This is a genomic window from Enterobacter cloacae complex sp. P29RS, assembly GCF_014893445.1.
In the GTDB taxonomy this organism is placed as follows: domain Bacteria; phylum Pseudomonadota; class Gammaproteobacteria; order Enterobacterales; family Enterobacteriaceae; genus Enterobacter; species Enterobacter intestinihominis.
In genome coordinates this window covers 1-57671 of the sequence record NZ_JADBPZ010000027.1, presented here as the reverse complement: position 1 = coordinate 57671, position 57671 = coordinate 1, and the positions used below count along the sequence as shown (strand labels likewise).

Below are 57671 nucleotides of genomic sequence, written 5' to 3'. Positions count from 1 at the left end.
CTGAATCAAACACATTTTCTGTGTGAAACGAGGGATTTCTTTCAGCAGGCGAGCAAAATGCCATGCTCCTTGAGTTGATAAAAGGCCGCTATGCGGCCTTTTTCTTTTCTTTACAATGTATCAACATCTTAGAAGAGAAGCGAATTACAGGTATTCAACCTTAATAATTTCGTATTCCACTTCGCCACCCGGGGTGCGGATAATCACAACATCATCCTGCTCTTTGCCAATCAGGCCGCGAGCAATCGGGGAGTTCACCGAAATCAGGTTCTGTTTGAAGTCCGCTTCATCATCACCCACGATGCGATAGGTTTGCTCTTCGTCGTTGTCCAGATTCAGGACGGTGACGGTAGAGCCAAAGATCACGCGACCGTTGTTTGGCATTTTAGTGATATCGATAACCTGCGCGTTGGACAGTTTCGCTTCGATATCTTTGATGCGCCCCTCGCAGAAACCCTGCTGCTCACGCGCCGCGTGGTATTCAGCATTCTCTTTCAGGTCGCCATGCTCACGCGCATCCGCGATAGCGGCGATGATTTCAGGGCGACGTACGGATTTCAGAAAATCCAGCTCTTCGCGCAGTTTTTCGGCACCACGTAAGGTCATCGGAATAGCTTGCATTTGTTATACCTCTTAAACATTCCTGTTGGGAGCAGTGTTCCCTGCTCCAGCCCACCTGAACAGGCCAGAAGCAAAAAGAAAACCGACCCGGGAGCAACGCCCCAGGTCAGCAGCAATTTTTCAATTTGATACGCATTTTACCGCGAAGTTCACTATGGGTCATCGTTTACTTTACAGTGCCATGCACCGTAGTATGACGGTTTGTTTTCGGGTTGTTAGCGCGAGATTATGCGATTTTCCAGTTTTATCATCGGATTGACTACCAGTATAACGTTCACCGTTCAGGCCGCGAATGTTGATGAGTACATTAATCAACTGCCCGCCGGCGCGAACCTTGCCCTGATGGTGCAGAAGGTTGGCGCGCAGGCTCCCGAGATTGACTATCACAGTCAACAGATGGCGCTGCCTGCCAGTACCCAGAAGGTGATCACTGCCCTCGCCGCCCTGCTCCAGCTCGGGCCTGACTTCCGTTTTACTACCACCCTTGAAACCAGAGGTAACGTTGAGGGTGGCGAACTGAAAGGCGATCTTATCGCCCGTTTTGGTGGCGATCCCACCTTTAAGCGCCAGGATGTCCGCAACATGGTGGCGGTACTGAAAAAATCCGGCGTAACAAAAATTGATGGCAACGTGCTGATCGACACCTCCATTTTCGCCAGCCACGATAAAGCGCCTGGCTGGCCATGGAACGACATGACGCAGTGCTTTAGCGCCCCGCCAGCCGCCGCCATCGTTGACCGTAACTGCTTCTCCGTATCGCTTTACAGCGCGCCAAAACCCAATGACTTAGCGTTTATCCGCGTGGCGTCTTACTACCCGGTCACGATGTTCAGCCAGGTGCGGACGCTGGCGAAAGGCTCCCCGGAGGCGCAGTATTGTGAGCTCGACGTGGTACCGGGCGATCTCAATCGCTATACGCTCACCGGCTGCCTGACCCAGCGGGCCGATCCCCTCCCGCTGGCCTTTGCCATTCAGGATGGCGCAGGCTATGCCGGTGCCATTTTTAAAGATGAACTGAAGCAGGCGGGCATAACCTACACCGGAACGCTGCTGCGCCAGACGCAGGTGAATGAACCAGGCACGGTGATTGCCAGCAAACAGTCCGCGCCACTGCATGATTTGCTTAAGATTATGCTGAAAAAGTCGGATAACATGATTGCCGACACGGTGTTCCGTATGATTGGGCATGCGCGCTTTGGTGTGCCAGGAACCTGGCGGGCCGGTTCTGATGCCGTACGTCAGATCCTGCGCCAGCAGGCGGGTATCGATCTGGGCAATACGATCGCTGTCGACGGTTCCGGTTTATCGCGCCATAACCTGATCTCACCGGCCACCATGATGCAGGTGTTGCAGTACATCGCTCAGCATGACGCTGAGCTAAACTTTATTACAATGCTGCCGCTCGCCGGACACGATGGGTCACTTCAGTACCGTGCGGGCCTTCACGCTGCAGGCGTGGATGGCAAAGTGTCAGCCAAAACGGGTTCCCTGCAAGGCGTTTACAACCTTGCCGGTTTTATCACGACAGCCAGCGGGCAACGCATGGCCTTTGTGCAGTATCTTTCCGGCTATGCCGTCGAACCGGCTGACCAGCGCAATCGTCGTATTCCACTGGTGCGTTTCGAAAGCAGGCTCTATAAGGACATCTACCAGAATAACTAGCGATGAAACTACTGATAGTTGAAGACGATCTGTTATTACAGGAAGGGTTAGCGCTGGCGCTGGGGAATGAGGGCTACGCCCTGGATTGTGCCGCCACGGCGGCTGAAGCAGATGCCTTGATCCAGAGCGGAGAATACAGCCTTGTGATCCTGGATTTGGGACTGCCGGATAAAGACGGCGCGACGCTGCTCTGCCAGTGGCGTCGTCGCGGAGTGGAGAATCCCGTATTGATTCTCACCGCCCGCGATGCCATTGAAGACAGAATTAACGGGCTGGATTCTGGCGCTGACGATTATCTGGTAAAACCCTTCGCCCTTGCCGAGCTACAGGCTCGCGTACGGGCGTTAATCCGCCGCTATCAGGGCCACAGCGACAACCTGCTGACGGACGGGGATATCACCCTCAATCTGCAAACTCAGCAGGTGCTGCGCCAGTCTCAGCCTGTGGAAGTGACCCCAAAAGAGTTCGCTCTGCTGACGCGTCTGATCATGCGCAGCGGGCAGACCGTGCACCGTGAAACGCTGCAACAGGACATCTACTCCTGGCAGGACGATCCAGGATCAAACACGCTTGAAGTTCACATTCATAATCTGCGCCGCAAGCTCGGTAAAGATCGCATCAAAACCGTACGTGGCGTGGGTTACCGTCTGGAGAGCCAGAAATGAACAGTATGCGCCGGCGATTAATGGTGTTGCTGGCGGTTATACTGCTATTTTTTCAACTGGTTAGCGTAGTCTGGCTGTGGCATGAGAGCCGCGAGCAAATCGGTTTTCTGGTGAATGAAACGTTGTCTGCGAAAGCGCGCAACAACCATGTCGAAAAAGAGATCCGCGAAGCCATTGCCTCCCTGCTGGTCCCTTCTCTGGTGATGGTCGGTTTTACCCTGTTCTTCTCATTCTGGGCCGTCACCTGGATCACCCGACCACTCAACAAACTTCGCGTCAGCCTTGCGAACCGTTCGGCGGATAATCTGACTCCCCTGCCGATGTATTCTGATATGGAAGAGATAGGCGCTGTGACCACATCGCTCAATCAACTCCTCGCCCGGCTGGATCACACTATTCAACAGGAACGCCTGTTTACCGCCGATGCGGCACACGAGTTACGTACGCCGCTTGCGGGGATCAGGCTCCATCTGGAACTGATGGCTCAGTCCGGTTCCCCGCAGGCCACACCACTGATAAACCGGATCGATCAGTTGATGCACACGGTGGAACAGCTGCTGATGCTGGCGCGTGCCGGACAGGCGATGGCCAGCGGCCATTACGATACCGTGAACTGGACTGAGACGATCATTGCTCCGCTTAGCCTGGAGCATGAAGCCAAAGAGCATACGGTGATATGGCCGGCCCACAGCGCGATGACGGTACAGGGCGACGCCGTCCTGTTACGTCTGATGCTAAGGAACCTTCTGGAGAATGCCGCCCGCTACAGCCCGGCAGGCACAACCATTGAAGTGGCATTAACAGCGACGGAGAGCGGTACCCGGGTGAGCGTTACCGATCAGGGGCCGGGTATTGATGAGGCACACCGCCAGTCGATCACCGAACCTTTCCGACGTCTCGACCAGCGCTACGGCGGCAGCGGCCTTGGGCTGAGCATCGTACAGCGTATCGTACAGCTCCATCATGGCTATTTAACGCTGGAGAACGGCGCTGAGGGCGGCCTCATCGCCAGCTGTTGGTTACCGGCGAAAATAGGATAAAAAAAAGCCCCGTTAAGGGGCTTTATACTGAGGTTAGTGCTTGTAGATGAACTCGACGCCTTCTTCGTCGTCTTCATCCCAGTCATCGTCCCAGTCTTCATCATCTTCATCCGCTTCCAGCTCTTCGAGCTGCTGGCGGTGGTAGTCATCCCACATGAATTCAACTTTTTCAGGCTGTTTCGCCTCTTCTGCCTGAACAACCGGATTCTCGATGATAAAGGTCATCACATCCCAGCAGAGATCTTTCACGCCAACCTGGCTGGCGGCAGAGATCAGGTAGTACTTATCTTCCCAACCCATCGCTTCGGCAATCGCTTTAGCTTTCGCTTCAGCTTCCGCTTTATCCATCAGGTCGATCTTGTTAAATACCAGCCAGCGCGGTTTTTGCGCCAGTTTTTCACTGTATTTCTCCAGCTCACCGATAATGATACGGGCGTTTTCAACCGGATCGGAACCGTCGATTGGATCGATGTCGATGAGGTGCAACAGTACGCGACAACGCTCAAGGTGCTTCAGGAAGCGAATCCCCAGACCGGCGCCTTCTGCTGCCCCTTCAATCAGACCCGGGATGTCAGCGACCACGAAGCTCTTCTCGTTATCCATACGGACAACGCCCAGGCTCGGTACCAGTGTCGTAAACGGATAATCCGCCACTTTTGGTTTCGCCGCAGAGACCGCACGGATAAACGTCGATTTACCGGCGTTTGGCATACCCAGCATCCCCACATCCGCCAGCAGCATCAGTTCCAGTTGCAGGTCGCGCTTATCACCCGGGGTACCCATGGTTTTCTGACGCGGGGTACGGTTAACGGAAGATTTGAAACGGCTGTTACCCAGACCGTGCCAGCCGCCTTTCGCCACCATCAGGCGCTGACCGTGTTTGGTCATATCACCCATGGTTTCGCCCGTGCCCTGATCGATGACACGCGTACCTACCGGCACTTTGATCGTCACGTCTTTACCGCGTTTACCGGTACAGTCGCGGCTCTGGCCGTTCTGCCCACGTTCGGCGCGGAAAGATTTTTCGAAACGGTAGTCGATCAGCGTGTTGAGGTTTTCATCCGCCTCCAGCCACACGTCGCCACCGTCCCCACCGTCACCGCCGTCAGGACCGCCACGAGGAATATATTTTTCACGGCGGAAGCTTACACAACCGTTACCGCCATCACCTGCCACGACCAGAATCGTCGCTTCATCAACAAACTTCATTTTACTCTCCGTAACTCATTCGCCTGAGCGGGGGACTATTACAACCGCTTCATTTTTGCGCCAACGCCCCCAGAGACGATGACCAATGGCGGAATACATCGCGCCCGCAACCACGACAAACGCACCGAGATAACCCAACAGGTTGAGCATCGGCTTGACGAAGACATCGGGCCAGGCCATTGATAACAAATCTGAAAATAACAGCGTAAACAGCGGGGTAAGCGTGATTAAGGCGCTCACCTGTGCTGCCTGCCAGCGCGCCATGGCTTCAGCCAGCGCGCCATAACCGACCAGCGTGTTCAGCCCACAAAAAATGAGGCACGCCAGTTGCCAGTCGCTGAGCTGGGTAATCACCCCCGGCTTAGCTAACGGCAATAATGCCAGTGTACACAAAGTGTACAGCAAAAATAGGATCTGCTGTGAGGCAAGTCGACGCAATAACACCTTTTGCGCGACGCCATAACTCACCCAGACCGTTGCTGCGCCCACCCCAAAAATGACACCCCAGGTGTAATCCGTCAGGCGGGTAAAAATCTCGATCAGACTGGTGTTAAAGAACATCACCAGACCGCAAAGCAGCATGCTTGCCCCGATGATCTGCGTACCGCGCATCTTCTCCTTGAGGATGAATACGCTGGCGACCATCATGCCGACCGGTGATAGCTGACCAATCACCTGCGACGCTGTAGGGCTAAGATATTGCAGGGAAGAGCTGAACAGAATGAAGTTACCGAACAGACCGCCCGTCGCGATAGCCAGTAACACCAGCCAGCGCGGTTTTCGGAAGATGCGCAGCGGTGGCAGCTTACCTTTGACGGCCAGAATGGCGCCCAGGCCAATGCTTGCCATCAGGAAGCGATAAAACACCACCGTGGGCGGTTCCATCACTTCCAGTACCTGCTTCATTGCAATTGGCAGTGCACCCCAGCACATTGCGGTAGTGAGCGCCAAAAGAATACCAATGCCGGCCTGCTGCTTCATGCCCGTTTTCCCTACAGAAAATTTTCCGGGTTTCCAATGTAAAAAGCCCCGCAACACGTTGCGGGGCTTTAATCCGTTACCGGACCGAGAAAACCTTACTCAGCAACGATGCTGATGTATTTACGGTTGTTCGGGCCTTTAACTTCAAATTTCACTTTACCGTCTGCTTTAGCAAACAGAGTGTGGTCACGACCGCAACCTACGTTGGTACCCGCGTGGAACTTGGTGCCACGCTGACGAACGATGATGCTACCCGCCAGAACGGATTCGCCACCGAAACGCTTAACGCCCAGGCGTTTAGCTTCTGAATCGCGACCGTTACGTGTGGAGCCGCCAGCCTTTTTATGTGCCATTTAAATCTCTCCTCAGGTCTTAGGCGCTGATGCCAGTAATTTTCACATCAGTGAACCACTGACGGTGGCCCTGCTGCTTACGATAGTGTTTACGACGACGAAACTTAACGATTTTAACTTTCTCGCCACGACCGTGAGCAACAACTTCAGCTTTGATAACGCCGCCATCAACGAAAGGAACGCCGATTTTGACTTCTTCACCGTTTGCGATCATCAGAACTTCAGCGAACTCAACAGATTCGCCAGTTGCGATGTCCAGCTTTTCCAGGCGAACGGTCTGACCTTCGCTTACTCGGTGTTGTTTACCACCACTTTGGAAAACCGCGTACATATAAACTCCGCTTCCGCGCACATCCTCGTATGATTCAGAGTGCGCTATAAATATTCACAATAGGGCGCGAATATTACGCAAAACGCGAGCCTTTGACAAGTGCTACCATCAATACATGAAGAAAAAAAACACAACACGTACGGTAACGTTTATCTGAGCCATTTTTTCAGTACAATCAGCAATACTATTTATAAACCGAAACCCTTTGTGTACCCATCTCGTGTGGGATAAACAGGATAAAAAGCCCGGCTTTTGCGATGAATTTAGAAAAAATCAATGAGTTAACCGCGCAAGATATGGCGGGTGTGAATGCAGCAATCCTGGAGCAACTCAACTCTGACGTTCAGCTGATCAATCAGTTGGGCTATTACATCGTCAGCGGCGGCGGTAAACGTATTCGTCCGATGATTGCCATTCTGGCCGCACGCGCGGTTGGCTATCAGGGAAATGCCCACGTCACGATCGCGGCGCTGATCGAATTTATCCACACCGCCACCCTGCTTCATGACGATGTTGTGGATGAATCAGACATGCGTCGTGGCAAAGCCACCGCCAATGCCGCGTTTGGTAATGCGGCAAGCGTTCTGGTAGGGGATTTTATCTATACCCGAGCCTTCCAGATGATGACCAGCCTTGGCTCGCTGAAGGTGCTGGAAGTGATGTCAGAAGCCGTAAACGTTATCGCTGAAGGCGAAGTCCTACAGTTGATGAACGTCAACGACCCGGATATCACCGAAGAAAACTATATGCGGGTGATTTACAGCAAGACCGCACGTCTGTTTGAAGCCGCCGCGCAGTGCTCCGGCATTCTGGCAGGCTGTAGCGAAGCTCAGGAAAAAGGGCTTCAGGACTATGGCCGTTACCTCGGCACCGCGTTCCAGCTGATTGATGATTTGCTGGACTACAGCGCGGATGGCGAAACGCTCGGTAAAAACGTTGGCGATGACCTGAACGAAGGCAAGCCAACGCTGCCGCTGCTCCACGCGATGCGCAATGGCACACCAGAGCAGGCGAAAATGATCCGGGAGGCTATCGAGCAGGGAAATGGTCGCCATCTTCTGGAACCGGTACTGGAAACAATGGCCATCTGTGGTTCCCTTGAATGGACGCGTCAGCGTGCTGAAGAAGAAGCAGACAAAGCCATCGCCGCAATTCAGGTCATTCCCGACAGCCCATGGCGTGATGCGCTAATCGGCCTCGCGCACATCGCCGTCCAGCGCGACCGTTAATCCCCTCCTCATCTCCCTGCGATCTCGTAGGGAGGTTCCAGTACGCACCAATAAATTACATTTACGCGTAAGCTCATCAGGTTACAGGCCGTATGTATAAAGCCGTGCCTTATTCTGAATATTGCTTCTCGTAACATGAACTTTTTAGAACAGATGTTCGAAGTGAGTATAGTAATGCTGTCTTTTCACACGAAACGACGTGGACGATAACGAACACAAGGACAGCATTATGGATACAAAATTCATCGACTGGCATTCTGCTGACATTATTGCGGCACTGCGTAAAAAAGGGACATCGCTGGCTGCCGAATCACGTCGTCATGGGCTGAGCTCGTCGACGCTGGCAAACGCCCTGACCCGCCCATGGCCGAAGGGGGAACTGATTATTGCGACGGCGCTGGATACGCATCCGTGGGTGATATGGCCGTCACGCTATCACGATCCCATTACCCATGAATTTATCGACAGAACGCGCATGATGCGCCAGAGCAAAGCGAAGAAAGCACATCAGGACTGATGCACCCGGATTTACAGGAACAGCAATCCCCCGGCCTGTTCTGGCAGGGGGGTGCCGGAACGATTACTCGCCCTTCACACGCTCGATATTCGCACCCAGCGCGCGCAGTTTGTCTTCAATACGCTCGTAACCACGATCGATGTGGTAGATACGATCGACAACGGTAGTCCCTTCTGCAATACAACCTGCCAGTACGAGGCTCGCAGACGCGCGCAGATCGGTCGCCATCACCTGCGCACCGGACAGTTTTTCAACGCCGTGGCAAATGACCGTGTTGCTTTCAATCTCAGCATGCGCACCCATACGGATCAGTTCCGGTACGTGCATGAAACGGTTTTCGAAGATAGTTTCCGTGATGAAGCCTGTGCCTTCGGCCACCAGGTTCAACAGGGTGAACTGTGCCTGCATATCCGTCGGGAATGCCGGATGTGGCGCAGTGCGCACGTTAACGGCTTTAGGACGCTGCCCGTGCATATCGAGGCTGATCCAGTCTTCACCGATTTCAATGTCCGCACCCGCATCGCGCAGTTTCGCCAGCACCGCATCCAGGGTATCCGGTTGTGCGTTACGACAAACAATCTTACCGCCAGAAATGGCAGCCGCTACCAGGAAAGTACCGGTTTCGATACGGTCTGGCAGTACGCGGTACACACCACCACCCAGACGTTCAACGCCTTCGATGGTGATACGGTCTGTGCCCTGCCCGCTGATCTTCGCCCCCAGCGCGACCAGGAAGTTCGCGGTATCCACGATTTCCGGCTCTCGGGCGGCGTTTTCGATGATGGTAGTGCCTTCTGCCAGCGTAGCAGCCGACATGATGGTTACCGTTGCGCCCACGCTCACTTTGTCCATGACAATGTGCGCGCCTTTCAGGCGACCATTGACGGACGCTTTAACGTACCCCTCTTCCAGCTTGATCTCCGCGCCCAGCTTTTCCAGACCGAAGATATGCAGGTCGACTGGACGGGCGCCGATAGCGCATCCGCCCGGCAGTGAAACCTGTCCCTGACCGAAACGCGCAACCAGCGGGCCAAGCGCCCAGATGGAAGCACGCATGGTTTTCACCAGCTCATACGGCGCTGAGAAGTTGTTCACGTTGCTGGCATCGATCCAGACGGAACCGTTACGCTCCACTTTGGTGCCCAACTGGCCGAGCAACTTCATGGTCGTGTCGATATCTTTCAGCTTCGGTACGTTCTGGATCTCTACCGGCTCTTCTGCGAGCAGCGCAGCGAAAAGAATGGGCAGCGCGGCGTTTTTAGCGCCAGAAATTGTGACTTCGCCCTGGAGACGCGTGGGTCCCTGTACACGAAATTTATCCATCGTTTGCTCTCTTATAAATTCAACCGTGCTGCGGGCGCTTCGCCCTCAGCTCAAAAACCGTTTAGTTTGCGATCGCGTGCCCACTCCTGTGGGGTGAACGCTTTAATCGACAGGGCGTGGATGCGGTTATCCGCAATGTATTCCATCAGCGGCGCGTACACAGCCTGCTGTTTCTTCACGCGACTCATTCCGTCGAACATCTCACCCACAGCAATAACCTGGAAGTGACTGCCATCGCCAGAGACGTGGGCTTCCTGAAGGGAGAGTGCATTCATCAGCACTGTCTGGATTTCATTATTTTCCATGGGGTCTACATCATCTGATAGTGAAAACAAGCTCAACATCTTAGAGCAAAGTGGCGCGGTCTTAAACAAGCAAAAAGCCCCGACGCGTAAACTGTCGGGGCTTTCGGAAGTAACGTACTGAAAAAGTTAGCGAGGTAATACGTCTTCAGGCAAATTGTAAAGCTGTGCAAGGGTTACGACATTATCGCTTACCCCCGTCAGGGTGACGCTACTCCCCTGCTTTTTGCCCGTGGCCACCAGGTGCGCCAGCAGGGCGATACCGGCGGTATCTACCCGCGTGACGCCATGGAGATCAATCAACGTCACGCCCTGCATCGCGTTATGGCGAGCGTCCCACAGCGGGTTAAGCAGATCCTGATCCAGCTCTCCCGTCAGCGTCAACGTCTCGCCGTCACGCGCCCAGCTAAGCTGCTGTGACATTACTTCTTCTCGTCCAGGGTAATTTTCTGACGAGAGATGGACTGAAGCTGAGCCGTCAGGCCATCGATGCCTTTGGTGCGCAGCAGATCGCTCCACTCGTTCTGTTTAGTGGTGATCATGCTGACGCCTTCAGCGATCATGTCGTACGCCTGCCAGTTTCCGGTCTGGCTGTTTTTACGCCACTGGAAGTCCAGGCGTACCGGTGGACGACCGTTTGGATCGATAATCGTCACGCGGATAGGAATGATGGTGGCATCGCCCAGCGGCTGTTCAGGGGCAATCTGATAGGTCTGCCCGTGGTACATCGCCAGCGCCTGGCCGTAAGCCTGTTTCAGGTATTCACGGAACGCCGCAAAGTAAGCCTCGCGCTGCGCCGGGGTCGCGTCTTTGTAGTAACGGCCCAGCACCAGTGCGCCCGCGTACTTGATCTGCACATACGGCAGCAGCTCCTGATCCACCACATCACGCAGATAATCAGGGTTAGCGCGGATTTTTGGCTGTTCGTTTTTAAGACGGTCGAAGGTTTTCTTCGCGGCCTCATCCATCAGTTTGTACGGGTTACTCTGATCCGCAGCGTGCGCCGCGGTTAGAGGGGCAATGACCAGCATGGCAACCATTAACAGTCGTTTAAACATGAATGACTTCTCCTGAAATTAATTCGTCGCGCCTGGCGTCGGTTCGACGTTGGTGTGGTCTTCACTCTGCGCAGGGGCATCGTCAGACTTTTTATCATCCCCTTTACTGTTGTAAAGGAACTGACCAATCATATCTTCCAGCACCATCGCTGACTTGGTATCCTGGATTACGCTACCGTCTTTAAGGATAGACGTTCCCAGCTCAGGATCTTCAAAACCAACGTTAAGGGCCAGATATTGCTCCCCCAGCAGGCCAGAGGTGCGGATAGAGAGCGAGCTGGTGTCAGGAATGTGGTTATAGCGTTCTTCGATATCCATTGCGACGCGCGGCAGATAGGTTTTCTCATCAAGCGTAATGTCAGCGACACGTCCAATAACGACGCCACCAATACGGACCGGTGAGCGCGCCTTCAGGCCGCCGATATTATCGAAAGTCGCGTAGACGCGATACGTCGGCTCGGTGCGAACAGAGGTGATGTCCGCCGCGCGCAGGCAGATAAACAGCGCGGCCAGCAGCGCCAGAAGCAAAAACACGCCAACCCAAATTTCATTTTTTCTCGTTTGCATGAACTCAATTCCCAAACATCAGTGCGGTGAGCACAAAATCCAGACCTAAAACGGCCAGCGACGAATGTACGACAGTACGCGTCGTTGCACGGCTAATGCCCGCCGACGTCGGAATGGCATCGTAACCATTAAACAACGCAATCCAGGTAACCGTCACAGCGAAAACCACGCTCTTGATCAGACAGTTCACCAGATCCATCCGCAGATCGATGGCGTCCTGCATGGCAGACCAGAAGAACCCGGCATCAATGCCTTTCCAGTTGACGCCAACCAGCGCGCCTCCCCAGATACCTACCGCCACAAAGAGGATAGTCAGTAACGGTAAGGAGATAACCCCGGCCCAGAAGCGCGGCGAGATCACCCGGCGCAGCGGATCGACCGCCATCATCTCCATACTGGAGAGCTGCTCTGTGGCGCGCATCAGGCCAATTTCAGCCGTCAGCGCTGATCCGGCACGCCCGGCGAACAGCAGCGCTGCTACAACCGGCCCGAGTTCACGCAGCAGCGAGAGCGCCACCAGCATGCCAAGGCTGGTTTCCGCGCTGTAGGTTGTCAGCACCAGATACCCCTGCAACCCCAGCACCATGCCAATAAACAGACCCGACACGATGATGATAAGCATCGACAGCACGCCGACGTTATAAAGCTGCCGCACCAGTAACGGCGCATGCTTGCGGAACTCCGGTTTGCCAACCAGCGCGTTGAACAACATTAATCCGGCACGCCCGAACGTACTGATGGTTTTTAGGCCACGGTGTCCAAGACCCGCCAACGCATTTAACAGCATGAGTGGATTAACTCCCTATTCCCAGTAAATCGTCATGATAGTCGCCCGCCGGATAGCGGAAAGGCACCGGCCCATCTGCGATACCGTCCAGGAACTGCCGCACGCGCGGATCGCCATTCTCCTGCAACGCCTGAGCGCTGCCGTGGGCGACGATCTTTTTGTCAGCCACAATATAGGCGTAATCAGCAATACTCAGCACTTCCGGCACGTCGTGGGAAACCACCACGCAGGTGACGCCAAGGGCGCTGTTCAGCTCCGAGATTAACTTCACCAGCACGCCCATGGTGATAGGGTCCTGCCCGACGAACGGTTCATCGAACATGATTAAATCGGGTTCCAGGGCAATAGCACGCGCCAGCGCGGCGCGGCGCGCCATCCCACCCGAGAGTTCGGACGGCATAAGTTTCGCAGCCCCCCGCAACCCCACAGCTTCGAGCTTCATCATCACCGTGCTGTGCAACAGCGCAGGAGGAAGATGGGTGTGCTCACGCAGCGGATAGGCCACGTTGTCAAATACGTTCATATCGGTGAACAGCGCACCCGACTGAAAGAGCATGCTCATCCGTTTGCGAACCGTGTAGAGGCGCGAGCGAGACATCTCCGGGACGTTTTCACCGTCGAAGAGAATTTCGCCGCTATCAGGGGGGATTTGCCCGCCGATAAGACGCAGCAACGTCGTTTTACCGATCCCTGACGGCCCCATGATGGCGGTGATTTTACCGCGCGGCACGGTCAGCGAAATATCATCAAATATCACCCGGTTGCCGCGAGAAAAACTGACGCCCCGGACATCGACTATATTCGCCATCGTTTGGCTCATTTATGGTTCCTTACTTACCTTGCTTCACTGCTGGCATGAAGCGTAAATCAGCCCTAAACCCCGCATTTTTACAGAATATTCACTATTGGGGTTAGCGAAAGCTGGCATTTGTTTTACTTTTCCGGCGCATAAAGTCAAAATTAGGAATTCGTCACGTCTCAGACTTCATCTGGCGCTAAAATTCGTGCGCAGTGGACCAGCGAGTATACCTGAAGAAAGGACTTTTGATGCTTTTAGCAACAGCACTGTTAATAATTGGTTTACTGTTGGTGGTCTACAGTGCTGACCGTTTGGTCTTTGCCGCATCCATTCTCTGTCGACTCATTGGCATGCCGCCCATCATTATTGGGATGACGGTGGTCAGTGTAGGCACATCGCTTCCTGAAATCATTGTTTCTGTTTCAGCCTCGTTGCATGGCCAGGTCGACCTCGCTATTGGCACTGCGATTGGCTCTAACATCGTCAATATCTTGCTGATTTTAGGCTTAGCCGCATTACTGCATCCATTTCGCGTACATTCCGATGTTTTGCGTCGTGAATTGCCGCTAATGTTAGTCGTCAGTCTGCTGGCAGGCTATGTGCTTTATGACGGGGTGCTGAGCGTCGGTGACGGTATATTCCTGCTCGCCCTGGCCGTGATCTGGTTGCTTTACAGCGTGAAGATCGCACGTCTGGCGGAAAAACAGGGTAACGATAGCCTCACGCGTGAGCATCTCGCCGAACTGCCACGGGAAGGGACCTTACCCGTCGCCCTGCTGTGGCTGGGCGTCGCGCTGATTATAATGCCAATGGCCACGCGGATGGTGGTCGATAACGCGACGGTGCTGGCGAACGCGTTTGCGATGAGCGAACTGACAATCGGTCTGACGGTCATCGCCATCGGCACCAGCCTGCCAGAGCTGGCTACCGCCATCGCCGGGGCGCGTAAAGGGGAAGATGATATCGCCATCGGCAATATCATTGGCTCGAATATTTTCAATATCGCGATCGTGACGGGGCTGCCAGCATTAATCTCACCGGGGCCGTTTAACCCTATGGTCTTCACGCGCGATTACGGTGTGATGCTACTGGTCAGCGTAATTTTCGCCCTGCTCTGCTGGCGGCGAAAAGAGCAGATCGGCAAAGGCGCGGGCGCGCTGCTGACGGGTGGATTTATCGTATGGCTGGCGATGCTGTACTGGCTCTCGCCACTTCTCTCTGGGTAAACGGAAACGCATTATGTCGCAAATAGAATTGCAGCCGGGTTTTGACTTTCAGAAAGCAGGCAAAGACGTTCTGGAGATTGAACGTGAAGGTCTGGCGCAGTTAGATCAGTACATTAATCAGGATTTTAGTCTGGCCTGTGAGAAGATGTTCTACTGCGCCGGTAAAGTCGTGGTGATGGGGATGGGCAAATCCGGCCATATCGGGCGCAAAATGGCGGCGACCTTTGCCAGTACCGGCACGTCGTCATTCTTCGTTCATCCCGGTGAAGCCGCGCACGGTGACCTCGGCATGGTTACGCCGCAGGACGTGGTTATTGCGCTGTCCAACTCCGGGGAATCGAATGAAATCCTGGCGTTGATCCCGGTGCTGAAGCGTCTGCACGTACCGCTGATTTGCATGACCAGCCGCCCGGAAAGCAGCATGGCGCGTGCGGCAGATATTCACCTGTGCGTGAAGGTGCCGAAAGAAGCCTGTCCGCTGGGGCTGGCGCCGACCTCCAGCACAACCGCCGCGCTGGTGATGGGCGATGCCCTTGCTGTTGCGCTGCTGGAAGCCCGCGGTTTTACGCCTGAAGATTTCGCTCTGTCTCACCCCGGCGGCGCGCTCGGGCGCAAACTGCTGCTGCGGGTCAACGATATTATGCACACCGGGGATGAGATCCCGCACGTCAGCAAAGAGGCCTCTTTGCGCGACGCGTTACTGGAGATTACCCGTAAAAACCTGGGCATGACGGTTATCTGCGACGATCTGATGAAAATTCAGGGCATTTTCACCGACGGCGACCTGCGCCGGGTATTCGATATGGGTGTGGATGTCCGAACGCTGGGCATCGCTGATGTAATGACACCCGGCGGGATCCGCGTCCGTCCGGGCACGCTGGCGGTAGATGTACTGAACCTGATGCAGTCCCGTCATATTACCTCAGTGATGGTTGCCGATGGCGACCAACTGCTGGGTGTGGTACATATGCATGATCTGCTGCGCGCTGGCGTAGTGTAATGAAGGATAAGACAATGAGTAATGCGGGTGCATCCCTTGCAACCTGTTATGGCCCGGTGAGCGCCCACATGATGGCAAAGGCGGAAAATATCCGCCTGCTGATCCTCGATGTGGATGGTGTGCTCTCCGACGGTCTGATTTATATGGGCAATAACGGCGAAGAGCTGAAAGCCTTTAACGTTCGCGACGGTTACGGTATCCGCTGTGCGCTCACGTCCGGTATTGAAGTTGCAATCATAACCGGGCGGAAAGCTAAACTGGTAGAGGATCGGTGTGAAACGCTGGGCATTACCCATCTCTATCAGGGGCAGTCTGATAAGATGGTAGCCTTCCGGGATCTGTTGGGAAAACTGGCCATTGCACCAGAGAATGTGGCATACGTCGGGGATGATTTGATCGACTGGCCAGTCATGGCGGAGGTGGGTCTGAGCATCGCCGTGGCTGACGCGCACCCGCTGCTGATCCCGCGTGCTGATTATGTTACCCATATTCACGGTGGCCGCGGCGCCGTCCGTGAAGTCTGCGATCTGCTTCTGCTGGCGCAGGGCAAGCTTGATGAGGCGAAAGGGCAATCGATATGAGTAAAACCAGACGTTGGGTTATCATTCTGCTTGCGCTTGTCGCCCTGGTACTGATTGGCGTAAACCTCGCTGACCGCGAAGATACGCAAGCGGAAGTGGTTAACACGAGCGACCCGACCTATAAAAGCGATCACAGCGACACCGTGGTCTATAGCCCGGAAGGCGCGCTGAACTATCGCCTCGTTGCTCAGCATGTAGAATATTTTTCAGATGACGGTACTTCGTGGTTTACCCAACCGGTCATGACCACCTTTGATACGGACAAAGTGCCGACGTGGTCTATCAAGTCTGACCGGGCAAAACTGACAAATGACCGTATGCTTTACCTGTATGGTCACGTTGAAGTCAACGCCCTGACCGCTGACGCGCAACTGCGAAAAATTACGACGGATAACGCCCAGATCAACCTGGTCACCCAGGATGTCACGTCGCAGGATTTAGTCACCCTGTATGGCACAACATTTAATTCCAGCGGTTTAAGAATGCGCGGGAACTTACGCAGCAAAAACGCCGAGCTGATTGAAAAGGTTAGAACCTCCTATGAAATTCAAAACAAACAAACTCAGCCTTAAAGTTGTTATCGCCAGCGCGCTGCTGGCGGCCAGTCTTCCCGCGCTTGCTGTGACTGGCGACACCGAACAGCCGATTCATATTGAATCCGATACCCAGTCTCTGGATATGCAGGGTAACGTCGTCACCTTTACCGGCAACGTGGTCATGACCCAGGGCACCATCAAAATCAACGCCGACAAAGTGGTCGTTACCCGACCGGGCGGCGAGCAGGGCAAAGAGATTATCGATGGTTATGGCAACCCGGCCACCTTCTACCAGATGCAGGACAACGGCAAGCCGGTGAAAGGCCATGCCTCGCATATGCACTATGAACTGGCGAAGGATCTGGTCATCCTGACCGGTAATGCTTACCTGGAACAGCTGGACAGCAATATCAAAGGCGACAAAATCACTTATCTGGTGAAAGAGCAGAAAATGCAGGCCTCCAGTGAAAAAGGCAAACGCGTCACGACCGTTCTTGTGCCTTCGCAATTGCAGGACAAGAACAACGGCCAGGCTCCGGCACAGAAAAAGAGTAACTAATTCGTTATGGCAACTTTAACTGCAAAAAACCTCGCGAAAGCGTATAAGGGCCGCCGCGTCGTCGAAGATGTCAGTCTAACCGTCAACTCCGGCGAAATCGTGGGTTTGCTTGGCCCTAACGGGGCGGGTAAAACCACGACCTTCTACATGGTGGTGGGCATCGTCCCGCGTGACGCCGGCAACATCATCATCGATGATGAAGATATCAGCCTGCTGCCACTGCATGCCCGCGCGCGTCGTGGCATCGGCTATCTGCCGCAAGAAGCCTCCATCTTCCGCCGCTTAAGCGTGTTCGACAACCTGATGGCCGTGCTTCAGATCCGTGACGATCTGACCAGCGAGCAGCGCACTGACCGTGCGAACGAGCTGATGGAAGAGTTTCATATCGAACATCTGCGTGACAGCCTCGGTCAGGCGCTGTCCGGTGGTGAACGCCGCCGCGTTGAGATTGCGCGCGCACTGGCAGCAAACCCGAAATTTATCCTGCTGGATGAACCGTTTGCGGGCGTTGACCCCATCTCCGTTATCGATATCAAACGTATTATTGAGCACCTGCGCGACAGCGGGCTTGGCGTACTGATCACGGACCACAACGTTCGCGAAACGCTGGCCGTGTGTGAGCGCGCCTACATAGTGAGCCAGGGCCATCTGATTGCCCACGGTACGCCGCAGCAAATCCTCGAAGATGAGCATGTTAAGCGCGTGTACCTTGGGGAAGACTTCAGACTCTGATAGGGTAGAGGTTAAGTCACGCCGAACCGGAGAAAAACGCTCTGAACATGAAGCAAGGTTTGCAATTACGGCTCAGCCAGCAACTGGCCATGACGCCGCAGCTACAACAGGCAATCCGTCTGTTGCAGCTGTCCACGTTAGAACTCCAGCAGGAGCTCCAGCAGGCGCTGGACAGCAATCCGCTGCTGGAGCAAACCGATCTTCATGACGAGGTAGACGCTCAGCAGACGCAGGACACAGAAACGCTCGACTCCGTAGATGCGCTCGAACAGAAAGAGATGCCGGAGGAACTGCCGCTGGATGCCAGCTGGGATGAAATCTACACCGCGGGTACCCCTTCCGGGACGCGTGCAGATTACCAGGACGATGAACTCCCGGTCTACCAGGGCGAAACTACCCAGTCGCTTCAGGACTACCTGATGTGGCAGGTGGAGCTGACGCCTTTCTCCGATACCGATCGCGCCATTGCCACCTCGATTGTCGATGCCGTTGACGACACGGGCTATTTGACCGTGACGCTGGACGAGATTCTGGAAAGCATCGGCGATGACGAGATTGAACTGGAAGAGATCGAAGCCGTCCTGAAACGCGTTCAGCGTTTCGACCCGATTGGCGTCGCCGCGAAAGATCTGCGCGACTGCCTTCTGATCCAGCTTTCGCAGTTTGCCAAAGAGACACCGTGGATTGACGAAGCCCGGCTCATCATCAGCGAGCATCTGGATTTGCTGGCAAATCACGACTTCCGCACCCTGATGCGCGTTACGCGCCTCAAAGAAGAGGTGCTGAAGGAAGCGGTGAATCTGATCCAGTCACTCGATCCGCGTCCGGGGCAATCGATCCAGACCAGCGAACCGGAATACGTTATTCCTGATGTGCTGGTGAGAAAACACAATGGCCGCTGGGTCGTTGAACTGAACGCCGACAGCATTCCTCGCCTGCAAATCAACCAGCAATACGCCTCCATGTGCACCAGCGCCCGTAACGACGCTGATAATCAATACATTCGCAGCAACCTTCAGGAAGCACGCTGGTTGATTAAGAGTCTGGAAAGCCGTAATGACACGCTGCTGCGCGTCAGCCGCTGTATTGTCGAACAGCAGCAGGCATTCTTTGAGCAGGGCGAAGAGTTTATGAAACCGATGGTGCTGGCGGACATCGCCCAGGCCGTCGAGATGCATGAATCAACCATTTCCCGCGTGACCACGCAGAAGTATCTGCACAGCCCACGCGGTATTTTTGAGCTTAAGTATTTCTTCTCCAGCCACGTGAACACCGAAGGCGGCGGCGAAGCCTCGTCAACAGCTATTCGCGCACTGGTGAAGAAGTTGATCGCCGCGGAGAACCCCGCGAAGCCACTCAGTGACAGTAAGTTAACCACCATGCTGTCCGATCAGGGTATTATGGTGGCACGCCGTACTGTCGCGAAGTATCGAGAGTCTTTATCCATTCCGCCGTCTAACCAGCGTAAACAACTGGTTTGACACAACCGATAAGGAAGACACTATGCAGCTCAATATCACCGGACATAACGTCGAAATTACTGAGGCTTTACGCGATTTTGTAAACGCTAAGTTCGCGAAACTCGAGCAGTATTTCGAGAGGATCAACCAGGTCTATGTTGTGTTGAAAGTGGAGAAAGTGACGCATATCTCGGATGCGACCCTGCACGTCAACGGAGGGGAACTTCATGCCAGTGCGGAAGGGCAAGACATGTACGCGGCTATCGACGGCTTGATTGATAAGCTTGCGAGACAGCTCAATAAACATAAAGATAAACTGAAACAACACTAATTGTCCGGGCAGTTAACGGGTGCAGGACGGCCTGTTGTGAAACACAACAGGCCATTTGTACAGTTAGCGCTTAGGTGAAATTATGATAAACAACGATTCCGCTCTTCAACTGAGCAATGTCCTTAACCAGGATTGTACCCGCAGTGGCGTTCACTGCCAGAGCAAAAAACGTGCGCTGGAAATCATCAGTGAGCTGGCCGCAAAACAGCTGGGTCTGCCGCCGCAGATCGTGTTTGAAGCCATTCTGACCCGTGAAAAAATGGGCAGTACCGGCATCGGCAATGGCATTGCGATCCCGCATGGCAAGCTGGAAGAAGATACGCTGCGTGCCGTGGGGGTGTTTGTGCAACTGGAAACGCCTATCGCTTTTGACGCCATCGATAACCAGCCTGTGGATCTGCTCTTCGCGCTGCTGGTTCCTGCCGATCAGACCAAAACCCACCTGCACACGCTGTCGCTGGTTGCCAAACGTCTGGCGGATAAAACCATTTGTCGTCGACTGCGCTCAGCTCAAAGTGATGAAGAGCTTTATCAAATTATCACTGAAGCAGAAGGCAATCAGGATGAGGCATAATCGGGAAAGGGCCTTCAGAACGGCTTCCCTGAGGAGAAACGGAACATGGTGCTGATGATCGTCAGCGGTCGTTCGGGGTCCGGGAAGTCCGTGGCCCTGCGCGCGCTGGAAGACATGGGATTTTACTGCGTAGATAACCTGCCGGTAGTGCTGTTACCCGATCTGGCGCGGACGCTGGCGGACAGGCAAATCTCTGCCGCCGTCAGTATTGACGTGCGTAACATGCCGGAATCGCCGGAAATCTTCGAGCAGGCAATGAACAGCCTGCCGGAGTGCTTCTCGCCTCAGCTCTTGTTCCTGGATGCTGACCGCAACACGCTGATCCGCCGTTACAGCGATACACGTCGTTTGCACCCGCTCTCGAGTAAAAATCTTTCGCTGGAAAGCGCCATCGATAAAGAGAGCGATCTGCTTGAGCCGCTGCGTTCCCGGGCCGATCTGATTGTCGACACCTCAGAAATGTCCGTCCACGAGCTGGCGGAAATGCTGCGTACTCGCTTACTCGGCAAGCGCGAGCGCGAACTGACGATGGTGTTTGAATCCTTCGGCTTTAAGCACGGTATCCCTATCGATGCGGATTACGTTTTTGATGTGCGTTTCCTGCCGAACCCACACTGGGATCCGAAACTGCGTCCGATGACCGGTCTGGATAAGCCGGTGGCGGCGTTCCTCGACCGACACACAGAAGTACACAATTTTATCTACCAGACGCGAAGCTACCTTGAGCTATGGTTACCTATGCTGGAGACAAACAATCGTAGCTACCTGACGGTGGCGATTGGCTGTACCGGCGGTAAACATCGTTCGGTCTACATTGCCGAACAGCTGGCCGATTACTTCCGCTCACGCGGGAAGAACGTTCAGTCCCGTCATCGCACGCTGGAAAAACGTAAAACATGACCGTAAAACAGACCGTCGAAATCACCAATAAGCTGGGCATGCATGCGCGCCCGGCGATGAAGCTGTTTGAACTGATGCAGGGTTTTGATGCTGAGGTGCTGCTGCGCAACGATGAGGGAACCGAGGCAGAAGCCAACAGCGTGATTGCGCTGCTGATGCTGGATTCTGCCAAAGGCCGCCAGATTGAAGTTGAAGCCACCGGCCCGCAGGAAGAAGAAGCGCTGGCGGCAGTGATTGCCCTGTTTAACGCCGGGTTTGACGAAGATTAACGTTCGCCACGTCGGCGGGTAGCGCTGCGCTTACCCGCTTTACATAAGATTATTTCGCTCCATAAACCCTTCCCCACCCAGCTGACGCATCTGGCGCATAATCCACGCCTGGCGGCTTCGCACGTAGCCTGACGGCGCGCTGGCCTTAAAACGCAGCGGGTTCGGCAGCACGGCGGCAAGCAGTGCCGCTTCGGACATAGTCAGCCTGCTGGCGGGCTTGCCAAAATAGCGCTGCGATGCCGATTCGACGCCAAACACGCCGTCACCAAACTCCGCGATATTCAGGTAGACGGTCAAAATGCGTTTTTTGCTCCACACCGTCTCGACGCCCAGCGTCAGCCCGGCCTCCAGCCCTTTTCTCACCCAGCTGCGACCGTCCCATAAGAACAGATTTTTTACCGTCTGCTGAGAAAGCGTCGACGCACCGCGGACGCGGTTTTCATGACGTTCATTATGATCCAGCGCCTTCTCGATAGCCGCCACGTCAAAACCCCAGTGCTCCGGGAATTTCTGATCTTCTGCCGCAATGACCGCCAGACCCATCCACGGGGAGATTTCATCCATGCCGACCCAGTCTGAGTGGGCAACATAGCCAAAATCACCCGAGAGCCAGGCGCTAATCTGCCGCTCTGCCATCACGGCCGAGAACGGGACGGGCAGGATGCTGAACAGCGCAATGCCTCCGCCCCAAAAAACGGCCAGGACCAGCACAATACGCAGCAGGATCCGTTTTAACCACCCGCCAGGGGATAATTTACGGCTCATTCGGTAAGAACCAGCACTCTGTCCACCAGCTTTTCAATGCCTGCAGCAGCCTCGGCAATGTTCTGCGCCAGCATATACGCCGGCGTGGTGACGATTTTATTGTCCTCATCCACCACAATGTCGTCTACCGGACATGGCACGTGTTCGCCGCCCATATCTTCGACAATTTCAGCAGTATCAATGTCGGTTCCGATCGTGAGCCGCAGCGGGAAATCAAAAATCTTCGGCAGCATGGCTGGCGCAATGCAGATAAAGCCCTGCGGCTTACCTGCCGCATGCATCGCCAGCGATAGCGCTTTTAAGTCGGGCTCGACCTGACACGCCGCGCCTTGCGTTGCAAACGTGCTCAGGTTTTTCGCCGCGCCAAAGCCGCCCGGCACGATGAGCGCATCTAGCTCAGCCGCATCGGCCTGTGCCAGCGGATGAATATCCCCGCGCACAATACGTGCCGCTTCAATCAGCACGTTACGGCTTTCCGCCATTGGCTCGCCGGTAAGATGATTAACCACGTCTGCCTGCGTTTTATCCGGAGCGAAGCAGATAACGTCGGCCCCCTGGCGCGATAATGCCAGCAGCGTTAATACGGTTTCATGTATCTCTGAACCATCGTAAACGCCACATCCGCTCAGCACGACACCCACTTTCTTCATTCTGACGATCCTTCTATGCAACTCGCTGAAGCACATTAAAAATTCTGATTAAAACGCTATGCTTCACACATTTCACTGATTCATGTAACAAACTGTTTAAGATTTGCTATCTTATCTGCGTGCGGCCTTAATTTTCAGGCGGCGTCCATGCGAAAACAACCCATAAAAATCAGGCGCAGCCACGATTTCCCTGGTGTTGGCGCAGTATTCGCGCACCCCGGTATAGCCGGGGTCATTTTTTTCGGGATTCTACCCAGGCTTTCAGCACTGCCACATCGTTTTGCCACTCTTGTTTCATCTCTTCAACCCAATCACCTACGTTATCTTCCCAGGCAGGTAAATCAGGCGACTGAATCTGTTGGCCCAGCTGCTGGAGATGGCGTAACCCGACTGAACCAGCTGCGCCTTTGATTTTATGTCCCTCTTCGACGATGCCCTTCTGGTCACGCGCCGTCAGGTTGGATTCGAGCACGTTCAGATAGCCCGGCATCATTTTTTCAAACACGGCCAGGCCATCGGTGATCAGTTTGGGTCCCACCAGATCGATATACTGCTCCAGCATGGCGGTATCCAGTATCGTTTGGGTTTTAGCGCTATCAACAGACGTCATGGTGCTCTCCTCTTCATCGCAGGTATCCCAGAACTTCTTGATCATCGCCGTCAGGGCAGGTACCGCCAGCGGCTTGCTGAGCACGTCGTCCATACCTGCCTCGAGGTACTCTTTTTTATCTTTCAACACGTTTGCGGTCAACGCAACCAGCGGCGGCAGCTCGTCAGGAGCATATTTGCGCGTCAGCTCGCGGGAGATATCCAGCCCGGTCATGTCCGGTAGCTGAATATCGAGCAGCACCAGGTCGTACTCGCCCGGCGTGAACATCTCCAGCGCGGCTTTGCCGGTCATCGCGACATCCACGCTGTTACCGAGTTTTTCCAGTACCGACCGGGCGACAATGACGTTCAGCTCAATATCTTCAACCAGCAGGACGTGCAGGGCTGGAAGCGGCATATCGTCGTTCTCAAACGTATCTTCCACTTCTTCAGCAACAGCAGGGGCGTGGACGGTAAGCGTAAAGGTGGAGCCTTTACCCGGCTGGCTGGCAACGGTGATATCCCCACCCATACTTTTCGCCAGACGTTTCGACACCGCCAGGCCAATGCCCGTGCCGGTCGCCGGTTTACCGCCGTGGCTGTCTTTAACCTGATAATACATGGCGAAGATCTTATCCTGCTCATCCTGAGGAATGCCGATACCCGAGTCCTCAACTTCAAAGTGCAGCATGTCCCCCTCATCATAGCGAATGCGCACCGCAACCTGTCCCTTCTGGGTAAACTTCACGGCGTTGCTGATGAGATTCCACAGGATCTGACGCAGACGCGTGCCGTCCGTCACCACTTTATGCGGCAGCGGCAGCGTCGGTTCCATCACGAAGCTCAGTCCTTTCTGCTGGGCCTGCAAACCTGACAGGTTCTCCAGGTCCGCGAGGAAGCCGGTAAAATCAACCGGCTGGTTGTCGAGCTGAACCTTACGGCGCTCCATCTTATCCATGTCGATAATATCATTGAAGATATTGCCCAGCGTGACCGCCGAAACGTGGATCGTTTTGAGGTATTTTTCCTGCTCGCTGGTCAGGTCGGTATCCAGCAGAATGCGGCTCAGCCCCACAATACCGTTTAGCGGCGTACGAAGCTCATGGCTGATGGTGGAGATGAAGGTGGTCTTGTCACGACTGGCGCGCTCCAGCGCATCCTGATATCGCTTACGCTCGGTGATATCACGGCCAAAGCCCATCAGACCATGACGTTTACCCACCCGGTCGTAATAAGGCACTTTGCGGATTTCAAAGCAGGCCTTGCGCCCGTCGGGGTAGTCCAGCCACTGCTCATAGGTCAACGAGACGTTATGACGGAACACCTTTTCATCCGTCTCCATCACTTTTGCCGCCGCCTCTTCGGAATAGACATCCTGAGGTTTCAGGTGTATCAGCTGCTTTTCGCTTTTCCCGGTCAACAATTCCATGGCCCGGTTACAGCCGGAGAACTCTTTATCTTCATTACGGTAGAACACCAGATCCGGCGACGCATCGAGGAACGAGCGCAGGAAAGAGGATTGCTGTTCAAGCTGGATCTGCGTGACCTCACGCTCTTTCATCTCAATTTTCAGCTGCTCCAGCGTGGTCTGACGCTCGGCTTCCGCCTTCTCACGGTCTGAAATTTCCTGATTCAGCTGGGCAATGTTGTCCTTGAGCTGAACGTTGAGTTTAAGATCGCGCTCGCGCATCTCTTCCAGCTTATCCACCAGTTTCGATAAACGCTGTCGGGACTCTTCCAGCTGCTCAACCACCACGGAGAGGAAATAGACCGCCCATGGGGTGATCAGCAGGCCAAAGAAAATAGAGCGGATCACGTCGATGCTCTCGACCTGACCATGCAGAACCATGGTCACGGCCATTTGCACGACGATGGCCAGAACGACCAGCGCCAGCGCCAGCAGCATGGAAAAACGCACCAGCCCGAGCTTCATCATCAGGTCGACGTAGTACTGGGCCAGCATTCGAATTTGCTTCATAGAGGATCCCTTCACGACTTTATCGCTCAATAATACTCAAATTCACGGCGAGGCGTTGAAGGTTGTGAGAAAAAGTGCGGGGTGAAACAGGAGATTAGCCTCGCCCCCGGGCAAGCGGGAGCGAGGAAGAAGGTTTATCAGGAGCGTTTTAGCAGCATCCAGAGGCTGATCAGGAAGAAACTGGCGCTCGGCAACAGCGCGCCGATAATTGGCGGAATGCCATACACCAGCGTCAGCGGACCAAAAATCTGATCGAGGACGTAGAACACGAAACCAAAGCTGATACCGGTTACCACGCGAACCCCCATCGGCACGCTACGTAGCGGTCCAAAGATGAACGACAGCGCCATCAGCATCATCACCGCCACGGACAGCGGCTGGAAGATTTTGCTCCACATGTTGAGCTGGTAACGCCCCGCATCCTGCCCGCTCGATTTCAGATACTTCACGTAGTTATGCAGACCGCTGATGGAGAGCGCATCGGGGTCAAGCGCCACGACGCCGAGCTTGTCCGGCGTCAGGTCGGTTTTCCAGGTACCGCTAACGGTCTGCGAACCGGTGATCTGTTTCGGGTTAGTCAGGTCAGATTCATCAACCTGGGATAACCGCCACAGCTTGTTGTTTGCATCAAATTTAGCAGAGGCGGCATAACGCACTGACTGCAAACGACGATCGTTATTGAAAGCATAGATACTCACGCCACCCAGCTCGTCATCCCCTTTCACGCGTTCGATATAGACGAAGTTCTGGCCATCTTTCGCCCATAATCCCTGCTGCGTGGAGAGCAGAGAACCGCCGTACATCGCCTGAGCACGGTAGTTACGCGCCATCTGTTCGCCCTGCGGCGCGACCCATTCGCCGATCGCCATGGTCAGCAGCACCAGCGGGATCGCGGTTTTCATCACCGACAGCGCAACCTGCATACGGGTAAAGCCCGATGCCTGCATCACCACCAGTTCGCTACGCTGAGCCAGCATCCCCAGGCCCAGCAGCGCACCCAGCAGGGCCGCCATCGGGAAGAAGATCTGCACATCTTTTGGTACGCTGAGCAGGGTGTACATCCCGGCGCCCAACGCGTCGTAACTCCCCTGCCCGGCTTTTTTCAGCTGGTCGACAAATTTGATAATGCCCGAGAGCGACACCAGCATGAACAGGGTCATCATGATGGTGGTAAAAATTGTTTTACCGATATAGCGGTCAAGTACGCCAAACGCCTGCATTAGATGGCTCCTTTACGCGTAAACCGGGCACGAAGACGACGCACAGGCACCGTGTCCCACAAGTTGAGTCCGACTGCCAGCAGCAGATACAAACCATTCACGACCCAGGTCCAGATCATCGGGTCAATTTTTCCTTTCCCGCCGTTAGACTTGATTGAGGTTTGCAGCAGGAAGAACACCAGATACAGCAGCATCGCTGGCAGCATCGACAGCACGCGGCCCTGACGCGGGTTCACCACGCTCAGCGGCACTACCATCAGCGCCATCATAAATACGGTGAATACCAGCGTGATACGCCAGTGCAGTTCAGCACGCGCACGATCGGTATCAGTATTCATTAAGGTGCGCATATCCATCTGCTCAGTATCCGTTGGATCGAGCGCGACGGCCTGGTGACCAATGATGGCCTGGTAGTTCTGGAAATCGGTGATACGGAAGTCACGCAGCATAGCCGTGCCTTCGAAACGCGTTCCTTTGTTCAGCGTGACAACCTGAGAGCCGTCTTTACGCTGCGCCAGCTGACCGGAATCCGCCACTACCACAGAAGGGCGCGCGTTACCTTTCGGGCGCAGTTGAGCAAGAAACACGTCATTGAAGCGGCTGCCATCGACGCTTTCGATAAACAGCACGGAGTTACCGTCGGTCGCCTGCTGGAACTGCCCCTGCGCCAGCGCCGCCAGCCCCGGGTTAGCTTTTGCTTCCGCCAGCACCTCATCCTGATGACGGGACGAGGTCGGCCCCGCCCACATGACGTTAACCGCGGCAACAATGCCCGTAAACAGCGCCAGCACCATGGCTGCCTTTACCAATACGGCCTTACTGAGGCCGCAGGCATGCATCACGGTGATTTCACTTTCGGTATAGAGCTTACCCAGGGTCATCAGCAGACCAAGGAACAGGCTTAACGGCAGGATAAGCTGCGCCATTTCCGGCACGCCAAGCCCGAGCAGGGAAAGCACCAGATTCGTTGGGATTTCGCCATCAACTGCCGCGCCGAGGATCCTGACCAGCTTCTGACAGAAAAAGATCAGAAGGAGGATAAAGAGGATCGCCAGTTGGCTCTTCAGCGTCTCCCGAACCAGATATCTTATGATTATCACTTTAAATACGCCCGTTAAAACTCGTCTTATGCAGGAATTTAGCTTGTTTCATGGCTTAAACGTCATTTATTCTCTTGAGTCGTCGAAATCATCGCTAAGATTAAAAAACCCGGCGGATTCGCGCTTCATGACATTTATTGACGTGTCGAAACCGTAGTAACGTAAGATTAACACGAAGTCACCACAACGGCGGACATGAGTTACGAAAGGTTTCAATTCTATCCGTAGCCGCCGCCGTTGTCTTTAAGATTCAGGAGCGTAGTGCATGGAGTTCAGTGTAAAAAGCGGTAGCCCGGAGAAACAGCGGAGTGCCTGCATCGTTGTGGGCGTCTTTGAACCACGCCGACTCTCCCCGATCGCCGAGCAACTCGATAAAATCAGCGACGGCTATATCAGCGCCCTGCTGCGCCGTGGCGAACTGGAAGGCAAACCAGGGCAGACCCTGTTGCTGCACCACGTTCCAAACGTCCTGTCCGAGCGTATTCTGCTGATTGGCTGCGGTAAAGAACGTGAGCTTGATGAGCGCCAGTACAAGCAGGTTATTCAGAAAACCATTAATACACTGAATGATACTGGTTCGATGGAAGCCGTCTGCTTCCTCACGGAGCTGCACGTTAAGGGCCGCAACACGTACTGGAAAGTACGCCAGGCCGTCGAAACCGCAAAAGAGAGCCTCTACAGCTTTGATCAGTTGAAGACCACCAAAAGCGAGCCGCGTCGCCCGCTGCGTAAAATGGTCTTTAACGTGCCAACCCGTCGCGAGCTGACCAGCGGCGAGCGCGCCATTCAGCACGGTCTGGCGATTGCTGCCGGTATTAAAGCGGCAAAAGATCTTGGCAATATGCCGCCAAACATCTGTAACGCCGCGTACCTGGCGTCACAGGCGCGCCAGCTGGCTGACGCCTACAGCAAGAACGTCATCACCCGCGTTATCGGCGAACAGCAGATGAAAGAGCTGGGGATGCACTCTTATCTGGCGGTCGGTAACGGCTCCCAGAACGAATCCCTGATGTCGGTCATCGAATACAAAGGCAATCCGTCTGAAGACGCGCGTCCGATCGTGCTCGTTGGCAAAGGGCTGACCTTCGACTCCGGCGGTATCTCCATCAAGCCTTCAGAAGGCATGGATGAGATGAAGTACGACATGTGTGGCGCGGCGGCGGTTTACGGCGTCATGCGCATGGTCGCGGAACTTCAGTTGCCCATCAACGTGATCGGCGTGCTGGCGGGCTGCGAAAACATGCCTGGCGGCCGCGCTTATCGCCCGGGTGATGTGCTGACTACCATGTCCGGCCAGACCGTTGAAGTGCTGAACACCGACGCCGAAGGCCGTCTGGTGCTGTGCGACGTGCTGACCTACGTTGAGCGTTTCGAACCTGAAGCGGTTATCGACGTAGCTACCCTGACCGGCGCCTGCGTGATTGCGCTGGGGCATCACATCACCGGCCTGATGTCGAACCACAATCCGCTGGCGCATGAGCTGATCGGCGCGTCCGAACAGGCTGGCGACCGCGCGTGGCGTCTGCCGCTGGGGGACGAGTTCCAGGAACAGCTGGAGTCTAACTTCGCGGACATGGCGAACATTGGTGGCCGTCCTGGCGGCGCAATTACCGCAGGCTGCTTCCTGGCGCGCTTCACCCGCAAGTACAACTGGGCGCACCTGGACATCGCGGGGACCGCATGGCGCTCCGGTAAAGCCAAAGGCGCGACCGGACGTCCGGTGGCCCTGCTGTCGCAGTTCCTGCTCAATCGCGCGGGTTTTAACGGCGACGAGTGATGAAAAACGCCGGGTGGCGGCTTCGCCTTACCCGGCCTACAACGTCACTCAACCGTAGGTCGGGTAAGCGTAGCGCCACCCGGCTTTGCATTTAAATCCACGACAAGAAACCCCATATATGAAGAATGCAACGTTCTACCTTCTGGACAATGACACCCATCAGGATGGCCTTAGCGCCGTTGAACAACTGGTGTGTGAAATTGCCGCAGAACGTTGGCGCGCAGGTAAACGCGTCCTGATTGCCTGTGAAGATGAGCAGCAGGCGATTCGTCTGGATGAAGCGCTATGGGCGCGCCCGCCGGAGAGTTTTGTTCCGCATAACCTGTCGGGCGAAGGTCCACGCGGCGGTGCACCGGTCGAAATTGCCTGGCCGCAAAAACGCAACAGTAGCGCGCGCGATATTCTCATTAGCCTGCGGACAGACTTTGCAGATTTTGCCACCGCTTTCACAGAAGTGGTAGACTTTGTCCCTTACGAAGAATCTTTGAAACAGCTGGCGCGCGAACGCTACAAAGCGTACCGCCTGGCCGGTTTTAACCTGAATACGGCAACCTGGAAATAATGGAAAAGACATATAACCCACGCGATATCGAACAGCCGCTTTACGAGCACTGGGAACAGCAGGGCTATTTCAAGCCTAACGGCGACGAAAGCAAAGAGTCCTTCTGCATCATGATCCCGCCGCCGAACGTCACCGGCAGTTTGCATATGGGGCATGCTTTCCAGCAGACCATCATGGATACCATGATCCGCTACCAGCGTATGCAGGGTAAAAACACCCTGTGGCAGGCGGGGACTGACCACGCGGGTATCGCGACCCAGATGGTGGTTGAGCGTAAAATTGCCGCTGAAGAGGGTAAAACCCGCCACGACTACGGTCGCGACGCGTTTATCGACAAAATCTGGCAGTGGAAAGCGGAATCCGGCGGCACTATTACCCGTCAGATGCGCCGTCTCGGCAACTCCGTGGACTGGGAGCGTGAGCGCTTCACCATGGACGAAGGCCTGTCCAACGCCGTGAAAGAAGTCTTCGTGCGCCTGTACAAAGAAGACCTGATTTACCGTGGCAAACGCCTGGTCAACTGGGACCCGAAACTGCGTACCGCCATCTCTGACCTGGAAGTGGAAAACCGCGAGTCTAAAGGCTCCATGTGGCACATCCGCTATCCGCTGGCCGACGGTGCAAAAACCGCAGACGGTAAAGATTACCTGGTGGTGGCGACCACCCGTCCGGAAACCCTGCTGGGCGATACCGGCGTGGCCGTTAACCCGGAAGATCCGCGCTATAAAGATCTGATCGGCAAATTTGTGGTGCTGCCGCTGGTGAACCGCCGTATTCCGATTGTGGGCGACGAACACGCCGACATGGAAAAAGGCACCGGCTGCGTGAAAATTACCCCGGCGCACGACTTTAACGACTATGAAGTCGGTCGTCGTCATCAACTTCCGATGATCAACATTCTGACCTTCGACGGCGATATCCGCGAAAGCGCAGAAGTGTACGACACCAAAGGCAACGAATCCGACGTTTATTCCAGCGACATCCCGGCTGAGTTCCAGAAGCTGGAGCGCTTTGCCGCGCGTAAAGCCGTCGTAGCCGCCGTGGACGCGCTCGGCCTGCTGGAAGAGATTAAACCTCACGATCTGACCGTGCCGTACGGCGACCGTGGCGGCGTGGTTATCGAGCCAATGCTGACCGACCAGTGGTACGTGCGTGCCGACGTGCTGGCGAAACCGGCTGTGGAAGCGGTTGAGAACGGCAGCATTCAGTTCGTGCCGAAGCAGTACGAAAACATGTACTTCTCCTGGATGCGCGATATTCAGGACTGGTGTATCTCCCGTCAGCTGTGGTGGGGTCACCGTATCCCGGCGTGGTACGACAATGAAGGCAACGTCTACGTTGGCCGCACCGAAGAGGAAGTGCGTCAGGAAAACAACCTGGGCGCTGACGTTGCGCTGCGCCAGGACGAAGACGTGCTGGATACCTGGTTCTCTTCCGCGCTGTGGACCTTCTCGACCCTCGGCTGGCCGGAAAACACCGACGCGCTGCGTCAGTTCCACCCAACCAGCGTGATGGTCTCCGGCTTCGACATCATCTTCTTCTGGATCGCCCGCATGATCATGATGACCATGCACTTCATCAAAGACGAAGATGGCAAGCCGCAGGTTCCGTTCCATACCGTTTACATGACCGGCCTGATCCGCGACGACGAAGGCCAGAAGATGTCCAAATCCAAGGGTAACGTTATCGACCCGCTGGACATGGTTGATGGTATCTCTCTGGAAGAGCTGCTGGAAAAACGTACCGGCAACATGATGCAGCCGCAGCTGGCGGAGAAAATCCGCAAGCGTACCGAGAAGCAGTTCCCGAACGGGATCGAATCTCACGGTACCGACGCCCTGCGCTTCACCCTGGCGGCGCTGGCCTCCACCGGTCGTGACATCAACTGGGATATGAAGCGTCTCGAAGGTTACCGTAACTTCTGTAACAAGCTGTGGAACGCCAGCCGCTTCGTGCTGATGAACACCGAAGATCAGGATTGCGGCTTTAACGGCGGCGAAATGACCCTGTCTCTGGCAGACCGCTGGATCCTGGCGGAATTTAACCAGACGGTGAAAGCGTTCCGCGACGCGCTGGACAGCTACCGCTTCGACATCGCGGCAGGCATCCTGTACGAATTCACCTGGAACCAGTTCTGTGACTGGTATCTGGAGCTGGCGAAGCCGGTCATGAACGGCGGCACTGAGGCGGAGCTGCGCGGTACGCGTAATACGCTGATTACCGTCCTGGAAGGTCTGCTGCGCCTTGCGCACCCGATCATTCCGTTCATCACCGAAACCATCTGGCAGCGCGTGAAGGTGATTGCCGGTATTAACGCCGATACCATCATGCTCCAGCCGTTCCCGGCATTCGATGCCGCGAAAGTGGATGAAGCCGCGTCTGCGGATACCGAGTGGCTGAAACAGGCGATCGTTGCGGTACGTAACATTCGTGCAGAAATGAATATCGCTCCGGGTAAACCACTGGAGCTGCTGCTGCGCGGTTGCAGCGAAGCTGCCGTTCGTCGCGTCACCGAGAACAACACCTTCCTGAAAACCATGGCGCGTCTGGAAAGCATCACCGTGCTGCCTGCCGATGATAAAGGTCCGGTTTCCGTGACCAAAATTATCGACGGCGCGGAGCTGTTGATCCCGATGGCGGGCCTGATCGACAAAGACGCTGAGCTGGCTCGTCTGGCGAAAGAAGTGGCGAAAGTCGACGTGGAAATCGGCAAAATCGAAAGCAAACTGGCGAACGAAGGCTTTGTGGCCCGCGCGCCGGAAGCGGTCATCGCCAAAGAGCGTGAGCGTCTGGTTGCCTTCGCCGATGCGAAGACCAAACTGATCGAGCAGCAGGCGGTTATCGCAGCCCTGTAATGCTTTTACCCCTTACGCTTCAGGGCGTAAGGGGTATCCTTCCTGAAAACTCCTCGCTTGCACTCCCCTTTCTGCGGTGCTATTAACAGCAGTTGTGTGTCAATTTTTGTCATGAGTAATGCTATGAGCGTGATTACCCCCGTCGCGACGACAATGCGTCGGATCACTGAGCAGGACAACCCGGCTATCGCCGCCGTTATCCGCACGGTATCGGCCGAATATGGCCTGACCGCCGACAAAGGCTACACCGTGGCCGATCCCAATCTGGACGAACTTTTTCAGCTGTACAACCAGCCGGGCCATGCCTATTGGGTCATCGAGCAGGACGGCCAGGTCGTGGGCGGCGGCGGCATTGCCCCCCTGCTCTGCAGCGAGCCGGATATCTGTGAACTCCAGAAAATGTATTTCCTGCCAACGATACGCGGACAAGGCCTGGCGAAAAAGCTGGCGCTGGTCGCCCTGGAACATGCACGCTCACAGGGCTTTAAACGTTGCTACCTTGAAACCACCGCTTTCCTTAAAGAGGCCATTGGCCTGTATGAACATCTGGGCTTTGAGCATATCGATGCGCCACTGGGCTGCACGGGCCACGTGGACTGCGAAGTCAGGATGCTGAAAAGTCTGTAAGTTTTGTTCCTGCCGTCTTCTGTTAAGCGTCTGTAAACTGAATGCTCTACACTCACAGTTCACACCAAAACAGGGGAAACGCGATGTCGAAGATAAAAAGCTACGCCGCACCGCAGGCGGGTGCAGAACTTGAGCTGTACGAGTACGATGCGGGCGAACTAAAAGCGGAAGACGTCGAAGTACAGGTGGATTACTGCGGGATCTGCCATTCAGACCTCTCGATGATCGACAATGAATGGGGCTTTTCCAGCTATCCGCTGGTTGCCGGGCACGAAGTCATTGGCCGCGTCGTGGCGCTCGGCAGCGCCGCGCAGGACAAAGGGCTGAAAGTGGGCCAGCGCGTGGGTATCGGCTGGACGGCACGCAGCTGCGGCCACTGCGACGCCTGTATTAGCGGTAACCAGATCAACTGCCTTGAGGGCGCTACGCCGACCATCCTGAACAAGGGTGGTTTCGCCGATAAACTACGCGCCGACTGGCAATGGGTTATCCCGCTGCCGGACAGCATTGATATTGAATCAGCAGGTCCGCTGCTGTGTGGCGGTATCACCGTATTTAAACCGCTGCTGATGCATCACGTAACTGCCACCAGCCGCGTGGGCGTGATCGGTATTGGCGGGCTGGGGCATATTGCCATCAAACTGCTGCACGCGATGGGCTGTGAAGTGACGGCGTTCAGCTCTAACCCGGCGAAAGAGCAGGAAGTGCTGGCGATGGGTGCGGATAAAGTGGTGAACAGTCGCGATCCCGAGGCGCTCACCGCTCTGGCAGGTCAGTTTGACCTGATCATCAACACCGTCAACGTCGATCTCGACTGGCAGCCGTACTTTGAGGCCCTGGCCTACGGTGGTAACTTCCACACCGTGGGTGCGGTGATGAAGCCGCTGCCGGTTCCGGCGTTTACCCTGATCGGCGGCGATCGCAGCGTATCCGGATCTGCTACCGGCACGCCATATGAGTTACGCAAGCTGATGAAGTTTGCCGGACGCACAAAAGTGGCACCCACCACCGAGCTGTACCCGATGTCAAAAATCAACGAAGCGATCCAGCACGTGCGTGACGGTAAAGCCCGCTACCGCGTAGTGTTGAAAGCGGATTTCTGATGTGAGTTTGCCGGGTGGCGGCTTCGCCTGACCCGGCCTACTTTCACTGCCGCGCCAATACGTTAAGTACTTCTGCCACCGCGACCGCTCCCGGATCCATCACCCCATCCAGGCTCTCTTTATTGACATACGACGAGCGTCCCGCGCCGGCTTTCGCCATTTTCGCCGTTGCTTCGGCACCCTGCTGCGCAGCCTGCGCCGCCGTCCGCAGATCGCCATCCCTTAATGCCTCCAGCGCCGGTTGCAGGGCATCGATCAGCGTACGATCGCCGAGATCTGCACCGCCATACTGCTTCATCTGCGCCAGTCCGCTCAACAATGCTTCTGGTAGCGGCTGTCCATCGTGAAGCTTTTGTCCTGCCGCCGTGAAGAAGATCGACATCAGCACCCCGCTCGACCCGCCCATTACCGTAGCCAGCCGCTCCCCCACCAGCAGGAGTAATGTCGGCACGTCGTTAAGGGGCAGGTTGTTCTCCTCAAGTCGCTGCGCAATATCCCGCGCCCCTTGCGCAAAGGTGGAGCCCGTATCGCCATCGCCTACTTTAGCATCCAGCGCGTTGAGGCGGTTTTCCAGCTGGATCAATGTCTTCGTTACCGAAGCGACGGCCTCGCTCACCTGCGGATTGTCCGATGGGGTATATTCCACGCGGTCACGAAGGGCGCTATGGGGGACGGTACGCAGGGGCGCGAACGCGACGGGCTTCTGCCAGCCCAGCGTCTCGACCTCGGCGTGAATCGCCTTCTCGAAGAAATCGTTGAGCTTCAGCAGCGTTAGCGAAAACCCTTTCATATCCAGCGCACTCACCAGCGGCGCCGGGCCAATCAGATACGCAATGTTCTCTTTCAGCGCCGAATGCGCCAGCTCTTTGGTGAGCAGAGCCATCTCCAGCGCTGACACGCCGCCGAGGTTGTTGATCAGCACCGCAAAGCGCCCGTCCCCCGCCTGCGCGCGTAACGGCGTCACCAGCGTGTCGATAATGGCTTTGCTGTTTTGCGTATCCACGACGGAAGCTCCCGGCTCGCCGTGAATGCCCAAACCCAGCTCGACATGGCCTTGTTTTATGCGCCCCTCTTCATCATCGCTGCCCGGCAGGTTGCACGTTTGCATCGCCACGCCCAGGCTCCAGAGGTTATCGCAGGCCTGTTGCGCTATATCCCGCACGTCGTTTAGCGATTTCCCCTGCTCTGCCGCATATCCCGCAATCTTATGCACCAGCGCCGTTCCCGCGATACCACGCGGCTGCTTGTTATCCGGCAGGGCAATATCATCCGCGACGATAACCATCTCCACCTTCAGGCCGTAGCGTTTGGCTTTTTCCGCTGCCAGGCCAAAGTTAAGCCGGTCGCCGGTGTAGTTTTTCACAATTAGCAGGCAGCCACGATCGCCCGTCACCGCCACAATGGCATTGAGGACCGCATCCACGCTTGGGGAGGCGAACAAATCGCCACACACCGCTGCGGTAAGCATGCCTTTACCGACGAACCCGGCATGTGCCGGTTCATGGCCGGAGCCGCCACCGGAGATCACCGCCACGCGGCTTTTATCCCAGTCGCCGCGTGCCACCACGCGGATGGCCGGATCGATATCCAGTTTGACGAGATTACCGTGCGGCGCGGAGAGAAGTATGCCTTCAATGGCATCGTTGACAAGCTGTTTGCGGTCGTTAAAAAAGAATCTGGACATAGTTTCCCAAAATTTTGTTTACCGTATGCAAAAGCATAGTCCGCACTGGATAATGCGCCGCAAAGTGAGGAATTTACGCAGACGTTTTGCCGTCAGGTTGCCTATACTCCACCCAGGACTACGAGAGGACGTGCATCATGAGTACACCATTGTTAATCGCCAGGACGCTGGAAAAAGAGCTGTTTTTACTGCCCGCGATGGCGAACCGTCATGGCCTGATCACCGGCGCGACCGGGACGGGAAAAACCGTCACCCTGCAAAAGCTGGCTGAGTCGTTGTCCGAGGCTGGCGTGCCGGTTTTTATGGCTGACGTGAAGGGCGATTTAACCGGGGTGGCTCAGGAAGGCACGGCGTCAGAAAAACTGCTCGAGCGCCTGAAAAATATCGGCATCACGGACTGGACGCCGCACGGTAATCCAGTGGTGGTCTGGGATATCTTCGGCGAAAAAGGGCATCCGGTGCGCGCCACCGTCTCCGACCTCGGCCCTTTGCTGCTGGCCCGTCTGCTTAATCTTAACGACGTGCAGTCCGGGGTGCTGAACATTATTTTCCGTATCGCCGACGATCAGGGCTTACTGCTGCTCGACTTCAAAGATCTGCGCGCCATCACCCAGTACATTGGCGATAACGCCAAATCCTTCCAGAACCAGTACGGCAATATCAGCAGCGCCTCGGTGGGCGCCATTCAGCGCGGGCTCCTGACGCTGGAGCAACAGGGCGCCGAGCATTTCTTCGGCGAGCCAATGCTGGATATCAAAGACTGGATGCGCACCGACAGCAGCGGCAAAGGCATCATCAACATTCTGAGCGCAGAGAAGCTCTACCAGATGCCGAAGCTCTACGCCGCCAGCCTGCTGTGGATGCTCTCTGAACTCTACGAACAACTGCCGGAAGCAGGCGATCTGGAAAAACCCAAACTGGTGTTCTTCTTTGACGAAGCGCACCTGTTGTTTAACGACGCGCCGCAGGTGCTGCTGGATAAAATTGAACAGGTTATCCGCCTGATCCGCTCCAAAGGCGTCGGGGTCTGGTTTGTGTCGCAAAACCCGTCGGATATTCCGGACAACGTACTGGGGCAACTGGGTAACCGCGTGCAGCACGCCCTGCGCGCCTTTACGCCGAAAGATCAAAAAGCGGTGAAAGCCGCGGCGCAAACCATGCGTGCCAATCCGGCCTTTGATACCGAAACCGCCATTCAGGCGCTGGGCACCGGTGAAGCGCTGATTTCGTTCCTCGATGCAAAAGGCAGCCCGACAGTTGTCGAGCGCGCGATGGTGATTGCGCCCTGCTCGCGCATGGGGCCAGTAACGGACGATGAACGCAACGGCCTGATCAACCACTCCCCGGTGTACGGGAAGTATGAAGACGAGGTGGATCGCGAATCCGCGTTCGAGATGCTGCAAAAAGGGGTGCAGGCGACTGCCGAATCGCAGAATGCGCCTGCCGCCAAAGGGCAATCTGTAGCCGTGGACGACGGCATTCTCGGCGGGCTGAAAGATATTCTGTTCGGCAGCACCGGGCCGCGCGGCGGCAAACGCGATGGCGTGGTGCAGACCATGGCAAAAAGCGCGACGCGTCAGATTACCAACCAGATAGTGCGCGGCATGCTGGGAAGTCTGTTAGGCGGCCGTCGCCGGTAGCGGTGGAACCCACGGGCGGCCAAGCGCCGACCCCTGTACGCCGTTCTCCTGTAGATAGCGGTCGATTTCCAGCATCCCCGTCCAGCGGTTCTCACACCAGAGCGGTGCCAGAAGCGTTGGGCGGCGGGCGCTTGCCGAGATGCGGTGGTAAACAATCTCCGGCGGCGTGTGGCGAATCATCTCCCCCGCCGTCACCGTATAGTCGTCGAGTTCGATACCACTTAACCGCCCCGCTTCCCAGGCTTTCGCCATAATGCTTCCCGTAACAATATGCAGCGGGTGCAGCTTAATGCCGTCCACGCCGGTCTCGACGACTTTTTCCAGCGTTTCAAGACCATGCTGCTGCCCTTCTCCCGGCAAGCCGACAATCAGATGCGAGCAGACTTTTAATCCACGCTCGCGGGCGAGACGCGTGGTGCGCTGGTAGCAGGCAAAATCATGCCCGCGATTGATACGGTGCAGGGTTTTGTCGTGCGCGGTCTGCAAGCCCAGCTCCAGCCAGATCTCGTAGCCCTTCTCTTTGTACTCGCTAAGTAAATCCAGCACGGCGTCCGGCACGCAGTCCGGACGCGTCCCCACGCACAGCCCGACAATGTTCGCTTGAGCAACCGCCTGTTGATACATAGCGCGCAGCACCTGCACCTCCGCCCACGTGCTGGTGTAGGCCTGGAAATAGGCCAGATATTGCTTCGCGCGGTTCACCAGACTCGCCTGATGGGCGAGCTGTTCAGCGATAGATTTATGCTGTTGAGCTTCATCAGCAAACGAGGCCACGTTACAGAAGGTGCAGCCACCACGCCCGATGGTGCCATCGCGGTTCGGACAGCTAAAGCCGCCGTGCAGCGTCAGTTTGTGAACCTTTTGTCCGTAGCGCTGCAAAAGATCCCCACCAAACATATTGACTAATTTCTGTAACTGCATAATCTGATAGACCGTCCCGAAGAAAGGGGACAAGCCTGCCATTTTTAGCCTCTGTCGGCGATGACCTGGATCAATCGCCCTGGACGGCCTTTATCTATTTGAATAAATAATCACGATTACCGAGATTTCATTCACCCTGCACGTAATTACTTTTCCTTATGTTCTGATGGTTTTTTTCATTTATAGCGCCAGGTCTGAAAAACAGTGATTTTATGCGGGTTTGAATGCCACCCCAGATTATTATTCTGCTATAAATCTGCATTTCAGCACGCTGCATTGATAATACCGCTTTCATATAGTGAGTCAGATCACACTCCCCTGCACCTTCCCGGCGCTTTAAGTGGTTGTAAAAATAGTGAAATCATCAATAAAAACAACAATATGACCACTCTTTAGCACATTTTTGTATAAATAAGATTGCCATTTGACCTGTGTACCAATTCCCGATAAGTTGGAAATCCGCTGGAAGCTTTCTGGATGAGCGGCCTGCTCATCATATTTATGCAGTAATTGAGATTCCCTCTGAAGCAAGTCCTCAAACTTGTTTACCTGCGCGAAAGGATGAAAAAGAGGGCGAATGCGAGGTCCGCGTATGAAACGCTAACCCCGTCGCCATGCTCTTTCTGCGCCTGTGCGCCACGGTAAAGTTCAGTGGGAAGCCCGACGAGCCTGGGGAGGTTCACTGATATGTTGTACGATAAATCCCTTGAGAAGGATAACTGTGGTTTCGGCCTGATCGCCCACATAGAAGGCGAACCTAGCCACAAGGTAGTGCGTACTGCTATTCACGCACTGGCCCGTATGCAGCACCGTGGCGCCATCCTTGCCGATGGTAAAACCGGCGACGGTTGCGGTCTGCTGCTGCAAAAACCGGATCGTTTCTTCCGCATCGTGGCGGAAGAGCGCGGCTGGCGTTTAGCCAAAAACTACGCTGTCGGTATGCTGTTCCTGAATCAGGATCCTGAAAAAGCTGCCGCGTCACGCCGCATCGTTGAAGAAGAACTTCAGCGTGAAACCCTGTCGATTGTCGGCTGGCGCGATGTGCCAACCAACGAAGGGGTGCTCGGTGAAATCGCCCTCTCCTCGCTGCCTCGTATTGAACAGATTTTCGTCAACGCGCCTGCGGGCTGGCGTCCGCGTGATATGGAACGCCGTCTGTTTATTGCCCGCCGCCGCATTGAAAAACGTCTTCAGGACGATAAAGAGTTCTACGTCTGTAGCCTCTCTAACCTGGTGAACATCTATAAAGGTCTGTGCATGCCGGCTGACCTGCCGCGCTTCTACCTGGACCTGGCGGATCTGCGTCTGGAATCGGCCATTTGCCTGTTCCACCAGCGCTTCTCCACCAACACCGTTCCACGCTGGCCGCTGGCTCAGCCGTTCCGCTACCTGGCGCACAACGGTGAGATCAACACCATCACCGGTAACCGCCAGTGGGCCCGCGCCCGTACCTATAAGTTCCAGACCCCGCTGATCCCGGACCTGCACGATGCCGCGCCGTTCGTGAACGAAACCGGCTCGGACTCCAGCTCAATGGATAACATGCTGGAACTGCTGCTGGCGGGCGGGATGGATATCGTGCGCGCCATGCGTCTGCTTGTACCGCCGGCCTGGCAGAACAACCCGGATATGGACCCTGAGCTGCGCGCGTTCTTTGACTTTAACTCCATGCACATGGAGCCGTGGGATGGCCCGGCAGGCATCGTTATGTCCGACGGACGTTTTGCCGCCTGTAACCTGGACCGTAACGGTCTGCGTCCGGCGCGCTATGTCATTACCAAAGACAAGCTCATCACCTGTGCCTCTGAAGTGGGTATCTGGGATTACCAGCCAGACGAAGTGGTCGAGAAAGGCCGCGTCGGACCGGGTGAGCTGATGGTGATCGACACCCGCGGTGGGCGTATTCTGCACTCTGCTGAAACCGACAACGATCTGAAGAGCCGCCATCCGTACAAAGAGTGGATGGAGAAAAACGTGCGTCGTCTGGTGCCGTTTGAAGATCTGTCGGACGAAGAAGTGGGTAGCCGCGAGCTGGACGATGACACCCTCGCGAGCTTCCAGAAGCAGTTTAACTACAGCGCGGAAGAGCTGGACTCGGTTATTCGCGTGCTCGGCGAAAACGGCCAGGAAGCGGTCGGCTCAATGGGTGACGATACCCCGTTTGCTGTGCTCTCCAGCCAGCCACGCATTATTTACGACTATTTCCGTCAGCAGTTTGCGCAAGTCACCAACCCGCCAATCGATCCGCTGCGCGAAGCCCACGTCATGTCGCTGGCCACCAGCATCGGCCGTGAGATGAACGTATTCTGTGAAGCCGAAGGCCAGGCGCACCGTCTGACCTTTAAATCACCGATCCTGCTGTACTCCGATTTCAAACAGCTCACCACCATGACCGAGGAGCACTATCGCGCCGACACGCTCGATATCACCTTCGACGTGACCGAAACGAGCCTCGAAGAGACGGTGAACGCGCTGTGCGACAAAGCCGAGCAGATGGTGCGTAACGGCACCGTTCTGCTGGTGCTGTCTGACCGCAACATCGCGAAAAACCGTCTGCCGGTACCTGCACCCATGGCGGTGGGGGCTATCCAGACGCGTCTGGTGGACAAGAGCCTGCGCTGCGATGCCAACATCATCGTTGAAACTGCGAGCGCGCGCGACCCGCACCACTTTGCGGTGCTGTTAGGCTTTGGCGCCACGGCGATCTACCCGTATCTGGCCTACGAAACGCTGGCCCGCCTGGTGGATACCCGCGCGATCGACAAAGACTACCGTGCTGTGATGCTGAACTACCGTAACGGCATCAATAAAGGTCTGTACAAGATCATGTCCAAAATGGGCATCTCGACCATCGCCTCTTACCGCTGCTCGAAGCTGTTTGAAGCGGTCGGTCTGCATGACGACGTTGCCAACCTCTGCTTCCAGGGCGTGATCAGCCGTATCGGTGGCGCAGGCTTTGCTGACTTCCAGCAGGATCTGGTGAACCTGTCGAAACGCGCCTGGCTGGCACGTAAGCCGCTGGAACAGGGCGGTCTGCTGAAATACGTTCACGGGGGTGAGTATCACGCTTATAACCCGGACGTGGTGCGCACACTGCAACAGGCGGTGCAAAGCGGCGAGTACAGCGATTATCAGCAGTATGCTGAGCTGGTGAACAACCGTCCGGCGGCGACGCTGCGCGATCTCATTGCCCTCAATCCGGGTGAGGAAGCGGTCAGCATTGACGAGGTTGAACCCGCATCTGAGCTGTTCAAACGTTTCGATACCGCGGCGATGTCCATCGGCGCGCTGAGCCCGGAAGCCCACGAAGCGCTGGCGGAAGCCATGAACAGCATCGGCGGCAACTCCAACTCCGGCGAAGGCGGTGAAGATCCTGCCCGTTACGGCACCAATAAAGTGTCCCGTATCAAGCAGGTAGCGTCCGGCCGTTTCGGCGTAACGCCTGCGTACCTGGTTAACGCCGACGTGATCCAGATTAAGGTCGCGCAGGGGGCAAAACCGGGTGAAGGCGGTCAGCTGCCGGGTGATAAAGTCACCCCGTACATCGCTAAGCTTCGCTACTCGGTGCCGGGCGTGACGCTGATCTCCCCGCCGCCGCACCACGATATTTACTCTATCGAGGATCTGGCGCAGCTGATTTTCGACCTGAAACAGGTCAACCCGAAAGCGATGATCTCCGTGAAGCTGGTTTCCGAGCCGGGCGTTGGCACCATCGCCACCGGCGTGGCGAAAGCCTATGCGGATCTGATCACCATCGCCGGCTACGACGGCGGCACCGGCGCAAGCCCGCTCTCCTCCGTAAAATACGCGGGTTGTCCGTGGGAGCTTGGCCTGGTGGAAACCCAGCAGGCGCTGGTCGCCAACGGCCTGCGTCACAAAATCCGTTTGCAGGTAGACGGCGGGCTGAAAACCGGCCTCGACATCATCAAAGCGGCGATTCTGGGTGCGGAAAGCTTCGGCTTCGGTACCGGCCCGATGGTTGCGCTCGGCTGTAAATACCTGCGTATTTGCCACCTGAATAACTGCGCAACGGGCGTTGCTACCCAGGACGAAAAGCTGCGTAAGAATCACTATCACGGCCTCCCGTTCAAAGTGACTAACTACTTTGACTTCATCGCCCGTGAAACCCGCGAGCTGATGGCGCAGCTGGGCGTGAAGCGTCTGGTGGATCTGATTGGCCGTACCGACCTGCTGAAAGAGCTTGAGGGCTTCACGGCCAAGCAGCAGAAGCTGGAGCTGTCTAAGCTGCTGGAAACCGCTCAGCCGCATCCTGGCAAAGCGGTTTACTGCACCGAGAACAACCCGCCGTTCGACAACGGCGTGCTGAACGCGCAGCTGCTGCAACAGGCGAAGCCGTACGTGGATGAGAAGCAGAGCAAAACGTTCTGGTTTGATATCCGCAACACCGATCGTTCCGTGGGTGCATCCCTCTCCGGTTACATCGCGCAAACGCACGGTGACCAGGGCCTGGCGTCGGATCCGATTACCGCGCACTTCAGCGGTACCGCGGGTCAGAGCTTCGGTGTGTGGAACGCGGGCGGCGTTGAGTTATACCTGACCGGTGATGCCAACGACTACGTCGGAAAAGGCATGGCGGGCGGTCTGCTGGCGGTGCGTCCTCCGGTTGGTTCAGCCTTCCGCAGCCATGAAGCAAGCATCATCGGCAATACCTGTCTGTACGGTGCAACCGGCGGTCGTCTGTTTGCCGCGGGCCGTGCGGGCGAGCGTTTTGCGGTGCGTAACTCCGGTGCCATCACCGTGGTGGAAGGCATCGGCGATAACGGCTGTGAATACATGACGGGCGGAATTGTGTGCGTCCTGGGTAAAACCGGCGTGAACTTTGGCGCGGGCATGACGGGCGGTTTTGCCTACGTCCTGGATGAAGACGGTGAGTTCCGCAAACGCGTGAACCCGGAACTGGTGGAAGTGCTGGACGTTGATACGCTGGCCATCCACGAAGAACACCTGCGCGGCTTAATTACCGAACACGTGCAGCATACCGGTTCTTCGCGCGGCGAAGAGATCCTGGCCAACTGGCCGGCGTTCTCTGCGAAATTTGCGCTGGTTAAGCCGAAGTCCAGCGATGTTAAAGCCCTGTTGGGTCACCGTAGTCGTAGCGCAGCAGAGCTGCGCGTGCAGGCGCAGTAAGGAATTCAGATGAGCCAGAACGTTTACCAGTTTATCGACCTTCAGCGTGTTGATCCGCCAAAGAAACCGCTGAAGATCCGTAAAATTGAATTTGTTGAAATCTACGAGCCGTTTTCAGAAGGCCAGGCCAAAGCACAGGCAGACCGCTGCCTGTCCTGCGGTAACCCTTACTGCGAATGGAAGTGTCCGGTCCATAACTACATCCCGAACTGGCTGAAGCTGGCCAACGAAGGGCGTATTTTTGAAGCCGCCGAGCTGTCTCATCAGACCAACACCCTGCCGGAAGTGTGCGGCCGCGTGTGCCCTCAGGATCGTCTGTGTGAAGGCTCCTGTACGCTGAACGACGAGTTTGGCGCGGTGACCATCGGCAACATCGAACGCTATATCAACGATAAAGCGTTCGAAATGGGCTGGCGTCCGGATATGACCGGCGTGCGTCAAACCGACAAGCGCGTGGCGATTATCGGCGCGGGCCCGGCAGGCCTTGCCTGTGCGGACGTGCTGACCCGTAACGGCGTGAAAGCGGTGGTCTTTGATCGCCACCCGGAGATTGGCGGCCTGCTGACCTTCGGTATCCCGGCCTTCAAGCTGGAGAAAGAGGTGATGACCCGCCGCCGCGAAATCTTCACCGGCATGGGCATTGAGTTCAAACTGAACGTGGAAGTGGGCCGTGACGTGCAGCTCGACGACCTGCTGAAGGATTACGACGCCGTGTTCCTGGGCGTGGGTACTTATCAGTCCATGCGCGGTGGTCTGGAGAACGAAGATGCGCCGGGCGTGTACGACGCGCTGCCGTTCCTGATTGCCAACACCAGGCAGATCATGGGCTACGGTGAGACCGCCGATGAGCCGTTCGTCAGCATGGAAGGCAAACGCGTGGTGGTGCTGGGCGGCGGTGATACCGCGATGGACTGCGTGCGTACCTCCATTCGTCAGAACGCGGCGCACGTCATCTGTGCTTACCGTCGTGACGAAGAGAACATGCCGGGCTCTAAGCGCGAAGTGAAAAACGCGCGTGAAGAGGGCGTGGAGTTCCAGTTCAACATCCAGCCTCTGGGTATTGAGGTGAATGCCAACGGTAGAGTGAGCGGCGTGAAGATGGCGCGCACGGAGATGGGCGCGCCGGATGCGAAAGGCCGTCGTCGCGCGGAGATCGTGGCCGGTTCTGAACACGTGATCCCGGCTGACGCCGTGGTGATGGCGTTTGGTTTCCGTCCTCACAGCATGGAGTGGCTGGCGAAGCACAGCGTAGAGCTGGACTCTCAGGGCCGCATAATTGCGCCGGAAGGCAGCGACAACGCGTTCCAGACCAGCAACCCGAAAATCTTCGCCGGTGGCGACATCGTTCGCGGCTCTGACCTGGTGGTCACGGCGATTGCCGAAGGCCGTAAAGCGGCTGACGGGATCATGAACTTCCTGGAAGTGTAAGCCCCTCTGACTCCCCGGCAGAAGCATAAAGCGGAACGCTGGGGAGCCTGTTTTCAGTAGCCTGCCCTTAAGTTAATGATACCTTTTTAAGCAAAAAAGCAGCGTAAATCCTGACGTAAACGTTTGCTTTCATGAAAAAACTGTATATTATGCGGCGGATTTTTTGGCCAAAATTCAAGGAGGCGTTGTGTCGCAAGATAACAATTATAGCCAGGGCCCCGTCCCTCTGGCGGCGCGGAAAGGCGTGATTCCACTCACTTTTGTGATGTTAGGGTTAACCTTTTTTTCCGCCAGTATGTGGACCGGAGGTACACTCGGTACCGGTCTTTCCTATAATGATTTCTTCCTCGCAGTTCTCTTCGGCAATCTCCTCCTCGGTATTTACACTGCTTTTCTTGGCTACATTGGCGCAAAAACCGGCCTCTCAACCCATCTTCTTGCGCGTTACTCGTTCGGTATAAAAGGTTCCTGGCTTCCCTCCATGCTTTTAGGCGGTACGCAGGTAGGATGGTTTGGCGTCGGCGTAGCGATGTTTGCCATCCCGGTGAGTAAAGCCACGGGCATCGACGTCAATATCCTGATCGCGGTATCCGGTCTGTTGATGACCATGACCATCTTCTTTGGTATCTCAGCGCTGACGATTCTGTCGATCATCGCCGTTCCCGCGATAGTTATCCTCGGCAGCTACTCCGTCTGGCTGGCGGTGCACGGCGTGGGCGGGCTGGATCATTTAAAAGCGATGGTGCCACAGACCCCGCTCAGTTTTTCAGGCGCGCTGGCGCTGGTCGTCGGCTCCTTCATCAGCGCCGGAACGCTGACCGCCGACTTCGTCCGCTTTGGGCGTAACGCGAAAGGCGCCGTGGTGGTGGCAATGGTGGCGTTTTTCCTTGGCAACTCGCTGATGTTTATCTTCGGTGCGGCAGGCGCCGCGGCAGTTGGACAGGCGGATATCTCGGACGTGATGATCGCTCAGGGGCTACTGCTGCCCGCCATTATCGTTCTCGGCCTGAACATCTGGACAACCAACGACAACGCGCTCTATGCGTCGGGTCTGGGCTTTGCCAACGTGACCGGCCTTTCCAGCCGCACGCTGTCGGTGGTTAACGGTATTATCGGCACGCTCTGCGCGCTGTGGCTGTACAATAACTTTGTCGGCTGGCTCACCTTTCTGTCGGCGGCGATCCCTCCCGTCGGTGGGGTGATTATCGCCGACTATCTGATCAACCGCCGCCGCTACGCCAGCTTCCATAGCGCTACCTTTGTGCCGGTCAACTGGGTAGCCATTCTTTCGGTCGCGCTCGGCGTGGCTGCCGGGAATATTATTCCCGGTATAGTGCCGGTGAATGCGGTCCTCGGTGGCGTATTCAGCTACCTTCTGTTAACCCCCTTAGTCAGACGTACCTTTGCTACCGCCCCGGAGGCTCCCCATGCAGAATAATACCCTCACCATTCGTCAGGCCCGTTTACAGGGGCAAGAGGGGTTATGGCAGATCGCAATTGAAAACGGGCGCTTTAGCCGTATTGAACCGCAGGACGCGGCATCGTCACCTGTGGGCCAGGTGCTTGATGCTGAAGGCGGGCTGATCATTCCCCCTTTCGTTGAGCCGCATATCCATCTGGATACCACTCAAACGGCTGGTGAACCGAACTGGAACCAGTCTGGTACCTTATTCGAGGGGATTGAGCGCTGGGCTGAACGTAAGGCGCTGCTCACCCACGAAGATGTTAAGACCCGCGCAATGCAGACGCTGAAATGGCAGATGGCCAACGGCATTCAGCATGTGCGTACTCACGTTGACGTCTCCGATCCCACGCTGACGGCGCTGAAAGCGATGCTGGAAGTGAAGCAGGAGGTCGCCCCGTGGGTCGATCTGCAAATCGTGGCGTTCCCCCAGGAGGGCATTCTTTCTTATCCCAACGGTGAAGCGTTGCTGGAAGAGGCGGTGCGTATGGGGGCGGACGTCATTGGCGCAATTCCGCACTTTGAATTTACCCGCGAGTATGGTGTGGAGTCGTTGCACAAAACCTTCGCACTGGCGCAGAAGTACGACAGGCTGATCGACGTACACTGCGACGAAATCGATGATGAACAGTCGCGCTTCGTGGAAACCGTCGCCGCGCTGGCGCACCGTGATGGGATGGGCGCGCGCGTTACCGCCAGCCATACCACAGCGATGCACTCCTATAATGGCGCCTACGCGTCCCGCCTGTTTCGTTTGCTGAAAATGTCGGGCATCAACTTCGTCGCCAATCCGCTGGTGAACATCCACCTTCAGGGCCGTTTCGACACCTATCCTAAGCGCCGCGGCGTAACGCGCGTGAAAGAGATGCTGGAGGCGGGGATCAACGTCTGCTTTGGGCATGATGACGTTTTCGATCCGTGGTATCCCCTGGGCACCGCCAATATGTTGCAGGTGCTGCATATGGGTTTACACGTCTGCCAGCTGATGGGGTACGGGCAGATTAACGACGGGCTGAATCTGATCACCACCCACAGCGCGAAAACGCTCAACCTGCAGGACTACGGCGTGAAGGTGGGTAATTCTGCGAACCTGGTTGTTTTACCGGCCGAAAATGGCTTTGATGCGGTTCGTCGCCAGACGCCTGCGCGTTATTCTGTTCGTCACGGGCGGGTTATCGCCGAGACGGTACCCAGCCAGACAACGCTGCATCTGACGCAGCCGGAAGCGGTGACCTTTAAACGGTAATTATCGCTTCAGGAAATCTCATCCGGAGACGTATCAGCCTGTTTACGCTTTATCAGGTCTACAAACCGCAGCCTCTTTGCAGACCTGGTAAGCGCGGCGCCAGCGGTGAACTGGCGTGTCTATTTTCGATATTCTTTTGCAGAAAAGAGATTATAAATAGACCAGCGTAATCACCGCCTCGCCGTCCAACTTGATCTCTTGCCCGCTGCCAAGCCCGTTGGCGACAGCGGCACTCACCTGTAGCGGAACAACCGCCGATGAGATCGGCTGCGGAATATCCGTGCCTTTTTGCACAAACGTATAGAAAAAGTCCTGCTGGGTCGGCAAGGGCAATAGCGTCGTGCGCGTCCATGGACCATTTTTGGTCGCGGCCCCGGCGATCTCCACCTGAACAGCGGCACTTTCGTCGGCTGCCGTCACGCCTGCCGCGTTAATTTGCACCCCATAACTGCCAATCGGCTTCTGCTCGCTGGTCAATCCTAAACCAAACAGGCGGGTCGTATCACGCACATAGGCACCGTTATTTATCTGGAATTTTACCCCTTCTTGCCCGGATTTATCTTTGCCAACGACCACGGAACTGGCGCGGGTATCACGCGCGGTAATCGCAACTCCCGTAGAAGATTCACACGTCACCGATAGTGTAAGATCGCGAGTACCAAGCTGTGTGAATGCGCTGGAGGAGAGCGACCCCGCATAGCGCGTGCCGAAATCTGCCACACCGCCATTGCTCAACGCCGGTGTACAGGCGGCAGCGTCAACGGTGACATCCACATCAATATTGACCGTATCAGTTGCCCATACCGCTGAAGCGGCAGACATTCCGCAGAGTAATAGCGCTATACGCTTTTTCATTGTACATCCATCCTTACGCGTAAATTTCCGCGCCACACTTCTCTGTCCGTAATATGGTTACTTTTGAAGCGCGGTTTGATGGTAAGCGTGACAGACGCCGTTTTTCCCCGCAGCTCCTGACCGTTGATAAACGCAATCCCTTCGTTAAGCGCTGGCGCGATCTCTCTCACGCCGCCATTGGTAACCCACGGGTCGCCGGCATGGATAGCCGCCAGATTGACTGTACGATCGTCCACCGTTGCCTGCGCGGCAGTAACGCGCATGACGCCGTTATCACCAAAACCAAATTCATGCCCTTTCGGTACGTTACTGCCCAGAAAGAGACGAATACGCGACGGTTCATCGCATATCACGTTCAGGACAATCTGTTTCTCCGGCATCTCAATCAACCTGTTCCCTTCCGCCTGGCGCTCTGCGGCACTCATACGGCCATAGCTGAGTTTTTGCTGGCTTGATACTAACTGGCAGTCAGCCATAGCATGCAGAGAAAACGCCAATGCGCACACGGCTAAAATAAGCGCCTTCATTTACACACCTCATTGACAGTTTCATAGAATGTATCGGTATTTGCCTCTTTCGGAAGCTTCAGACCAAATGCACAGGTGCCGTTATCCAGTTTTGCCACCACCTGTTGAGCAGGTTCAACATCGTTAAAAAAGACCACGCCGTCATCCACTGAGGTCGTAAGATAATTTCCGTGCGAATCCTCAAGGGCGATCCCTTTCGGCAGCTTTTTACCGTTTGCCAGGGTAACGTTCACCAGTGCACGTCGCTGGGTTAACGCAGTAAAATCAAGATGCCCTACCGCTCCTTTGCCAAGCGTGACGACACGGGTTCCATTCCCGATATCCATATTTTTCGGCAATGTTTCCGTATCCACTTCTACCCGCGCTGGGCGCCAGGCTCCCACTGACGGTACCACTGCCTGACCACGGAAGTCGGTCCATACCGGCCCCTGGGGCGTGTCAATCCTCACACCGGAGACGGGTTTATCCAGAGCAGCGATCGCGAACGTGTCGCGGATCGCCCATGGAGAGAACGTAACGCCTTGTCCATGAACCGCGATGCCCCCCTGTAGCGATCCTGAATAGCTGCGGCTATTCTCGTTATCCGAACTGGCGCTCAGGCCAAGCTGCGTATAGTGAAGGTTGCTGCTTATCCCACCGTTTACATTATCGCGATTCGTGGCCTGATCGTGTTCAGCTCCCAGCGACCAGGATGTGGTATCACTTACAACGCCAAGCGCAGAGGCGCCATACCGCGTTTTATGGTCATCATGACGGCTGTACAGGCTAACGCTATTGCTGGCACCAAAAGGAATACTGAGGTTGACGTAGAACAGATCGCCATCATCCTCATTCTCCTCATCTGCACTCAACTGATGTTGCCAGTTCATGGAAATAGTGGCGTACTTGAATGACTTGTTCCAACCCGCAGAGATGAAGCGGGAATCATCTGACTTATCATAACCCTGCGTTTGGTAGTAGCTGGTGCTAAGCGTGCCTAAGTAGGGCACACTCCAGGTCAGCCCGGCGGAATACTCATTTTTATTACCGCTGTCGAAATCATCATCCAGTGCTTCAAAAAGTTCGCGATAGTCTTGCGATTTATGCGTAACAGAGGCGTTAGCCCCCATGCCAAATGCGGGGTCAGAACTCCATGTTGCCGATAGCGTGTACCTCTGCCCTTTCAGTGAATCTTTCGAATCGTTGGACTGGTTCGCCTGGAGTGAAACAAGCCAGGCTGGTAGCGGCACTGTATCAAGGCTGGTGGCGACAGCCTGGTAATCTTCGCCTACGATTGAGCCTGCGTTGACATTCACCCGTTCGCTTAGTTTCCAGCCTCCAGAAAGGCTGGCTACCCATGGCGTTTCACTATAGCTATCGCTCACTCGTCCCAGCGCGAAGTGATATCCTGAAGGCGCCCCTGCGCTCTGGTTATACAGAGCTGCGGGCACCACATAGCTGTGCTGGCTGCCATCGGTTTCCACTACCGTCACGTTCAGATCGCTAACGCCGTTACGTACCGGCACATCGGTGAGATTAAACGGCCCGACCGGCACCAGTGTGCTGTACACCAGAACATTTTGCTGACGCACTTCAATACGGGCCTGAGGCGTATTGGCGATACCGGACACGCTCACTCCGCTACCGCCCTGTTGTAAGGCGCTCTCCGGTGAAAGCTCGATACCATAGATTCCCGTTCCCTGAAGAAGGGAGTTATTGATATTGACCTCGCCCGCCCTCAGGGTACTTTTCAGGGGGACAAAAGTATGCTGCAAATAGGTCGACGAGTTATTACTCTCGAATTCTCCGTCGCTCCGGCTCAGCAGTTGCTGAGTACGTAAGATCCAGTCGTCGAAATTGACCCCACCGTCCAGCATGGCCTGTGAATAGTCAGAGTGCCCGTCACCAAACTCATTGCGCGAGGAGAGAAGAGAATAATTCAACAGCGCAGCAGTGCCACCGGAAGTATAAGCTCCGATATCCGATTCGCTGTTTGCTATACGATCCGCCGGTACAACCAGACTTAGAGATTCTTGCGCAGGCGAAGCCTCCACAATAGCGCTCGGGATATGACCGGTATAATCGTAGCAGCCGGACTCATAGTCAGAGGGAACTTTTAATCCTGCCTGCTCCATAAAAGGTTTGTCGAAACAGAGATCGCCGTTGTTGTCGAAACGAGCAATAACGTTGCCTTTATTATCACCATTCACCTTCAGGGCGACGGAAACGCTACCCGGTAAATACTTCGTCTTGCGAGAGAAATAATTTGATACGTCCGGGTTTATCCCCAGTGAACGAAGCGTTTCCTGATCAAAATTAATGGCAGCAGTTTCCATCTGCTGAGCCATCGCCTGGCCAGAACAGACCAGGCCAATGAGACAGGCGAGTAACGTTTTTTGCTGCATATCCTTTGCTGTCCTTATAGAGGCTTACTTCAAATCTGTAGTAAAGCGATCCCCTTTATAGCCGTAACGACTCGCCGGATAGAATTCAACTTTATTATCAGAGAAATTTGGTAATGTTGTATTTATCGAGGTGTGAGGAAGGATGTAGGTCTTATCCAGCACACCCGCTTTTCCTGAGGGTAATGTTTTAAAGGATGCCGTTATACGAACAACGTAATCGCTGGGATTGTTGATAACCAGGCCATCACCCTTTTTGTTCCATGTCAAAAATTTCCATGGCTGCGTCTCCTCAGGTAGACCCGCAGGATGAATTACAACAGGAAGATCCTGGCGGATAGTCAACGCAACTTTATCTTCTCCTTTCTCCTTTGGAGGAATGCCTTCGAACGTGACGCGTTTAAGTTCTTCATACTTCATGGGTTTGCTGATTTGCAGCAGAAAACGCATTCGCTGTGTTTCCCCGGCGTCGACACGGACTACAGGTTGAGAAACGATTAAACGAATAGATTTATCGCTATCAGGTAAATCTACAATGTTTGTATAAAGCAATGCAGGTTGCGAATCCGTATTTTTAACATTCATACTGGCTTCGCCTTTTTGTGCATCGACTAATAAAACCGATGTTTCTGGAACCATACCGGTGGCACAACACTTTGTCGCTACAGCCAACAACGCAAGATATAGAATTTTCTTCATGACTTTCCACTCACATAAATAAATAAAAATCATACCGGCATTATTTTTATTATTCTTGCGGCAGAGAAAGCTATTTTAATGCAAAAAAAGCGTGACAATGGCTTTTAAATACTCTAACCATTGCCACGTTAATTAAGCGTTAAATTATTAGAGATATACCAGACTAATGGTTGCGTTACCGTCCAGCGTAATTACGTCAGTCGTACCTAATACCGAGTTATCCTGCACTGCAGAGGTAACCAGCAACGGCACGCTAAGCTGTTTGAAGGCTTTTGGCTGCGTGGTACCGGCTGTTGCTACGGTATTCGCTTTTTGGTAGCCCGTGCAGCCATTAAGCGAGCAGAGGTAACCCAGGCCTGGCGCAACTTTCTCCCAGGAACGCTGGCCTTCAGTGATGCTCCCTGTTACCAGGGTGTCAACATTCGCGCCATCCGCTGTGACCGCTTCAGTATTGATGGCAACGGTGTAAGCACCAATGCTCACGCCAGCGGTGGTTTTACCCAGACCAAAGGCACCAGCGGTGTTGCTGAAGTCTGATTTATCCGTACCGCTACCTGCGATAAACGCGGTTGAAGACAGGTTAACGCGACTGTCCAGGCGGTTATCGGTGGAGGTAAAAGCAACGCTCATGTTGCTTTCGCAACTGATATTTAGCGTGATGCTTTTCTGCCCCAATTGTACCAGCTTGTTTGTCGCACCGGTCGGTGCAATATTTTGGTTCAGTACCGTTCCATAATCTACAACGCCGCCATCAGGCAGGGTCGGCGTACATGCAGCCGGGTTAATCGTACCGACAACTTTCAGCGTAACATCGTTAGCGGCCTGGGCAGCAAAAGCGGATAAACCGAAGGCTACGGCGACGGTTGCTGCCGAGAGTACTTTTTTAAATTCCATTATTTTCATTTCCCGATTTATTTTCTACAGCATTTAGCAATAACGAATATCAAAGATAAACAAGGCTCAGCGTGGCATTACCGTCAAGCGTGATAGTATCGCCTGTACCCAATACAGTGTTGTCCTGAAGCGCAGTTGTAATGCGTAACGGCATATTCATAACTTTAAAAGCTTTTGGTGTGGTGGTTCCCGATGCAGCAGCCGTAAAGACACGTGTCTGGCCTGTGCCACTGTTAACTGGTGCAAAAGCACCCGTACTGGATTTTACCCAGGTATAATTTGATGTATCGGTACCTGTGGCTGCAATGAGATCAGCGACAACACCATCTGTTGTTGTATTAACGGGATCTGCTGCAATGACATAGGAGCCAATATTCACACCCGCACTCGTTTTACCCAAGCCATAGGCGTTTCCTGAAGCGTTAGCATTTACATTATCGAAAAACCCATTTTCAATATAAGCGGCGCTCCCCAGGCCCACACGAGTATCATGGCGGTTATCCGTAGAAGTCACCCCAACGCTGGTATCGCTGTCACAGGTAATAGTGAGAGTAATACTTTTAGCCCCCAACTGAACCAGTGTATTCGCCGTGCCAGTTGGATTGATGGTAGAAGCTGGCATTGTGCCATAATCTACCACGCCACCGTTTGGCAGTGAGGGTACGCAGGAACCAGGAACGATATTACCAATAACTTTCAACGTCACATCATTAGCAGCGTGTGCATTTGACATGGCGAGGGCTGCACAAATAGCAGCAGATGAAAATAATTTTTTAAAAGTGATATTCATAATTTGTCCTTAAAAGAAAATCCGTTTTTGTTAACGCACATATATATTTTCACAGGGTGATATCGGATACAATCAAATTAAAATAAAACATTATTGAAGATAAATTTAACTGTCCTACAGAAAATAACCCAACAAGATTAATCCCATACCAATTAATAGACCGATATCTTTTGCAAAGACACAAGTTTTTTAGAGAGTAATTTTATGCAGAAAATAAAAAAACCTGCACAGCTGTGCAGGTTCGGAAAAAATATTGTGCTTTATGAAGTTTATTTGACGACACGGAGTGCCGGACGACCACCGCGCGGAGGCGGATCGTCATCAGGGTCATTGTCGTCGTGATGATCGGGTTTATCGCCATCAATCACAGACATTACCGTGTCGCTTTCACGTTCATCGGATGTCCCATCATCGTTCAGGCTGGCGACCTCTTCATCATAAGCCGCTTCCGGTTCGAACATGGTACCTGCACCGTTTTCACGGGCGTAGATAGCCAGAACCGCAGCCAGCGGAACGGAAACCTGACGCGGCACGCCGCCGAAACGCGCATTAAAGCGCACTTCGTCGTTCGCCAGTTCCAGGTTACCCACTGCACGTGGCGCAATATTCAGTACAATCTGTCCGTCGCGTGCGTATTCCATTGGAACCTGCACGCCCGGCAACGTCACATCCACAACCAGGTGCGGCGTGAGCTGGTTATCCAGCAGCCATTCATAGAAGGCGCGCAGCAGATACGGACGGCGTGGTGAAAGTTGTGACATTTCCACAGTCATTAGCCTCGGCCGAGACGCATTTCGCGCTCCGGTTCAGTTAAGGATGCCAGGAAAGAGTCGCGTTCGAATACGCGAGTCATGTAGCCTTTCAGCTCTTTCGCGCCAGGACCGCTGAATTCTACGCCCAGGGTTGGCAGGCGCCACAGCAGCGGTGCCAGGTAGCAATCTACCAGGCTGAACTCATCGCTCAGGAAGAAAGGTTTTTGACCAAATACCGGCGCAATCGCCAGCAGCTCTTCACGCAGCTGTTTACGCGCAGCATCCGCTTCTGAAGAGGAACCGTTAACGATAACGTTCATCAGCGAGTACCAGTCTTTCTCGATACGCTGCATGTACAGGCGGCTTTCACCACGCGCAACAGGGTAAACAGGCATCAGCGGCGGATGCGGGAAACGCTCATCCAGGTATTCCATAATGATACGGGATTCCCACAGGGTCAGCTCACGATCCACCAGCGTCGGTACGCTTTGGCTCGGGTTGAGATCGATCAGATCCTGAGGCGGGTTATCCTTTTCCACATGCTCGATCTCAAAACTGACACCCTTCTCGGCCAGCACGATACGAACCTGATGGCTATAAATGTCAGTAGGACCAGAAAACAGCGTCATTACCGAACGTTTGTTGGCAGCGACAGCCATGAAAACCTCCAGGTATATTCAGAATTTTTACTGCTACCAGCCCAACGGGGCCAGCCAGATGATGTATCGCCCATCCCAGAGAAAACACATTGTTCAAGAATCGAACAAAAATCGAGTATTCACCGATATTTGGGCATAAAATTGGATGATAGTTTACCAGATTTTGATGGCTTTGTGGTGAGGGGATGCCGGAAATGTGGAAAAAGAGAAGATATATGAAATGTTACTGTGGATAACCTGCGCATTATCCATAAAAAAACCCGCCGAAGCGGGTTTTTCGCCAATCGTTCTGCGTAAGCAGAATAGATTAACGTTTGGAGAACTGTGGACGACGACGTGCTTTACGCAGACCCACTTTCTTACGTTCAACCTGACGAGCGTCACGAGTAACGAAGCCAGCTTTACGCAGTTCAGAACGCAGGGATTCGTCGTACTCCATCAGCGCGCGGGTGATACCGTGACGGATCGCACCTGCCTGACCGGAGATACCACCACCTTTAACGGTGATGTACAGATCCAGTTTTTCTACCATATCAACCAGTTCCAGCGGCTGGCGAACTACCATGCGGGCAGTTTCGCGACCGAAGTATTGTTCCAGAGAACGCTGGTTAATTACGATTTTACCACTGCCCGGTTTAATGAAAACGCGAGCTGCGGAACTTTTGCGGCGACCAGTGCCGTAGTATTGATTTTCAGCCATTGCCTATAATCCCGATTAGATGTCAAGAACTTGCGGTTGCTGTGCCGCGTGGTTGTGCTCGTTGCCTGCGTAAACTTTCAGTTTACGGAACATAGCACGACCCAGCGGGCCTTTTGGCAGCATGCCTTTAACCGCGATTTCAATCACACGCTCAGGACGGCGGGCAATCATCTCTTCAAAGGTCGCTTCTTTGATACCACCGATGTGGCCGGTGTGGTGGTAGTACATTTTGTCAGTACGCTTGTTGCCGGTAACAGCAACTTTGTCAGCGTTCAGAACGATGATGTAATCACCGGTATCAACGTGCGGAGTATATTCCGCTTTATGCTTACCGCGCAGGCGACGAGCCAGTTCAGTAGCCAGACGGCCCAGAGTTTTACCGGTCGCGTCAACAACATACCAGTCGCGCTGTACGGTTTCTGGTTTAGCTGTAAAAGTTTTCATTAAAAGCTTACCCAAATAATAAGTTACACGTTGGTGAACACCCAAACGTTTAGTCAGTTGAGGTTCACACGACAAAGTCCGGCAAACCTACCCCTTCGAATAGCACATGCCGACACATAGAAAGTTTCGGGAAAAAAACCTTCTCGTAACGTGGGGTCGCAAGATTATAGAGAAGTTGAGGTCAAAGATCGACCCTTAAATGTGATTTGGGATGGGTTTTTCGGGGTTGCGTATTGTGCGGTCTGGTGCCCTCACCCACAGCCCCTCTCCCACGGGGAGAGGGTAGCGTTTGTTAAGGCCTGGTGCCCTCACCCCCAGCCCCTCTCCCACAGGGAGAGGGTAGCGTTTGTTAAGGCCTGGTGCCCTCACCCCCAGCCCCTCTCCCACGGGGAGAGGGTAGCGTTTGTTAAGGCCTGGTGCCCTCACCCACAGCCCCTCTCCCACGGGGCTGAGGGTTCCCCACAAATTAATGCGAGCACTGAGCAATCCCCTCGCCCCTCCGGGGAGAGGGTTAGGGTGAGGGGAATATACGGCGGTGGTGGTCATTCCGTTCACTTTATGTTCCTTGCTACTCTGTAACGACATGACCGGTGAACGTGCCAGG

At 55.0% G+C, this 57671-nt stretch carries 55 protein-coding genes; 26 read left to right on the top strand and 29 right to left on the bottom strand.

Annotated elements, in window-relative coordinates; translation table 11 throughout:
* Positions 1–144: 144 nt before the first annotated feature.
* Entirely contained in the window at positions 145–621 is a 477-nt protein-coding gene (gene greA / locus IM282_RS18845; RefSeq protein WP_023298719.1) for a transcription elongation factor GreA, read from the bottom strand.
* Positions 622–849: 228 nt separating this feature from the next.
* Between greA and dacB the strand changes: the two genes are divergently transcribed.
* The 3 genes from dacB to pmrB are packed head-to-tail and all read left to right on the top strand — an operon-like array spanning position 850 to position 3988.
* Entirely contained in the window at positions 850–2283 is a 1434-nt protein-coding gene (gene dacB, locus IM282_RS18840; protein WP_003861817.1) for a serine-type D-Ala-D-Ala carboxypeptidase, read from the top strand.
* Between the two features lie 2 nt (positions 2284–2285).
* Complete coding sequence (pmrA, locus tag IM282_RS18835; RefSeq protein ID WP_003861819.1) at positions 2286–2948, top strand: two-component system response regulator PmrA; 663 nt, start codon at positions 2286–2288, stop codon at positions 2946–2948.
* On the top strand, positions 2945–3988 hold the full coding sequence (pmrB, locus tag IM282_RS18830; protein WP_063163494.1) for a two-component system sensor histidine kinase PmrB: 1044 nt from the start codon (positions 2945–2947) through the stop codon (positions 3986–3988). The genes pmrA and pmrB overlap by 4 nt, the downstream gene beginning before the upstream one ends.
* A 33-nt stretch (positions 3989–4021) precedes the next feature.
* Here the strand turns inward: pmrB and cgtA are convergent, their stop codons facing one another.
* The 4 genes from cgtA to rplU form a co-directional block, all read right to left on the bottom strand.
* The gene (gene cgtA, locus IM282_RS18825; RefSeq protein ID WP_046620879.1) at positions 4022–5197 is read right to left on the bottom strand and encodes an Obg family GTPase CgtA; all 1176 of its coding nucleotides are present in this window, start codon (positions 5195–5197) and stop codon (positions 4022–4024) included.
* A 15-nt stretch (positions 5198–5212) separates the two neighbouring features.
* Positions 5213–6178, bottom strand: a complete 966-nt coding sequence (locus IM282_RS18820; RefSeq protein WP_003861826.1) for a DMT family transporter — start codon at positions 6176–6178, stop codon at positions 5213–5215.
* A 95-nt stretch (positions 6179–6273) separates the two neighbouring features.
* Entirely contained in the window at positions 6274–6531 is a 258-nt protein-coding gene (gene rpmA / locus IM282_RS18815) for a 50S ribosomal protein L27 (RefSeq protein ID WP_003861831.1), read from the bottom strand.
* Between the two features lie 19 nt (positions 6532–6550).
* Positions 6551–6862, bottom strand: coding sequence for a 50S ribosomal protein L21 (gene rplU, locus IM282_RS18810; protein WP_003025032.1), 312 nt, complete (start codon positions 6860–6862; stop codon positions 6551–6553).
* A 257-nt stretch (positions 6863–7119) separates the two neighbouring features.
* On the opposite strand from rplU, the gene ispB reads away from it, so the two are divergent.
* Both ispB and sfsB read left to right on the top strand, forming a co-directional pair.
* Positions 7120–8091 carry an octaprenyl diphosphate synthase gene (gene ispB, locus IM282_RS18805; protein ID WP_006812126.1) on the top strand — a complete coding sequence of 324 codons (972 nt, stop codon included), beginning with the start codon at positions 7120–7122 and terminating at the stop codon, positions 8089–8091.
* Between the two features lie 229 nt (positions 8092–8320).
* On the top strand, positions 8321–8608 hold the full coding sequence (gene sfsB, locus IM282_RS18800) for a DNA-binding transcriptional regulator SfsB (protein WP_022649524.1): 288 nt from the start codon (positions 8321–8323) through the stop codon (positions 8606–8608).
* A 63-nt stretch (positions 8609–8671) separates the two neighbouring features.
* On the opposite strand, the gene murA is transcribed toward sfsB, so the two are convergent.
* The 7 genes from murA to mlaF all read right to left on the bottom strand — a co-directional run bounded on the left by murA (position 8672) and on the right by mlaF (position 13465).
* Positions 8672–9931 (bottom strand): UDP-N-acetylglucosamine 1-carboxyvinyltransferase, encoded by a 1260-nt coding sequence (murA, locus tag IM282_RS18795; protein WP_006812128.1) that lies wholly within the window; start codon positions 9929–9931, stop codon positions 8672–8674.
* Positions 9932–9981: 50 nt separating this feature from the next.
* Complete coding sequence (gene ibaG, locus IM282_RS18790; RefSeq protein ID WP_003861840.1) at positions 9982–10236, bottom strand: BolA family iron metabolism protein IbaG; 255 nt, start codon at positions 10234–10236, stop codon at positions 9982–9984.
* A gap of 126 nt (positions 10237–10362) precedes the next feature.
* Positions 10363–10656 carry a lipid asymmetry maintenance protein MlaB gene (gene mlaB / locus IM282_RS18785; protein ID WP_022649525.1) on the bottom strand — a complete coding sequence of 98 codons (294 nt, stop codon included), beginning with the start codon at positions 10654–10656 and terminating at the stop codon, positions 10363–10365.
* Positions 10656–11291, bottom strand: coding sequence for a phospholipid-binding protein MlaC (gene mlaC, locus IM282_RS18780; protein WP_023307064.1), 636 nt, complete (start codon positions 11289–11291; stop codon positions 10656–10658). Before mlaC ends, mlaB begins: the two co-directional genes overlap by 1 nt.
* A gap of 18 nt (positions 11292–11309) precedes the next feature.
* Positions 11310–11858, bottom strand: coding sequence for an outer membrane lipid asymmetry maintenance protein MlaD (gene mlaD, locus IM282_RS18775; protein WP_022649526.1), 549 nt, complete (start codon positions 11856–11858; stop codon positions 11310–11312).
* A gap of 4 nt (positions 11859–11862) precedes the next feature.
* Complete coding sequence (mlaE, locus tag IM282_RS18770) at positions 11863–12645, bottom strand: lipid asymmetry maintenance ABC transporter permease subunit MlaE (RefSeq protein ID WP_003861848.1); 783 nt, start codon at positions 12643–12645, stop codon at positions 11863–11865.
* A gap of 7 nt (positions 12646–12652) precedes the next feature.
* Positions 12653–13465 carry a phospholipid ABC transporter ATP-binding protein MlaF gene (mlaF, locus tag IM282_RS18765; protein WP_022649527.1) on the bottom strand — a complete coding sequence of 271 codons (813 nt, stop codon included), beginning with the start codon at positions 13463–13465 and terminating at the stop codon, positions 12653–12655.
* Between the two features lie 227 nt (positions 13466–13692).
* On the opposite strand from mlaF, the gene IM282_RS18760 reads away from it, so the two are divergent.
* From IM282_RS18760 to npr, 11 genes are all read left to right on the top strand, one after another.
* A complete protein-coding gene (locus IM282_RS18760) occupies positions 13693–14670 on the top strand; it encodes a calcium/sodium antiporter (RefSeq protein ID WP_003861852.1) in 978 nt (325 codons plus the stop codon).
* A 13-nt stretch (positions 14671–14683) separates the two neighbouring features.
* Positions 14684–15670: an arabinose-5-phosphate isomerase KdsD gene (gene kdsD, locus IM282_RS18755; RefSeq protein ID WP_003861853.1), complete on the top strand. Its 987-nt coding sequence runs from the start codon at positions 14684–14686 to the stop codon at positions 15668–15670.
* A gap of 14 nt (positions 15671–15684) precedes the next feature.
* The gene (kdsC, locus tag IM282_RS18750; RefSeq protein WP_017382729.1) at positions 15685–16251 is read left to right on the top strand and encodes a 3-deoxy-manno-octulosonate-8-phosphatase KdsC; all 567 of its coding nucleotides are present in this window, start codon (positions 15685–15687) and stop codon (positions 16249–16251) included.
* Positions 16248–16823, top strand: a complete 576-nt coding sequence (gene lptC / locus IM282_RS18745) for an LPS export ABC transporter periplasmic protein LptC (protein ID WP_022649529.1) — start codon at positions 16248–16250, stop codon at positions 16821–16823. Before kdsC ends, lptC begins: the two co-directional genes overlap by 4 nt.
* Positions 16792–17346, top strand: coding sequence for a lipopolysaccharide ABC transporter substrate-binding protein LptA (lptA, locus tag IM282_RS18740; protein ID WP_006812136.1), 555 nt, complete (start codon positions 16792–16794; stop codon positions 17344–17346). Before lptC ends, lptA begins: the two co-directional genes overlap by 32 nt.
* Positions 17347–17352: 6 nt before the next feature.
* Complete coding sequence (lptB, locus tag IM282_RS18735) at positions 17353–18078, top strand: LPS export ABC transporter ATP-binding protein (RefSeq protein WP_003861862.1); 726 nt, start codon at positions 17353–17355, stop codon at positions 18076–18078.
* A gap of 47 nt (positions 18079–18125) precedes the next feature.
* Positions 18126–19559 (top strand): RNA polymerase factor sigma-54, encoded by a 1434-nt coding sequence (gene rpoN, locus IM282_RS18730; protein ID WP_022649530.1) that lies wholly within the window; start codon positions 18126–18128, stop codon positions 19557–19559.
* Between the two features lie 22 nt (positions 19560–19581).
* Positions 19582–19869 (top strand): ribosome hibernation promoting factor, encoded by a 288-nt coding sequence (hpf, locus tag IM282_RS18725; RefSeq protein ID WP_014171818.1) that lies wholly within the window; start codon positions 19582–19584, stop codon positions 19867–19869.
* A gap of 82 nt (positions 19870–19951) precedes the next feature.
* The gene (ptsN, locus tag IM282_RS18720) at positions 19952–20443 is read left to right on the top strand and encodes a PTS IIA-like nitrogen regulatory protein PtsN (RefSeq protein ID WP_003861869.1); all 492 of its coding nucleotides are present in this window, start codon (positions 19952–19954) and stop codon (positions 20441–20443) included.
* A gap of 45 nt (positions 20444–20488) precedes the next feature.
* Entirely contained in the window at positions 20489–21343 is an 855-nt protein-coding gene (rapZ, locus tag IM282_RS18715) for an RNase adapter RapZ (RefSeq protein WP_003861870.1), read from the top strand.
* Positions 21340–21612 (top strand): PTS phosphocarrier protein NPr, encoded by a 273-nt coding sequence (npr, locus tag IM282_RS18710; protein WP_003861872.1) that lies wholly within the window; start codon positions 21340–21342, stop codon positions 21610–21612. Before rapZ ends, npr begins: the two co-directional genes overlap by 4 nt.
* Positions 21613–21651: 39 nt before the next feature.
* Here the strand turns inward: npr and mtgA are convergent, their stop codons facing one another.
* From mtgA to lptF, 5 genes are all read right to left on the bottom strand, one after another.
* Positions 21652–22377 (bottom strand): monofunctional biosynthetic peptidoglycan transglycosylase, encoded by a 726-nt coding sequence (mtgA, locus tag IM282_RS18705; protein WP_022649531.1) that lies wholly within the window; start codon positions 22375–22377, stop codon positions 21652–21654.
* Entirely contained in the window at positions 22374–23027 is a 654-nt protein-coding gene (gene elbB, locus IM282_RS18700; protein ID WP_192970719.1) for an isoprenoid biosynthesis glyoxalase ElbB, read from the bottom strand. The genes mtgA and elbB overlap by 4 nt, the downstream gene beginning before the upstream one ends.
* 232 nt (positions 23028–23259) lie before the next feature.
* Positions 23260–25593 carry an aerobic respiration two-component sensor histidine kinase ArcB gene (arcB, locus tag IM282_RS18695; RefSeq protein WP_032626426.1) on the bottom strand — a complete coding sequence of 778 codons (2334 nt, stop codon included), beginning with the start codon at positions 25591–25593 and terminating at the stop codon, positions 23260–23262.
* Positions 25594–25730: 137 nt separating this feature from the next.
* A complete protein-coding gene (lptG, locus tag IM282_RS18690; protein ID WP_022649534.1) occupies positions 25731–26813 on the bottom strand; it encodes an LPS export ABC transporter permease LptG in 1083 nt (360 codons plus the stop codon).
* Entirely contained in the window at positions 26813–27913 is a 1101-nt protein-coding gene (gene lptF, locus IM282_RS18685; RefSeq protein ID WP_023307066.1) for an LPS export ABC transporter permease LptF, read from the bottom strand. The genes lptG and lptF overlap by 1 nt, the downstream gene beginning before the upstream one ends.
* A 265-nt stretch (positions 27914–28178) precedes the next feature.
* Between lptF and pepA the strand changes: the two genes are divergently transcribed.
* The 5 genes from pepA (at position 28179) to IM282_RS18660 (ending at position 34837) form a co-directional block, all read left to right on the top strand.
* On the top strand, positions 28179–29690 hold the full coding sequence (pepA, locus tag IM282_RS18680; RefSeq protein ID WP_003861882.1) for a leucyl aminopeptidase: 1512 nt from the start codon (positions 28179–28181) through the stop codon (positions 29688–29690).
* A 118-nt stretch (positions 29691–29808) separates the two neighbouring features.
* Positions 29809–30252 carry a DNA polymerase III subunit chi gene (gene holC / locus IM282_RS18675; RefSeq protein ID WP_003861884.1) on the top strand — a complete coding sequence of 148 codons (444 nt, stop codon included), beginning with the start codon at positions 29809–29811 and terminating at the stop codon, positions 30250–30252.
* Positions 30252–33107 carry a valine--tRNA ligase gene (locus tag IM282_RS18670; protein ID WP_063150255.1) on the top strand — a complete coding sequence of 952 codons (2856 nt, stop codon included), beginning with the start codon at positions 30252–30254 and terminating at the stop codon, positions 33105–33107. Before holC ends, IM282_RS18670 begins: the two co-directional genes overlap by 1 nt.
* Before the next feature lie 123 nt (positions 33108–33230).
* A complete protein-coding gene (locus IM282_RS18665; RefSeq protein WP_022649537.1) occupies positions 33231–33734 on the top strand; it encodes a GNAT family N-acetyltransferase in 504 nt (167 codons plus the stop codon).
* A gap of 83 nt (positions 33735–33817) precedes the next feature.
* On the top strand, positions 33818–34837 hold the full coding sequence (locus IM282_RS18660) for an NAD(P)-dependent alcohol dehydrogenase (RefSeq protein ID WP_022649538.1): 1020 nt from the start codon (positions 33818–33820) through the stop codon (positions 34835–34837).
* 43 nt (positions 34838–34880) lie between these two features.
* On the opposite strand, the gene IM282_RS18655 is transcribed toward IM282_RS18660, so the two are convergent.
* Positions 34881–36521, bottom strand: a complete 1641-nt coding sequence (locus IM282_RS18655; protein ID WP_192970718.1) for a dihydroxyacetone kinase subunit DhaK — start codon at positions 36519–36521, stop codon at positions 34881–34883.
* 137 nt (positions 36522–36658) lie between these two features.
* Between IM282_RS18655 and IM282_RS18650 the strand changes: the two genes are divergently transcribed.
* Positions 36659–38161, top strand: coding sequence for a helicase HerA-like C-terminal domain-containing protein (locus tag IM282_RS18650; protein WP_022649540.1), 1503 nt, complete (start codon positions 36659–36661; stop codon positions 38159–38161).
* Here IM282_RS18650 and IM282_RS18645 read toward each other — a convergent pair.
* Positions 38141–39082 carry a TIGR01212 family radical SAM protein gene (locus tag IM282_RS18645; protein ID WP_096147825.1) on the bottom strand — a complete coding sequence of 314 codons (942 nt, stop codon included), beginning with the start codon at positions 39080–39082 and terminating at the stop codon, positions 38141–38143. The genes IM282_RS18650 and IM282_RS18645 overlap by 21 nt on opposite strands.
* A 687-nt stretch (positions 39083–39769) precedes the next feature.
* On the opposite strand from IM282_RS18645, the gene gltB reads away from it, so the two are divergent.
* The 4 genes from gltB to codA all read left to right on the top strand — a co-directional run bounded on the left by gltB (position 39770) and on the right by codA (position 48366).
* Complete coding sequence (gene gltB, locus IM282_RS18640; protein ID WP_022649542.1) at positions 39770–44230, top strand: glutamate synthase large subunit; 4461 nt, start codon at positions 39770–39772, stop codon at positions 44228–44230.
* Positions 44231–44239: 9 nt separating this feature from the next.
* On the top strand, positions 44240–45658 hold the full coding sequence (gene gltD / locus IM282_RS18635) for a glutamate synthase subunit GltD (protein ID WP_032626441.1): 1419 nt from the start codon (positions 44240–44242) through the stop codon (positions 45656–45658).
* A 187-nt stretch (positions 45659–45845) separates the two neighbouring features.
* Positions 45846–47096, top strand: coding sequence for a cytosine permease (gene codB / locus IM282_RS18630; protein ID WP_046620941.1), 1251 nt, complete (start codon positions 45846–45848; stop codon positions 47094–47096).
* Positions 47086–48366, top strand: a complete 1281-nt coding sequence (gene codA / locus IM282_RS18625) for a cytosine/isoguanine deaminase (RefSeq protein ID WP_063147841.1) — start codon at positions 47086–47088, stop codon at positions 48364–48366. The genes codB and codA overlap by 11 nt, the downstream gene beginning before the upstream one ends.
* Positions 48367–48516: 150 nt before the next feature.
* On the opposite strand, the gene IM282_RS18620 is transcribed toward codA, so the two are convergent.
* From IM282_RS18620 to rplM, 10 genes are all read right to left on the bottom strand, one after another.
* A complete protein-coding gene (locus IM282_RS18620) occupies positions 48517–49221 on the bottom strand; it encodes a DUF1120 domain-containing protein (RefSeq protein ID WP_022649546.1) in 705 nt (234 codons plus the stop codon).
* The gene (locus IM282_RS18615) at positions 49218–49748 is read right to left on the bottom strand and encodes a hypothetical protein (protein ID WP_192970717.1); all 531 of its coding nucleotides are present in this window, start codon (positions 49746–49748) and stop codon (positions 49218–49220) included. The genes IM282_RS18620 and IM282_RS18615 overlap by 4 nt, the downstream gene beginning before the upstream one ends.
* On the bottom strand, positions 49745–52132 hold the full coding sequence (locus tag IM282_RS18610; protein WP_045308046.1) for a fimbrial biogenesis usher protein: 2388 nt from the start codon (positions 52130–52132) through the stop codon (positions 49745–49747). Before IM282_RS18610 ends, IM282_RS18615 begins: the two co-directional genes overlap by 4 nt.
* 24 nt (positions 52133–52156) lie before the next feature.
* Positions 52157–52828, bottom strand: a complete 672-nt coding sequence (locus tag IM282_RS18605) for a fimbria/pilus chaperone family protein (RefSeq protein WP_192970716.1) — start codon at positions 52826–52828, stop codon at positions 52157–52159.
* 147 nt (positions 52829–52975) lie between these two features.
* Positions 52976–53722, bottom strand: a complete 747-nt coding sequence (locus tag IM282_RS18600; RefSeq protein WP_022649550.1) for a DUF1120 domain-containing protein — start codon at positions 53720–53722, stop codon at positions 52976–52978.
* A 49-nt stretch (positions 53723–53771) separates the two neighbouring features.
* Positions 53772–54512: a DUF1120 domain-containing protein gene (locus IM282_RS18595; RefSeq protein ID WP_022649551.1), complete on the bottom strand. Its 741-nt coding sequence runs from the start codon at positions 54510–54512 to the stop codon at positions 53772–53774.
* Positions 54513–54781: 269 nt separating this feature from the next.
* The gene (sspB, locus tag IM282_RS18590) at positions 54782–55279 is read right to left on the bottom strand and encodes a ClpXP protease specificity-enhancing factor (RefSeq protein WP_032622090.1); all 498 of its coding nucleotides are present in this window, start codon (positions 55277–55279) and stop codon (positions 54782–54784) included.
* Positions 55280–55284: 5 nt separating this feature from the next.
* Positions 55285–55923, bottom strand: a complete 639-nt coding sequence (gene sspA, locus IM282_RS18585; protein WP_003860438.1) for a stringent starvation protein SspA — start codon at positions 55921–55923, stop codon at positions 55285–55287.
* Between the two features lie 307 nt (positions 55924–56230).
* The gene (gene rpsI / locus IM282_RS18580; RefSeq protein WP_003860436.1) at positions 56231–56623 is read right to left on the bottom strand and encodes a 30S ribosomal protein S9; all 393 of its coding nucleotides are present in this window, start codon (positions 56621–56623) and stop codon (positions 56231–56233) included.
* Positions 56624–56638: 15 nt separating this feature from the next.
* A complete protein-coding gene (rplM, locus tag IM282_RS18575; RefSeq protein ID WP_003860434.1) occupies positions 56639–57067 on the bottom strand; it encodes a 50S ribosomal protein L13 in 429 nt (142 codons plus the stop codon).
* Positions 57068–57671: the final 604 nt, after the last annotated feature.

Excerpts from the sequence above, each read along its gene's own strand:
- greA (WP_023298719.1), bottom strand. The coding sequence starts at position 621 with ATGCAAGCTATTCCGATGACCTTACGTGGTGCCGAAAAACTGCGCGAA.
- dacB (WP_003861817.1), top strand. The coding sequence starts at position 850 with ATGCGATTTTCCAGTTTTATCATCGGATTGACTACCAGTATAACGTTC.
- pmrA (WP_003861819.1), top strand. The coding sequence starts at position 2,286 with ATGAAACTACTGATAGTTGAAGACGATCTGTTATTACAGGAAGGGTTA.
- pmrB (WP_063163494.1), top strand. The coding sequence starts at position 2,945 with ATGAACAGTATGCGCCGGCGATTAATGGTGTTGCTGGCGGTTATACTG.
- cgtA (WP_046620879.1), bottom strand. The coding sequence starts at position 5,197 with ATGAAGTTTGTTGATGAAGCGACGATTCTGGTCGTGGCAGGTGATGGC.
- IM282_RS18820 (WP_003861826.1), bottom strand. The coding sequence starts at position 6,178 with ATGAAGCAGCAGGCCGGCATTGGTATTCTTTTGGCGCTCACTACCGCA.
- rpmA (WP_003861831.1), bottom strand. The coding sequence starts at position 6,531 with ATGGCACATAAAAAGGCTGGCGGCTCCACACGTAACGGTCGCGATTCA.
- rplU (WP_003025032.1), bottom strand. The coding sequence starts at position 6,862 with ATGTACGCGGTTTTCCAAAGTGGTGGTAAACAACACCGAGTAAGCGAA.
- ispB (WP_006812126.1), top strand. The coding sequence starts at position 7,120 with ATGAATTTAGAAAAAATCAATGAGTTAACCGCGCAAGATATGGCGGGT.
- sfsB (WP_022649524.1), top strand. The coding sequence starts at position 8,321 with ATGGATACAAAATTCATCGACTGGCATTCTGCTGACATTATTGCGGCA.
- murA (WP_006812128.1), bottom strand. The coding sequence starts at position 9,931 with ATGGATAAATTTCGTGTACAGGGACCCACGCGTCTCCAGGGCGAAGTC.
- ibaG (WP_003861840.1), bottom strand. The coding sequence starts at position 10,236 with ATGGAAAATAATGAAATCCAGACAGTGCTGATGAATGCACTCTCCCTT.
- mlaB (WP_022649525.1), bottom strand. The coding sequence starts at position 10,656 with ATGTCACAGCAGCTTAGCTGGGCGCGTGACGGCGAGACGTTGACGCTG.
- mlaC (WP_023307064.1), bottom strand. The coding sequence starts at position 11,291 with ATGTTTAAACGACTGTTAATGGTTGCCATGCTGGTCATTGCCCCTCTA.
- mlaD (WP_022649526.1), bottom strand. The coding sequence starts at position 11,858 with ATGCAAACGAGAAAAAATGAAATTTGGGTTGGCGTGTTTTTGCTTCTG.
- mlaE (WP_003861848.1), bottom strand. The coding sequence starts at position 12,645 with ATGCTGTTAAATGCGTTGGCGGGTCTTGGACACCGTGGCCTAAAAACC.
- mlaF (WP_022649527.1), bottom strand. The coding sequence starts at position 13,465 with ATGAGCCAAACGATGGCGAATATAGTCGATGTCCGGGGCGTCAGTTTT.
- IM282_RS18760 (WP_003861852.1), top strand. The coding sequence starts at position 13,693 with ATGCTTTTAGCAACAGCACTGTTAATAATTGGTTTACTGTTGGTGGTC.
- kdsD (WP_003861853.1), top strand. The coding sequence starts at position 14,684 with ATGTCGCAAATAGAATTGCAGCCGGGTTTTGACTTTCAGAAAGCAGGC.
- kdsC (WP_017382729.1), top strand. The coding sequence starts at position 15,685 with ATGAGTAATGCGGGTGCATCCCTTGCAACCTGTTATGGCCCGGTGAGC.
- lptC (WP_022649529.1), top strand. The coding sequence starts at position 16,248 with ATGAGTAAAACCAGACGTTGGGTTATCATTCTGCTTGCGCTTGTCGCC.
- lptA (WP_006812136.1), top strand. The coding sequence starts at position 16,792 with ATGAAATTCAAAACAAACAAACTCAGCCTTAAAGTTGTTATCGCCAGC.
- lptB (WP_003861862.1), top strand. The coding sequence starts at position 17,353 with ATGGCAACTTTAACTGCAAAAAACCTCGCGAAAGCGTATAAGGGCCGC.
- rpoN (WP_022649530.1), top strand. The coding sequence starts at position 18,126 with ATGAAGCAAGGTTTGCAATTACGGCTCAGCCAGCAACTGGCCATGACG.
- hpf (WP_014171818.1), top strand. The coding sequence starts at position 19,582 with ATGCAGCTCAATATCACCGGACATAACGTCGAAATTACTGAGGCTTTA.
- ptsN (WP_003861869.1), top strand. The coding sequence starts at position 19,952 with ATGATAAACAACGATTCCGCTCTTCAACTGAGCAATGTCCTTAACCAG.
- rapZ (WP_003861870.1), top strand. The coding sequence starts at position 20,489 with ATGGTGCTGATGATCGTCAGCGGTCGTTCGGGGTCCGGGAAGTCCGTG.
- npr (WP_003861872.1), top strand. The coding sequence starts at position 21,340 with ATGACCGTAAAACAGACCGTCGAAATCACCAATAAGCTGGGCATGCAT.
- mtgA (WP_022649531.1), bottom strand. The coding sequence starts at position 22,377 with ATGAGCCGTAAATTATCCCCTGGCGGGTGGTTAAAACGGATCCTGCTG.
- elbB (WP_192970719.1), bottom strand. The coding sequence starts at position 23,027 with ATGAAGAAAGTGGGTGTCGTGCTGAGCGGATGTGGCGTTTACGATGGT.
- arcB (WP_032626426.1), bottom strand. The coding sequence starts at position 25,593 with ATGAAGCAAATTCGAATGCTGGCCCAGTACTACGTCGACCTGATGATG.
- lptG (WP_022649534.1), bottom strand. The coding sequence starts at position 26,813 with ATGCAGGCGTTTGGCGTACTTGACCGCTATATCGGTAAAACAATTTTT.
- pepA (WP_003861882.1), top strand. The coding sequence starts at position 28,179 with ATGGAGTTCAGTGTAAAAAGCGGTAGCCCGGAGAAACAGCGGAGTGCC.
- holC (WP_003861884.1), top strand. The coding sequence starts at position 29,809 with ATGAAGAATGCAACGTTCTACCTTCTGGACAATGACACCCATCAGGAT.
- IM282_RS18670 (WP_063150255.1), top strand. The coding sequence starts at position 30,252 with ATGGAAAAGACATATAACCCACGCGATATCGAACAGCCGCTTTACGAG.
- IM282_RS18665 (WP_022649537.1), top strand. The coding sequence starts at position 33,231 with ATGAGCGTGATTACCCCCGTCGCGACGACAATGCGTCGGATCACTGAG.
- IM282_RS18660 (WP_022649538.1), top strand. The coding sequence starts at position 33,818 with ATGTCGAAGATAAAAAGCTACGCCGCACCGCAGGCGGGTGCAGAACTT.
- IM282_RS18655 (WP_192970718.1), bottom strand. The coding sequence starts at position 36,521 with ATGTCCAGATTCTTTTTTAACGACCGCAAACAGCTTGTCAACGATGCC.
- IM282_RS18650 (WP_022649540.1), top strand. The coding sequence starts at position 36,659 with ATGAGTACACCATTGTTAATCGCCAGGACGCTGGAAAAAGAGCTGTTT.
- IM282_RS18645 (WP_096147825.1), bottom strand. The coding sequence starts at position 39,082 with ATGCAGTTACAGAAATTAGTCAATATGTTTGGTGGGGATCTTTTGCAG.
- gltB (WP_022649542.1), top strand. The coding sequence starts at position 39,770 with ATGTTGTACGATAAATCCCTTGAGAAGGATAACTGTGGTTTCGGCCTG.
- gltD (WP_032626441.1), top strand. The coding sequence starts at position 44,240 with ATGAGCCAGAACGTTTACCAGTTTATCGACCTTCAGCGTGTTGATCCG.
- codA (WP_063147841.1), top strand. The coding sequence starts at position 47,086 with ATGCAGAATAATACCCTCACCATTCGTCAGGCCCGTTTACAGGGGCAA.
- IM282_RS18620 (WP_022649546.1), bottom strand. The coding sequence starts at position 49,221 with ATGAAAAAGCGTATAGCGCTATTACTCTGCGGAATGTCTGCCGCTTCA.
- IM282_RS18615 (WP_192970717.1), bottom strand. The coding sequence starts at position 49,748 with ATGAAGGCGCTTATTTTAGCCGTGTGCGCATTGGCGTTTTCTCTGCAT.
- IM282_RS18610 (WP_045308046.1), bottom strand. The coding sequence starts at position 52,132 with ATGCAGCAAAAAACGTTACTCGCCTGTCTCATTGGCCTGGTCTGTTCT.
- IM282_RS18605 (WP_192970716.1), bottom strand. The coding sequence starts at position 52,828 with ATGAAGAAAATTCTATATCTTGCGTTGTTGGCTGTAGCGACAAAGTGT.
- IM282_RS18600 (WP_022649550.1), bottom strand. The coding sequence starts at position 53,722 with ATGGAATTTAAAAAAGTACTCTCGGCAGCAACCGTCGCCGTAGCCTTC.
- IM282_RS18595 (WP_022649551.1), bottom strand. The coding sequence starts at position 54,512 with ATGAATATCACTTTTAAAAAATTATTTTCATCTGCTGCTATTTGTGCA.
- sspA (WP_003860438.1), bottom strand. The coding sequence starts at position 55,923 with ATGGCTGTCGCTGCCAACAAACGTTCGGTAATGACGCTGTTTTCTGGT.
- rpsI (WP_003860436.1), bottom strand. The coding sequence starts at position 56,623 with ATGGCTGAAAATCAATACTACGGCACTGGTCGCCGCAAAAGTTCCGCA.
- rplM (WP_003860434.1), bottom strand. The coding sequence starts at position 57,067 with ATGAAAACTTTTACAGCTAAACCAGAAACCGTACAGCGCGACTGGTAT.